This is a genomic window from Amycolatopsis sp. MEPSY49 (assembly GCF_051337345.1).
In the GTDB taxonomy this organism is placed as follows: Bacteria; Actinomycetota; Actinomycetes; order Mycobacteriales; family Pseudonocardiaceae; genus Amycolatopsis.
Genome location: NZ_JBDLYJ010000001.1, coordinates 162,856 through 217,843, shown reverse-complemented (window position 1 = coordinate 217,843; position 54,988 = coordinate 162,856). Strand labels below are relative to the sequence as shown.

Annotated in this window: 50 protein-coding genes and 3 tRNA genes (2 of these 53 running past the window's edge); 27 read left to right on the top strand and 26 right to left on the bottom strand. The window is 71.4% G+C overall.

Annotated features, from left to right (window positions below; genetic code table 11):
• A protein-coding gene (locus tag ABFJ78_RS01170; protein ID WP_436383661.1) for a cysteine desulfurase-like protein crosses the window boundary here: on the top strand, positions 1-270 show its end. It extends 930 nt beyond the left edge of the window; the window shows 270 of its 1,200 coding nt (coding positions 931-1,200); its start codon lies off the left edge, out of view; its stop codon occupies positions 268-270.
• Here the strand turns inward: ABFJ78_RS01170 and ABFJ78_RS01165 are convergent.
• Complete coding sequence (locus tag ABFJ78_RS01165; protein ID WP_436383660.1) at positions 267-1,244, bottom strand: NAD(P)H-quinone oxidoreductase; 978 nt, start codon at positions 1,242-1,244, stop codon at positions 267-269. The two genes, ABFJ78_RS01170 and ABFJ78_RS01165, sit on opposite strands and share 4 nt — an antisense overlap.
• A gap of 82 nt (positions 1,245-1,326) precedes the next feature.
• Here ABFJ78_RS01165 and ABFJ78_RS01160 point away from each other — a divergent pair, with 82 nt between their 5' ends.
• Positions 1,327-2,868 (top strand): M28 family metallopeptidase, encoded by a 1,542-nt coding sequence (locus ABFJ78_RS01160; protein ID WP_436383659.1) that lies wholly within the window; start codon positions 1,327-1,329, stop codon positions 2,866-2,868.
• Between the two features lie 49 nt (positions 2,869-2,917).
• Here the strand turns inward: ABFJ78_RS01160 and ypfJ are convergent, their stop codons facing one another.
• Entirely contained in the window at positions 2,918-3,844 is a 927-nt protein-coding gene (ypfJ, locus tag ABFJ78_RS01155; protein ID WP_436383658.1) for a KPN_02809 family neutral zinc metallopeptidase, read from the bottom strand.
• 507 nt (positions 3,845-4,351) lie between these two features.
• On the opposite strand from ypfJ, the gene ABFJ78_RS01150 reads away from it, so the two are divergent.
• The gene (locus ABFJ78_RS01150; RefSeq protein ID WP_436383656.1) at positions 4,352-4,825 is read left to right on the top strand and encodes a MarR family winged helix-turn-helix transcriptional regulator; all 474 of its coding nucleotides are present in this window, start codon (positions 4,352-4,354) and stop codon (positions 4,823-4,825) included.
• 36 nt (positions 4,826-4,861) lie between these two features.
• Here the strand turns inward: ABFJ78_RS01150 and ABFJ78_RS01145 are convergent.
• The 3 genes from ABFJ78_RS01145 to ABFJ78_RS01135 all read right to left on the bottom strand — a co-directional run bounded on the left by ABFJ78_RS01145 (position 4,862) and on the right by ABFJ78_RS01135 (position 6,795).
• Positions 4,862-4,948: transfer RNA gene (locus ABFJ78_RS01145), tRNA-Ser, on the bottom strand.
• A 693-nt stretch (positions 4,949-5,641) separates the two neighbouring features.
• On the bottom strand, positions 5,642-6,481 hold the full coding sequence (locus tag ABFJ78_RS01140; RefSeq protein ID WP_436383654.1) for a patatin-like phospholipase family protein: 840 nt from the start codon (positions 6,479-6,481) through the stop codon (positions 5,642-5,644).
• Between the two features lie 32 nt (positions 6,482-6,513).
• On the bottom strand, positions 6,514-6,795 hold the full coding sequence (locus ABFJ78_RS01135) for a DUF2277 domain-containing protein (protein WP_436383653.1): 282 nt from the start codon (positions 6,793-6,795) through the stop codon (positions 6,514-6,516).
• Positions 6,796-6,897: 102 nt separating this feature from the next.
• Here ABFJ78_RS01135 and ABFJ78_RS01130 point away from each other — a divergent pair, with 102 nt between their 5' ends.
• Positions 6,898-7,839 carry an Ldh family oxidoreductase gene (locus tag ABFJ78_RS01130; protein ID WP_436383652.1) on the top strand — a complete coding sequence of 314 codons (942 nt, stop codon included), beginning with the start codon at positions 6,898-6,900 and terminating at the stop codon, positions 7,837-7,839.
• 100 nt (positions 7,840-7,939) lie between these two features.
• On the opposite strand, the gene ABFJ78_RS01125 is transcribed toward ABFJ78_RS01130, so the two are convergent.
• Together ABFJ78_RS01125 and ABFJ78_RS01120 are read right to left on the bottom strand one after the other, a co-directional pair.
• Entirely contained in the window at positions 7,940-8,164 is a 225-nt protein-coding gene (locus tag ABFJ78_RS01125; protein ID WP_436383651.1) for an RNA-binding S4 domain-containing protein, read from the bottom strand.
• Between the two features lie 7 nt (positions 8,165-8,171).
• Positions 8,172-8,975 (bottom strand): trypsin-like serine peptidase, encoded by an 804-nt coding sequence (locus ABFJ78_RS01120; protein ID WP_436383650.1) that lies wholly within the window; start codon positions 8,973-8,975, stop codon positions 8,172-8,174.
• 123 nt (positions 8,976-9,098) lie between these two features.
• On the opposite strand from ABFJ78_RS01120, the gene ABFJ78_RS01115 reads away from it, so the two are divergent.
• Positions 9,099-9,917, top strand: coding sequence for an SDR family oxidoreductase (locus ABFJ78_RS01115; protein ID WP_436383649.1), 819 nt, complete (start codon positions 9,099-9,101; stop codon positions 9,915-9,917).
• 90 nt (positions 9,918-10,007) lie between these two features.
• Positions 10,008-10,628 (top strand): hypothetical protein, encoded by a 621-nt coding sequence (locus ABFJ78_RS01110; RefSeq protein ID WP_436383647.1) that lies wholly within the window; start codon positions 10,008-10,010, stop codon positions 10,626-10,628.
• Between the two features lie 2 nt (positions 10,629-10,630).
• On the opposite strand, the gene ABFJ78_RS01105 is transcribed toward ABFJ78_RS01110, so the two are convergent.
• Both ABFJ78_RS01105 and ABFJ78_RS01100 read right to left on the bottom strand, forming a co-directional pair.
• Positions 10,631-11,290, bottom strand: a complete 660-nt coding sequence (locus ABFJ78_RS01105; RefSeq protein WP_436383646.1) for a response regulator — start codon at positions 11,288-11,290, stop codon at positions 10,631-10,633.
• Positions 11,287-12,870, bottom strand: coding sequence for a sensor histidine kinase (locus ABFJ78_RS01100; protein ID WP_436385353.1), 1,584 nt, complete (start codon positions 12,868-12,870; stop codon positions 11,287-11,289). Before ABFJ78_RS01100 ends, ABFJ78_RS01105 begins: the two co-directional genes overlap by 4 nt.
• A 192-nt stretch (positions 12,871-13,062) precedes the next feature.
• Between ABFJ78_RS01100 and ABFJ78_RS01095 the strand changes: the two genes are divergently transcribed.
• The 4 genes from ABFJ78_RS01095 to ABFJ78_RS01080 all read left to right on the top strand — a co-directional run bounded on the left by ABFJ78_RS01095 (position 13,063) and on the right by ABFJ78_RS01080 (position 16,709).
• A complete protein-coding gene (locus ABFJ78_RS01095) occupies positions 13,063-13,869 on the top strand; it encodes an ABC transporter ATP-binding protein (RefSeq protein WP_436383645.1) in 807 nt (268 codons plus the stop codon).
• Entirely contained in the window at positions 13,859-14,743 is an 885-nt protein-coding gene (locus ABFJ78_RS01090; protein WP_436383642.1) for an ABC transporter permease, read from the top strand. The genes ABFJ78_RS01095 and ABFJ78_RS01090 overlap by 11 nt, the downstream gene beginning before the upstream one ends.
• A 13-nt stretch (positions 14,744-14,756) precedes the next feature.
• Positions 14,757-15,806, top strand: coding sequence for an ABC transporter substrate-binding protein (locus tag ABFJ78_RS01085; protein WP_436383640.1), 1,050 nt, complete (start codon positions 14,757-14,759; stop codon positions 15,804-15,806).
• 192 nt (positions 15,807-15,998) lie between these two features.
• Positions 15,999-16,709 (top strand): G1 family glutamic endopeptidase, encoded by a 711-nt coding sequence (locus tag ABFJ78_RS01080; RefSeq protein ID WP_436383638.1) that lies wholly within the window; start codon positions 15,999-16,001, stop codon positions 16,707-16,709.
• Position 16,710: 1 nt separating this feature from the next.
• On the opposite strand, the gene ABFJ78_RS01075 is transcribed toward ABFJ78_RS01080, so the two are convergent.
• Together ABFJ78_RS01075 and ABFJ78_RS01070 are read right to left on the bottom strand one after the other, a co-directional pair.
• On the bottom strand, positions 16,711-17,319 hold the full coding sequence (locus ABFJ78_RS01075) for a hypothetical protein (RefSeq protein WP_436385352.1): 609 nt from the start codon (positions 17,317-17,319) through the stop codon (positions 16,711-16,713).
• 147 nt (positions 17,320-17,466) lie between these two features.
• Positions 17,467-20,376, bottom strand: coding sequence for an ATP-binding protein (locus ABFJ78_RS01070; protein ID WP_436383636.1), 2,910 nt, complete (start codon positions 20,374-20,376; stop codon positions 17,467-17,469).
• A 446-nt stretch (positions 20,377-20,822) separates the two neighbouring features.
• Between ABFJ78_RS01070 and ABFJ78_RS01065 the strand changes: the two genes are divergently transcribed.
• Positions 20,823-21,926: a S1 family peptidase gene (locus ABFJ78_RS01065; RefSeq protein ID WP_436383634.1), complete on the top strand. Its 1,104-nt coding sequence runs from the start codon at positions 20,823-20,825 to the stop codon at positions 21,924-21,926.
• A gap of 91 nt (positions 21,927-22,017) precedes the next feature.
• Here the strand turns inward: ABFJ78_RS01065 and ABFJ78_RS01060 are convergent, their stop codons facing one another.
• Entirely contained in the window at positions 22,018-22,422 is a 405-nt protein-coding gene (locus ABFJ78_RS01060; RefSeq protein WP_372667802.1) for an SsgA family sporulation/cell division regulator, read from the bottom strand.
• 154 nt (positions 22,423-22,576) lie between these two features.
• On the bottom strand, positions 22,577-23,806 hold the full coding sequence (locus ABFJ78_RS01055) for an MFS transporter (protein WP_436383632.1): 1,230 nt from the start codon (positions 23,804-23,806) through the stop codon (positions 22,577-22,579).
• A 56-nt stretch (positions 23,807-23,862) separates the two neighbouring features.
• Here ABFJ78_RS01055 and ABFJ78_RS01050 point away from each other — a divergent pair, with 56 nt between their 5' ends.
• Both ABFJ78_RS01050 and ABFJ78_RS01045 read left to right on the top strand, forming a co-directional pair.
• Positions 23,863-24,291 (top strand): GbsR/MarR family transcriptional regulator, encoded by a 429-nt coding sequence (locus ABFJ78_RS01050; protein ID WP_436383631.1) that lies wholly within the window; start codon positions 23,863-23,865, stop codon positions 24,289-24,291.
• On the top strand, positions 24,288-25,367 hold the full coding sequence (locus ABFJ78_RS01045; RefSeq protein ID WP_436383629.1) for an FAD-dependent monooxygenase: 1,080 nt from the start codon (positions 24,288-24,290) through the stop codon (positions 25,365-25,367). The genes ABFJ78_RS01050 and ABFJ78_RS01045 overlap by 4 nt, the downstream gene beginning before the upstream one ends.
• Here the strand turns inward: ABFJ78_RS01045 and ABFJ78_RS01040 are convergent.
• Positions 25,345-25,818, bottom strand: a complete 474-nt coding sequence (locus tag ABFJ78_RS01040; RefSeq protein WP_436383628.1) for an Lrp/AsnC family transcriptional regulator — start codon at positions 25,816-25,818, stop codon at positions 25,345-25,347. The genes ABFJ78_RS01045 and ABFJ78_RS01040 overlap by 23 nt on opposite strands.
• Before the next feature lie 213 nt (positions 25,819-26,031).
• Here ABFJ78_RS01040 and ABFJ78_RS01035 point away from each other — a divergent pair, with 213 nt between their 5' ends.
• Positions 26,032-27,021 carry a beta-ketoacyl-ACP synthase III gene (locus tag ABFJ78_RS01035; protein WP_436383626.1) on the top strand — a complete coding sequence of 330 codons (990 nt, stop codon included), beginning with the start codon at positions 26,032-26,034 and terminating at the stop codon, positions 27,019-27,021.
• Here ABFJ78_RS01035 and ABFJ78_RS01030 read toward each other — a convergent pair.
• Positions 27,009-28,508, bottom strand: a complete 1,500-nt coding sequence (locus ABFJ78_RS01030) for an adenylate/guanylate cyclase domain-containing protein (protein ID WP_436383624.1) — start codon at positions 28,506-28,508, stop codon at positions 27,009-27,011. The two genes, ABFJ78_RS01035 and ABFJ78_RS01030, sit on opposite strands and share 13 nt — an antisense overlap.
• A gap of 64 nt (positions 28,509-28,572) precedes the next feature.
• On the opposite strand from ABFJ78_RS01030, the gene ABFJ78_RS01025 reads away from it, so the two are divergent.
• On the top strand, positions 28,573-29,070 hold the full coding sequence (locus ABFJ78_RS01025) for an FBP domain-containing protein (protein ID WP_436383622.1): 498 nt from the start codon (positions 28,573-28,575) through the stop codon (positions 29,068-29,070).
• Here the strand turns inward: ABFJ78_RS01025 and ABFJ78_RS01020 are convergent.
• Both ABFJ78_RS01020 and ABFJ78_RS01015 read right to left on the bottom strand, forming a co-directional pair.
• On the bottom strand, positions 29,067-29,879 hold the full coding sequence (locus ABFJ78_RS01020; protein WP_436383621.1) for a class I SAM-dependent methyltransferase: 813 nt from the start codon (positions 29,877-29,879) through the stop codon (positions 29,067-29,069). The two genes, ABFJ78_RS01025 and ABFJ78_RS01020, sit on opposite strands and share 4 nt — an antisense overlap.
• Positions 29,879-30,571, bottom strand: a complete 693-nt coding sequence (locus ABFJ78_RS01015; RefSeq protein ID WP_436383620.1) for a FadR/GntR family transcriptional regulator — start codon at positions 30,569-30,571, stop codon at positions 29,879-29,881. The genes ABFJ78_RS01020 and ABFJ78_RS01015 overlap by 1 nt, the downstream gene beginning before the upstream one ends.
• 36 nt (positions 30,572-30,607) lie before the next feature.
• Between ABFJ78_RS01015 and ABFJ78_RS01010 the strand changes: the two genes are divergently transcribed.
• The 3 genes from ABFJ78_RS01010 (at position 30,608) to ABFJ78_RS01000 (ending at position 32,335) form a co-directional block, all read left to right on the top strand.
• Positions 30,608-31,129 (top strand): GNAT family N-acetyltransferase, encoded by a 522-nt coding sequence (locus ABFJ78_RS01010; protein WP_436383619.1) that lies wholly within the window; start codon positions 30,608-30,610, stop codon positions 31,127-31,129.
• On the top strand, positions 31,126-31,479 hold the full coding sequence (locus tag ABFJ78_RS01005; protein ID WP_436383617.1) for a VOC family protein: 354 nt from the start codon (positions 31,126-31,128) through the stop codon (positions 31,477-31,479). Before ABFJ78_RS01010 ends, ABFJ78_RS01005 begins: the two co-directional genes overlap by 4 nt.
• 79 nt (positions 31,480-31,558) lie before the next feature.
• The gene (locus ABFJ78_RS01000; RefSeq protein ID WP_436383616.1) at positions 31,559-32,335 is read left to right on the top strand and encodes a sulfite exporter TauE/SafE family protein; all 777 of its coding nucleotides are present in this window, start codon (positions 31,559-31,561) and stop codon (positions 32,333-32,335) included.
• On the opposite strand, the gene hisC is transcribed toward ABFJ78_RS01000, so the two are convergent.
• Positions 32,325-33,380, bottom strand: coding sequence for a histidinol-phosphate transaminase (gene hisC / locus ABFJ78_RS00995; protein WP_436383615.1), 1,056 nt, complete (start codon positions 33,378-33,380; stop codon positions 32,325-32,327). The two genes, ABFJ78_RS01000 and hisC, sit on opposite strands and share 11 nt — an antisense overlap.
• A 146-nt stretch (positions 33,381-33,526) precedes the next feature.
• Between hisC and ABFJ78_RS00990 the strand changes: the two genes are divergently transcribed.
• From ABFJ78_RS00990 to ABFJ78_RS00970, 5 genes are all read left to right on the top strand, one after another.
• A complete protein-coding gene (locus ABFJ78_RS00990) occupies positions 33,527-34,156 on the top strand; it encodes a dienelactone hydrolase family protein (protein ID WP_372667815.1) in 630 nt (209 codons plus the stop codon).
• 19 nt (positions 34,157-34,175) lie between these two features.
• Positions 34,176-36,155, top strand: a complete 1,980-nt coding sequence (locus ABFJ78_RS00985) for an acetoacetate--CoA ligase (RefSeq protein ID WP_436383614.1) — start codon at positions 34,176-34,178, stop codon at positions 36,153-36,155.
• Between the two features lie 37 nt (positions 36,156-36,192).
• Entirely contained in the window at positions 36,193-37,908 is a 1,716-nt protein-coding gene (locus tag ABFJ78_RS00980; protein WP_436383613.1) for a phosphatidylglycerol lysyltransferase domain-containing protein, read from the top strand.
• 65 nt (positions 37,909-37,973) lie between these two features.
• A tRNA-Ser gene (locus ABFJ78_RS00975) sits at positions 37,974-38,063 on the top strand.
• 41 nt (positions 38,064-38,104) lie between these two features.
• A tRNA-Arg gene (locus tag ABFJ78_RS00970) sits at positions 38,105-38,178 on the top strand.
• A 65-nt stretch (positions 38,179-38,243) separates the two neighbouring features.
• On the opposite strand, the gene ABFJ78_RS00965 is transcribed toward ABFJ78_RS00970, so the two are convergent.
• Positions 38,244-40,841: a CHAT domain-containing protein gene (locus tag ABFJ78_RS00965; protein ID WP_436383612.1), complete on the bottom strand. Its 2,598-nt coding sequence runs from the start codon at positions 40,839-40,841 to the stop codon at positions 38,244-38,246.
• A gap of 96 nt (positions 40,842-40,937) precedes the next feature.
• Here ABFJ78_RS00965 and ABFJ78_RS00960 point away from each other — a divergent pair, with 96 nt between their 5' ends.
• From ABFJ78_RS00960 to ABFJ78_RS00950, 3 genes are all read left to right on the top strand, one after another.
• Positions 40,938-41,954, top strand: a complete 1,017-nt coding sequence (locus ABFJ78_RS00960; RefSeq protein ID WP_436383610.1) for a S8/S53 family peptidase — start codon at positions 40,938-40,940, stop codon at positions 41,952-41,954.
• Positions 41,955-42,213: 259 nt separating this feature from the next.
• Entirely contained in the window at positions 42,214-43,836 is a 1,623-nt protein-coding gene (locus ABFJ78_RS00955) for a glycosyl hydrolase family 18 protein (RefSeq protein WP_436383609.1), read from the top strand.
• The gene (locus tag ABFJ78_RS00950) at positions 43,833-45,182 is read left to right on the top strand and encodes a cellulose binding domain-containing protein (protein ID WP_436383608.1); all 1,350 of its coding nucleotides are present in this window, start codon (positions 43,833-43,835) and stop codon (positions 45,180-45,182) included. Before ABFJ78_RS00955 ends, ABFJ78_RS00950 begins: the two co-directional genes overlap by 4 nt.
• A gap of 56 nt (positions 45,183-45,238) precedes the next feature.
• On the opposite strand, the gene ABFJ78_RS00945 is transcribed toward ABFJ78_RS00950, so the two are convergent.
• From ABFJ78_RS00945 to ABFJ78_RS00935, 3 genes are all read right to left on the bottom strand, one after another.
• Positions 45,239-45,442, bottom strand: coding sequence for a DUF6186 family protein (locus ABFJ78_RS00945; RefSeq protein WP_364463248.1), 204 nt, complete (start codon positions 45,440-45,442; stop codon positions 45,239-45,241).
• On the bottom strand, positions 45,439-46,008 hold the full coding sequence (locus ABFJ78_RS00940; RefSeq protein WP_436383607.1) for a hypothetical protein: 570 nt from the start codon (positions 46,006-46,008) through the stop codon (positions 45,439-45,441). The genes ABFJ78_RS00945 and ABFJ78_RS00940 overlap by 4 nt, the downstream gene beginning before the upstream one ends.
• 67 nt (positions 46,009-46,075) lie before the next feature.
• Positions 46,076-47,401, bottom strand: a complete 1,326-nt coding sequence (locus ABFJ78_RS00935; protein WP_436383606.1) for an aspartate aminotransferase family protein — start codon at positions 47,399-47,401, stop codon at positions 46,076-46,078.
• Positions 47,402-47,488: 87 nt separating this feature from the next.
• Between ABFJ78_RS00935 and ABFJ78_RS00930 the strand changes: the two genes are divergently transcribed.
• Complete coding sequence (locus tag ABFJ78_RS00930) at positions 47,489-48,403, top strand: LysR family transcriptional regulator (RefSeq protein WP_436383605.1); 915 nt, start codon at positions 47,489-47,491, stop codon at positions 48,401-48,403.
• On the opposite strand, the gene ABFJ78_RS00925 is transcribed toward ABFJ78_RS00930, so the two are convergent.
• From ABFJ78_RS00925 to ABFJ78_RS00910, 4 genes are all read right to left on the bottom strand, one after another.
• Entirely contained in the window at positions 48,400-50,013 is a 1,614-nt protein-coding gene (locus ABFJ78_RS00925) for a hypothetical protein (RefSeq protein WP_436383603.1), read from the bottom strand. The two genes, ABFJ78_RS00930 and ABFJ78_RS00925, sit on opposite strands and share 4 nt — an antisense overlap.
• Complete coding sequence (locus tag ABFJ78_RS00920; RefSeq protein WP_436383601.1) at positions 50,010-52,829, bottom strand: ATP-binding protein; 2,820 nt, start codon at positions 52,827-52,829, stop codon at positions 50,010-50,012. The genes ABFJ78_RS00925 and ABFJ78_RS00920 overlap by 4 nt, the downstream gene beginning before the upstream one ends.
• Positions 52,829-54,733: a hypothetical protein gene (locus ABFJ78_RS00915; RefSeq protein WP_436383600.1), complete on the bottom strand. Its 1,905-nt coding sequence runs from the start codon at positions 54,731-54,733 to the stop codon at positions 52,829-52,831. Before ABFJ78_RS00915 ends, ABFJ78_RS00920 begins: the two co-directional genes overlap by 1 nt.
• Positions 54,734-54,873: 140 nt before the next feature.
• Positions 54,874-54,988, bottom strand: the 3' end of a protein-coding gene (locus tag ABFJ78_RS00910; protein ID WP_436383599.1) for a hydrogenase maturation protease. It continues 383 nt past the right edge of the window; 115 of the gene's 498 nt are visible here — the last part of the coding sequence; its start codon lies beyond the right edge, outside the window; the stop codon is at positions 54,874-54,876.

The window sequence follows — 54,988 nt, the reverse complement described above, 5'->3', positions numbered from 1 at the left end:
CTGCTGTCGCTGCGGCACATCATGGTCATCGGCAACGCCATGCGCCGCATCCCCGCGCTCGCCTTCGCGGTCGCCGGCAAGAAGGCACCCGAGGTCGCCGAATACCTGGCTTCGCAAGGGTTGTGCGCCTTCGCCGACGACGGGACCGCAGGCGTCTTCGCGTCACTGGGCGTCGGAGAGGTGGGCGGCGCCGTGCGGATCGGGCTCGCCCACTACTCCAACGTCTTCGAAATCAACCAGCTCGTCCGGGTCCTCGAAGAACTCCGCTAGGACTTCGCCGCCAGCAGGATCTTCCCGAACACCGACCCCTCTTCCAGGGCGCGGTGCGCGGACGCCGCTTCGGCCATCGGCACGACCTGGCCGACGATCGGCTTCACCAAACCGTCGGACACCAGCGGCCACAGGCGTTCCCGGACGTCGGCGACGATCGCCGCCTTCTGGTCCAGCGGCCGGAAGCGCAGGCCCGCCGCGAACACCGACGCCCGCTTGCCGAGCAGCGCGCCGACGTTCAGCTCGCCCTTCACCCCGCCCTGCATGCCGATGATCACCAGGCGGCCGTCCTGCTGCAGCGCGTCGACGTTGCGGCCGAGGTAGGACGCGCCCATGTTGTCGAGGATGACGTTCGCGCCACCCGTTTCCTTCTTGAGGACCTCGACGAAGTCCTGTTCCTTGTAGTTGATCGTGAGGTCGGCGCCGAGCTGGCGGCAGCTCTCGAGGCGGTCGGCCGAACCCGCGGTGACGGCGACGGTCGCGCCCAGCGCCTTGCCGACCTGGATGGCGTGCGTGCCGATCCCGCCGGCGCCGCCGTGCACCAGCAGCACCTCGCCCTCGGTGAGCTTCGCGTGCATCACGACGTTCGCCCACACCGTGCACGCCACCTCGGGCAGCCCGGCCGCGGCGATCAGCTCGACCTCGCCCGGCACCGGCAGCAGCTGCCCGGCCGGGATGACGGCCTTCTCCGCGTAGCCGCCGCCCGCGAGCAGCGCGCAGACCTCGTCGCCGACGTTCCAGCCTTCGACGCCCTCGCCGAGTTCCGCGATGGTTCCCGAGCATTCGAGGCCGAGGGTTTCGCTCGCGCCCGGCGGCGGCGGGTAGTGGCCTTGGCGCTGCAGGAGGTCCGCCCGGTTCACCGCGCTCGCCGCGACGTCCACCAGCACTTCGCCGGGGCCGGGACGCGGATCCGCGACCTCCGCCCACTCGAGAACTTCCGGGTCACCTGGTTCACGGATGGTGATCGCGTACATGTGTCGACTGTATACCGGGGCCCGAAGTTCCCGCCGAATGACGCATTGACGAACTTCTCATCCGGAACAAAGGTGAGCAACCATGTCACTCTTCCGAAAGAGATTCCTCCCGCCGGTGGCCATCGCCGCCGGCGCGACGCTGGTGCTCGGCCTCACCCCGGCCGCCGCCGCGACGACGGTCCCCGAAGGTCCCGCCCTGGCGAAGCAGCTCGTCAAGAAGGTCGACGTCAACGGCGTCAACCGGCACCTGATCGCGCTGCAGCGGATCGCCGACACCAACGGCGGCACGCGGGCGGCGAGCACCGAAGGCCACCAGAAGTCCGCCGAGTACATCGCGACCAAGCTCGAGGCGGCCGGCTTCCAGGTGACCCGCCAGGAGTTTCCGTTCACCTACTCGGAAACCCTGGCCGAGAAGCTGACCGCGGGCGGCCAGGACGTCCCGGTCATCGCGATGGAGTACACCGTTTCGACGCCCGTCGGCGGCATCACCGCGCCGCTCGCCGTGATCGCCGTCGACGACACCAGCGGCTGTGAGGCCACCGACTACACCGCGGACGTCGCGGGCAAGATCGCGCTGATCAAGCGCGGCGGCTGCTCGTTCGCGCAGAAGCAGCAGACCGCCGCGGCGGCGGGCGCGATCGGCGCCATCGTCTACAACAACACCGACGGTCCCGTGAACGGGACGCTCGGCGGCCCGGAGAACGCGAAGATCCCGACCGGCGGCGTGACGGCGGCCGCGGGGGCGCAGCTGGCCGCGCTCGGCGGGCAGAACGTGACCCTGGAGCTGCGCACCTTCCAGGAAGCGCGGACCAGCTACAACGTCATCGCCGAGACCAAGACCGGGCGCAAGGACAACGTCGTGATGCTGGGGTCGCACCTCGACAGCGTCCCGGCGGGCCCGGGCATCAACGACAACGGCACCGGTTCCGCGGCCCTGCTCGAGACCGCGCTGCAGCTGGGGAGCAGCCCGAAGGTCAACAACGGCGTCCGCTTCGGCTTCTGGAGCGCGGAGGAGTTCGGCCTGATCGGCTCGACCTACTACGTCGACCAGCTGAGCTTCGAGCAGCAGCTCGACATCGCGCTGTACCTGAACTTCGACATGATCGGCTCGCCGAACGCCGGCTACTTCGCCTACGACGGCGACAACTCCGACGGCGTCGGCGCGGGCGCCGGCCCGTACGGCTCGGCGCAGATCGAGAAGACCTTCGTCGACTTCATGCAGGCCGCGCGAGGCGTGTCGCTCGAAGGCACCGACTTCACCGGCCGCTCGGACTACGGCGAGTTCATCGCCGTCGGCATCCCGGCGGGTGGCCTGGACACCGGCGCCGAGGTGCTGAAGACCCCGGCGCAGGCGGCGAAGTGGGGCGGCACGGCCGGCATCGCGTTCGACCCGTGCTACCACCAGGCCTGCGACAACCTGGGCAACGTCGACCGGGTCGCGCTGGACCGCAACGCGGACGGCGTCGCCTGGGCCCTCGGCGTCTACGCGACGAGCACCGAGAGCATCAACGGCGTCCAGCCGGGCAAGAGCAAGACGGCCAAGCAGAAGGCCGCCGAACGCGGCGCGCAGCGGAACTTCTCCGCCCGCGCCGTCGCCGGTGACCCGCACGCGCTGACCGCGTAACGACGGAAAAGGGGCCGTCCCAGCACTGGGACGGCCCCTTTTCCGTGTCTCAGCCCAGGCTGTTCGTGCCGAAGGTGTCGCAGCGGGCCGGGTCGCCGGTCTGGAAGCCGGTGGTGAACCACTTCTTGCGCTGCGCGGACGTGCCGTGGGTGAACTTCGAACGGTCGACCTGGCCGCCGCCGAGGTTTTGCTGGATGTAGTCGTCGCCGATGCGGGACGCGGTGTCCAGCGCCGACGCGATGTCGTCCTGCGTGACGTCGGTGATCAGCGGCTTGCCGCTCTCGGTCGGCGTCGTCGAGGCGTGGTTGGCCCAGACGCCGGCGTAGCAGTCGGCCTGCAGTTCCAAACGCACCGAACCGGACGTCGGGCCGGTGCCGGTGCCCTTCTTCGACGTGCCGAGCAGGTTCTGCACGTGGTGGCCGTATTCGTGGGCGAGCACGTAGGCCTCGGTGAAGAGGCCGCCCTGCGCGCCGAACCGGGACTTCAGCTCGTCGAAGAAGGAGAGGTCGATGTAGACCTCGGAGTCGGCCGGGCAGTAGAACGGGCCGGTGTCGGAGGTGGCGCTGCCGCAACCGGTGCGCACGCCGCCGTTGAAGAAGTTGGTCGGCGCCTTGCGGTAGGTCGAGCCGGAGCGGGAGAACTGCTGCGTCCAGTAGTCCTGGACGGAGTTGACGATCGCGACGATCGCGCAGTCGTGGTTCTTGTTGGCGTCCGCGCCGGTCCGGCACTCGCTGGAGAGCTTCGAGTTGTCGACCTGCTGGCCGGCGCCGACGCCGCCGAGCCCGCCGCTCAGGCCGCTGCCGCCGGTGCTCACCCCGCCGAGCTGGGAGAGCACGAAGTAGATGATCACCCCGACGACGCCCAACCCGCCGCCGCCGAGCGCAACGCGGCCGCCGATCCCGCCGCCGCCTCCACCGCTTCCGCGCAGGTCCTGGACTTCGGAGGCGTCCAGGCCGGCGTCGTCGTCGAATCTCACTGGTGAATGTTAACGAGCCTGGGCCCGGCCGTCGCGCTGGCGGCCGAACCCAGGCTCTGTACCGAGGTTTGTCTTTGGTCGAGCGGTTGGCCGCGACCGGGCCGGCGTTCAGGCGCTGTCGTCACGACTGCCGAGGTCGTGACCCGATACAGGCCCGATCGACGCCGTATGCGTGAACGCATGGAAGCCCGCGCGTGTGGCTGTTCGCAGTCGCGCCCGGCCCGTTTGTGAACCGTTCCGGTCGCGGGGACACAGCCGGCGGTCAACCGCGAGGATCACCCGCCACGCAACCACCTGACCTCTCCCGGCGGGGAGCCGGGCCGGCACGTCACCGTCGCCGCGCCTTACCCTGGCCGACCATCCGCCGACAAGCAGAATGCGCCTTTTCCGGCCGAGTCTCAACCTTTTCGTAACCCCACCTTCGGGCGATGTTGCGGCCGCGTTTTCAGCCGCGCGCAGTTCGGACTCGGACCGCGCGGTCCCTTGATCAGCGTTCTAGGCTGCCTTATGAGCGAGGAGCGGCCTGTGCGTTGGTTGAACGAAGCCGAGATGGCGGCGTGGCGCTCCTACATCGTGGCGACGCTGCGGTTGCGGCAGCGGCTGCACCGCGAACTGGCCGAACGGCACGACGTGTCGCTCACCGACTACGAGGTGCTCGTCTGCCTGGAGATGCAGGACGGCCACCGGATGCGGATGTCGGAGCTGGCGGTGCTGATGGGGTCGACGAAGAGCCGGCTGTCCCACCAGGTCGGCCGCCTCGAGGACGCGGGCGTGGTCCGGCGCGTGCGCGACCCGGAGGACAAGCGCGGCGTCATCACGGAACTGACGGAAGAGGGCAAGGCCCTGCTGGAGAAGGCGGCGCCGACGCACGTGGAAGGGGTGCGCGAGCACCTGATCGACCTGCTGAGCCCCGAGGAGCAGGCGACGATCGCCGCGGCGTTCGACCGGGTGCTGGGTCACTTGTCCGACGTGGAGGGCTGAACCCGGGCGCGGCTACTCCGCGCCCGGGGTCCGGAGCGGTAGCGGTGGGATTCGAACCCACGGAGAGGTTGCCCCCTCGCATGTTTTCAAGACATGTTCCTTCGGCCGCTCGGACACGCTACCTCGCCCCACGAGGGTAGCCGACGAAGTTCGCGGAGCTGCCCGGGCGGCCTTCCGGCGCGGGACGCGATGGGCTCGCCGAGGGCGGGTGTGGTTGCCCGGGCGCGGGTTCCGGCATGGGCCGAGGCGGGGGCGCGGTTGCCTTGGCGGCTTCCGGCGCGGGGACGGCCGACGCCCGGCGCGGAGCCGCCCGGCTCGGCGCCGCCTGGCCTGGCCAGCCCGCCGAGCGCTTCCCGGGCCGCCGGCCTCATCGCAAACCCGGGCTCGCCGTAACCCCGGCTCACCGCAACCCGGCTCGTCGCAAACCCCGGCCCACCGCGACCCCGGCTCACCGCGACCCCGGCTCGCCGCGACCCCGGCTCGTGGCAAACCCCGGCCCACCGCGACCCCGGCTCACCGCGACCCCGGCTCCGTCGCAACCCCGGCTCGCCGCGACCCCGGCTCGTGGCAAACCCCGGCCCCCCGCGACCCCGGCTCACCGCGACCCCGGCGCGCCGCGACCCCGGCACGTGGCAAACCCCGGCCCCCCCCGACCCCGGCTCACCGCGACCCCGGCTCGCCGCGACCCCGGCTCGTGGCAAACCCCGGCCCCCCGCGACCCCGGCTCACCGCGACCCCGGCTCCGTCGCAACCCCGGCTCGCCGCGACCCCGGCTCGTGGCAAACCCCGGCCCCGCCGCACCCCGCCCTGCCCGGCCTAACTCCAGCTGAGCGTCAAAGCCGCCCCTTGCGCCCTCCCCGCCTCCGCGGCCGGTGTCCGGGTCGCCGGGTCCAGCGGGTTCTCGCCGATCGCCGCCACCGATGCCTCGTCCGGGGTGATCAGCGTGACCTCCGCGCCCGCCGCGCGCAGGTCGTCCAGCACCTCCGGCAACGGCTTCTCCATCGGCAACGGCGAGTCCACCCCCAGCGGTGCCACCACCGTCACGCGCGTGTATCCCGTCGCGTAGTCCGCGTTCTCCGCCGAGCGGACACCGCCGTCGACATACCGCCGGCCCTCGATCGTCACCGCCGGCCAGACGCCCGGGACCGCGCAGCTCGCCGCCACCGCGTCCACCAGGGACACCCCCGATGCCTTGTCGAACCGCCGGGGCTCGCCGGTCTCCGCGTCCACCGCCACGATCACCAGCCGCTGCTCCGGCCACTCGTGCACCGGCAGCCGCGCCTCGATCACCGCGCGACGGTCCACTTCGGACACCGTGTCGGCCGCCAGCGCCATCTTGCCCACCGCGCGGCGGACCTCCGCCGGGTCCGTCGAGCCCGTGACCGCGCCGCCGAAGTCGGCCGCGAACTTCTCGAAGTCGATCTCCGCCGGGATCTCCGGGGTCTGGCGCGCCGGATCCACCTGGCGCGCGTACAGCTCCTCCACCGCGGTACCGCTCGTCACCTGCGCCGCGACGACCGAGCCCGCCGACGTCCCGACGAGCAGGTCCGCGCCCGTCAGGTCCTGGCCGTGCTCGGCCAGCCCCGCGAGCAACCCCGTCGTCCACGCGATCCCGGCGACCCCGCCGCCACCCAAAACCAAAGCCTGTCCGCCCATGCGGGCAGCCTAGCGAGGGGGTCCGACAAAAATTACGGCCGCTTGAGCGCCTGGGCCGCCATCCGCGCCCGGACCTCGGGACGGCGCAGCGGTGGCACGGTCGCCGGCGGCTGACGGCGTTCGGGCAGCTGCTCCAGCAGTTCCGCGGTGATCCGCGTGATCTCGGCGACCGCCGCCTCGAACGGCTCGCGCGTGGCGTCCGACAGCGACTGCACGCCGGTCACCTTGCGGACGTACTGGCGGGCCGCGGCCTCGATCTCCTCGCCCGTCGCGGCCGGCTGGAGCCCCCGGAGGGTGGTGATGTTTCGGCACATGCCGCCCAGGGTACGTCGCTTCGGAGGTCCCGATCACACGGTCGGGTAGGGCCGGGCGAACCTCGTTGACGCCCGAACCCGCGCTTGGGCAATGTCGGGGAAGTGCCTCTCAGACCGCGTCCCTTCCGCTCCGCCCGCCCCGAACCCCGCATCCTCGAAGAAGAGGCCCCGGAAACCCCGATCCCCGAACAGGCCTGGCCGAGGGTGCGGGCCGACGAGCTGGTCACCCTCGTGGCACACGTCTTCGCCGCGCACGGCTTCCCCGAAGCCCGCGCCCGCATCGCCGCGGAAGCGCTCTGCCACGGCGATCTGACCGGCTCGCCGGACACCGGCGTCGCCGACCTGACCCGCGTCCACCTGCCCCTGCTGGAATCCGGGCTCGTCGTGCCGCACGCGCAGCCGCTGATGATTGCCGACCGCGGGGCCGCCGCGCTGATCGACTACCGCCGCGCGTCCGGGCTCTGGGCCGTCGGCGACGCGATGGACCGGGCGGTGGCGCGGGCCGGCCGGTTCGGCGTCGGGCTCGTTTCGCTCCGCGGGATCGGGCCGTTCGGCCGGGCCGGGCACCACGCGGCCCGCGCGCTGCCGCACGCCATGATCGGGCTGGTGCTCGCCGCGGGTGGCGAGCCCGGCCAGCCGGTGAACCCGCTCGGCATGGCCGCGCCCGGGGGCGCGTACCCCGAGTTCGTCTTCGACATGGACAAGCCGGGCGCGGAATCCGCCGGCTTGACGCTGCTGGTCGAGGTCCTCGCCGGCGTCCTCTCCGGCGTCGCCGACCACGAGCACGACACCGGCCTGCTGGTGCTGGCGATCGCGCCGACGACGCTGCGCAGCGCCGACGGCTTCTACCGCGCGGCCAGCGCGCTGTTCGGCAGCATGCTCGGCTGGGAGGGCGGCGCGCCGATCCGCTACCCCGGCTGGCGCGAGGCCCAGCACCTGGAGCAGTGCCGGGCGCTGGGGGTGCCGCTGCCCGGCCCGGTGCGCCGCGAGCTGGACGCGCTGGCCGCGTCGATCGGCCTGCCGCCGCTGACCAGCGTCGGCTGACCCCGGCTCAAGCGCCCCAATGTGGCCTTCGGTGCGTGAGACGCACCGAAGGCCACATTGGGTGCGTGAGACGCAACCAAGGCCACCTTGGGGCGCTCGGTCAGTGGACCAGGACGACCTTGCCGCGGTCCGCGCCCACCGCCACGACGTCGCCGTCGGTCAGCTGGCGGCCGCGGCGGGTCTCGACCTCGCCGTTGACCGTGACCTCCTCCGCGTCGATCAGGTCCTTCGCGTGGGAGCCGTCTTCGGCGAGGCCGGCCAGCTTGAGGAACTGGCCGAGCCGGATGGGCTCGCCGGTGATGGGTACGTCGACGGGATCGTTCATACGCGCATCATGCCCGGGCGGTCGTCTGCCGGTAGAGGGCCTGGACGTCCGTGTCGAAGTAGCTCGAATACGACGTGTCCGGGTCGTCGCCGCCGTACTCGAAGCCACCGATGACGCCGACGACCGTGCCGAGGCGGGTCTTGGGGTCCTGCCCGGTCACCCACGGGCCGCCGCTGGTGCCGGTCGGGAAGCCCGCGCAGTCCACCTTCAGCTGGTAGGTGTCCTGCCGGCTCGTCGTGTTCTGGCAGACCGCCGGCACCTCGGAGTCGTCGGGATAGCCGGTGAGCGTGATGGCCTGCTCGAACGCCGTGCCGGTGGCCAGGGTGTTCGCGCCGACCAGGCTTTCCAGGGATCTTGTCGTCCCGGCCTGGTGGGCGGTGGCGAAGCCGACGTCGAGGTCCGGGTCCGACGAGGCGCTCCAGCCGGGCGCGACGAGCTCGTCGGCCACCGTCCAGTAGCCGAAGGGCGCGACGCCGTCGTGGTAGCCGGGCGCGAAGGTGACGCCGGTGAGGTAGCCGCCGCCCTCGCCGTCGTGAATGCAGTGGGCCGCGGTCAGCAGCACGTCACCCTGGTCGCTGTGGACGACGCTGGCGGTGCAGTAGTGGGCGCCGTCGAGGAACAGCGCGCCGACCGCCGGGCTGGACACCGCGGGCAGGTCGGGCGTCGACACCGGTGCAGCGTCCACGACCCCGGTGTCCGGCGGGGTCGCGCCCGCCGTTCGCGCCGGCCGCGTCGCGAAGACGACGAAGGCCGCGCCGAGCAGCAGGACCGCGGCGAGGGTGAGCAAGACGGCGGGCCGCCGCACGCGCATCGCCTCCTCGTCGTCTTTCCGTCCCGATCACCTTAAGGTGCCGGACCGACACTTTCGGCGCACCCACAGCAAGCTCACAGCCGCTAGTATCCGTAACTCGGGAGTAACACCCAAGGAGGGCCGATGAAGCAGTTCGCGGGCAAGGTCGTGGTGGTCACCGGGGCGGGCTCGGGGATCGGGCGGGCGCTCTCGCTCGAGTTCGCACGCCGCGGGGCACGGGTCGCCCTCTCGGACGTCAACTCCGCGAACGCGGAGGAGACCGCGAAGCTGGCCGGCGACAACGCCCGCGCGTACACCCTGGACGTCGCCGACCGCGCCGCCGTGCTCAGCCACGCGGACGAGGTCGCCGAAGAGTTCGGCCGCGTCAACGTCGTCGTGAACAACGCGGGCGTCGCCCTGGGCGCGACCGTCGAGGAGATGACCTTCGAGGACTTCGACTGGCTGATGGGCATCAACCTCGGCGGCGTCGTGAACGGCACGAAGGCGTTCCTCCCGCACCTGATCGCGTCCGGCGACGGGCACGTCGTGAACATTTCCAGCGTCTTCGGCTTCGTCGGCGTGCCGACGCAGAGCGCGTACAACGCGGCGAAGTTCGCCGTCCGCGGATTCACCGAAGCGCTGCGTGAGGAAATGCTGATCGCGCGGCACCCGGTCGCGGTCAGCTGCGTGCACCCCGGCGGGATCAAGACGAACATCGTGCGCAACGCGCGCAGCATCGCCGACGACCAGGAGCAGGCCGCCCAGGGCTTCGAACGGATCGCGCGGACGACGCCGGAGAAGGCGGCGCAGACGATCCTGCGCGGCATCGAACGGAAGTCGGCGCGGATCCTCATCGGACCGGACGCCTACGTCATCGACGCCATCCCGCGCGTGCTCGGCTCGGCGTACCAGCGGCCCTTGGCGATCCTCGCGCGCATGGGACTCAAACAAATGGGCAACTGAGCTTCACTCATTCAGGTTGCCTTTCTGACAGCGTCGTCCGAAATGGTCCAGAATGCGTGAGGTCCGCCAGTCCCGTCCCGGAGGTCCCCGATGCTTCGCACCGCACCGCGCAGTGCGACCCGTTCGTCCAGCGACCGCACCGCGGTGGAGCTGCTGGACCGCACCGGCATCGTCGCGGCGAGCCTGCCCCGGCGCCGCCGCACCGACGACGACGTGCCGGCCGCCGAGCCGATCTTCACCCGGACGCCGGTGTGCGACCAGGACCTGCGCCCGAAGTCGGTGGTGATCCGGCGCCGCGCCCGCACGTGGCTGGGCAGCGGTGCCGCGGTGCTGCTCGTCGCGGCCGGCTGGCTGGCCGGCGGCCTCGCCACCGGCGGCCTGTTCGGCTCGGCCCCGGCCGACGTCGCCCAGCTGGACCCGCGCCCGGCCGTCGCCGAGGCGCCGGCGCCCCAGCCCCAGGCCCCGCAGGCGCCGGTCGCGACGCCGGCCCCGACGACCGTCTTCGTCCCGGTGCCCGCGAAGCCGAAGAACGTCCAGGCGCAGGCGAAACCGCAGCCGAAGAAGAAGCAGGCGGAAACCGACGAAGCCCGCGTCGACCTGCCGCCGTCGCCGGCGCCGAAGACCAACCTCGTCCAGTCCTGGGTCGGCGTGGCCGAAAGCATGATGCAGCAGTACCAGTACCGCGCGGACACGACGACCACGCGCCGCTGAGGTCAGGCGTCGCTCCAGCGGTACTCGTGCTCCGGTCGGCCGGTGGCGCCGTAGCGCAGGCGCATCTGTACCGTCCCCGACTCCGCGAGCGCCGTCAGGTACCGCTGCGCCGTCGCCCGCGCCATGCCCAGCTCGCCCGCGACCTCCGCGGCCGACAGAGGACGCCCGGCGCGGCGCAGCTGCTCCGAGACCAGCCGGGACGTCGCCGTCGACTGGCCCTTCGGCGCCGACGTGCGGTCCTGGTCGTGCAGCACCCGGTACGCGCGGTCGACGTCGTCCTGGGCCAGCGCGCGGTCTTCGGCGAGCAGGCCGCGGAAGCGCGCGTACGACGTCAGCCGTTCCGCGAGCTGGCGCGTGGTGAACGGCTTGATCAGGTAGTTCAGCGCGCCGGCCCGGATCGCCGCGGCCACCGACGCGCTGTCGGTCGCCGCGGACAGCACGATCGTGTCGGTCTGCAGCTCCGGGAGCACCGCGAGACCGGACTCGTCGGGCAGGTAGACGTCGAGCAGGATCAGGTCGGGCGCGAGCTCCCGGACGCGGGCGCGGGCCTCGGCCGCGGTGTGCGCGGTGCCGACCACCGCGAAGCCCTCGACCTCCTCGACGAACCCGGCGTGCACCCCGGCGACCCGGAAGTCGTCGTCGACGATGAGCGTGCGGATCATCGTTCCTCCGTCAGCATTCCGGGCAGTTTCGCGACGAACAGGGCACCCGTCTCGCCGTCGCCGGGACCGGCCAGCCAGACGTCGCCGCCGTGGGCGCGCGCGGCTTGGCGGGCCAGGGCCAGTCCGAGCCCGTGGCCGGGCGCGATCTTCGTCGAGACGCCTTCGTCGAACAACGTCCCCCGCAGGTCCTCCGGCACGCCGGGCCCACTGTCCACAACGGACAGGTGCAGCGTGTCGCCCTCGGCCAGCAGGCTGATTTCGACCGTCGCCGGCCGGCGCGGGCCCATCCGGGCGGCGTGCAGCGCGTTGTCGACGAGGTTGCCGATCACGGTGTTCGCGGCGATCGGGTCGGTCACGGTCGTGGGCACCCAGGTGTCGTCGGCCAGCTTGAGCGTGAGCCCCTTTTCCTGCGCCTGCTCGGTTTTCGCGACGAGCAGCGCCTGCAGGTACGGGTCGGCGACGGCGTCGCCCAGCTCGCTCGGCCGCGCCGACGGCGAGTCCGTCAGCGTCTGCAGGTATTCGACGGCCTCGGTGTGGTGGCCGAGCTGGAGCAGCCCGTAGAGCGTGTGGAGCCGGTTGGCGAACTCGTGGCGCTGGGCGCGCAGGCCGTCGGAGAGGGCGCGGATGCCGTCGAGCTCGCGGGTGAGCGTGTCGAGGTCGGTGCGGTCGCGGAAGGTCAGCACCGTGCCGATGTCCCGGTCGTCCAGCCGGACCGCGCGCGAATTGATCACCAGCACGCGGTTTCCCGCCACTGCGAGGAGGTTGTCGACCGGCCGTCCCTCCGCGACCGCCTTGTGCAGGCGCGGCGATAGCTCCAGTTCGGAAAGACCCGCGCCGAGCGGGAGTTCGGTGCCGAGCAGGCGTTCGGCCTCGTCGTTGCGCACCGAAACGCGGTTCGTCTGGTCGACGGCGAGGACGCCTTCGCCGATCCCGTGCAGCACGGCTTCGCGTTCGTAGAGCAGTTCGGTGAGTTCGTGCGGTTCGAGGCCGTGCGTGACGCGCCGCAGCCGCCGGTTCAGCAGCGCCGACGCGCCCGCGCCGAGCAGCAGCGCGCCGCCGGCGAACAGCAGCGTGATCGTCAGCAGGCGGTTGAAGTCGCCGGTCGGGTCGGCGATTTCGAAGCCGACACTCACTTCGCCGACCACCCGCCGGTGATCCGGCGTCCAGATCGGCGTCTTGCTGCGGACGGACAGGCCGAGCGTGCCACTCTGCACCGCGCTGACGTCGTCTTCCCCGGCGAGGGCCCGGTCCGCGGGGGTGCTGACCTTCTTCCCGATCTCGCTCGGCGTCGGGTGGGCGAGCCGGATGCCCTTGTCATCGGTGATCACGACGAACAGCGCTTCGGTCCGTTCACGCACGGCCAGCGCCCGTTCTTGGAGCGCTCCGTCCGGCACCTTCGCGGTGGCGTTCGCGATGACGACCGGGTCCGCCGCCACCGACTTCGCGATGGCCAGGGCGCGCTCCCCGTACTGGTTGGTGAGGGTGCGGTTCAGCAGCACGCTGACCAGCGCGACGCCGATCCCGACGACGAGGAGGACCACGCCGATCTGCAGCAGCAGCACCTGCCTGCTGAACCGCATCCGCGGGAAGAGCGCCCACTTTGGCATGGCTCGGAACCATACCCCCTGGTCAGCGCCGTGCGCTAAATGAGCAAAACATTCAGAACGCACAGCTCGCGCGGAGAACGTCGACAAGCTTCACCTCGGCGCCACGCGTACTTAACGTCCCTTCCCAACGTGAGCCCCACCACGTGACGAAGGAGTCACCTCCCCATGGTTCCCCCACTGATCGAACTCACCGGAGCCACCAAACGGTTCCCGAGCGGGTCCGGTTCCGTGCACACGGCCGTCCGCGATCTGACCATGACCGTGCAGCCCGGCGAGTTCGTCGCCGTCGTCGGCCCCACGGGGTGCGGCAAGTCGACGACGCTCTCGCTGGTGTCCGGGCTGCAGCCGCCGTCCGCCGGCCGCGTGCGGGTGAACGGCGAGGACGTGAAGTCCATTCCGGACGGTGTCGGCTACATGTTCCAGACCGACGCGGTGATGCCGTGGCGGTCGGTGCTCGACAACGTCGCGTCCGGCCCGCGCTTCCGCGGCGTGCCGAAGGCCGAGGCCCGCGAGCAGGCCGTCGACTGGATCGCCCGGGTCGGGCTCGCCGGCTTCGAGAAGTACTACCCCCACCAGCTTTCCGGCGGTATGCGCAAGCGCGTCGCGCTGGCCCAGACGCTGGTCACCAAGCCGAAGATCATGCTGATGGACGAGCCGTTCTCGGCGCTGGACGTCCAGACGCGGGCGCTGATGCAGGACGAGCTGCTGCGGCTGTGGTCCGGTTCGGGCGCGGCGGTCATCTTCGTGACGCACGACCTCGACGAGGCGATCGCCCTGTCGGACAAGGTCGTCGTGCTGACGACGTCGCCGGCCACCGTGAAGGACGTCTTCGAGATTCCCCTGGAGCGGCCGCGGAAGGTCGAGGACCTCCGGCTCACCGAGGAGTTCCGCAAGCTCTACGCGGACATCTGGGAATCGCTGCGCAGCGAGGTCGACAAGGCCCGCGAGAAGGGAGCGACCAATGTCGCTTGAGACCCCCGCGGCGCCGGCCACCTCCCTGCCGGTGCTGGAAACCGAGCAGGACATCCTGACCAAGGCGAAGCGGGCGACGTCCCGCCGTCGCCGCAACACCTGGCTGCTGCGGCTGGCCCTGGTGGTCGTCTGGCTCGGCAGCTGGGAGCTGACCGCGACCTACTGGATCGACCCGTTCTTCTACTCCAAGCCGTCCCGCATCTGGCTGCGGCTGGTCGAGTGGGTCACCAGCGGCACGGACTTCGGTTCGCTCTGGTACCAGCTGTGGGTCACCGTCGAAGAGGCGCTGGTCGGCTTCGCGATCGGCGCGGTCGCCGGCGTCATCTTCGGCGTGATCCTGGGCCGCAGTCAGTACCTGGCCGACGTGCTCGCGCCGTTCATCAAGGCCGCCAACGCGGTGCCGCGCATCGTGCTCGCCTCGCTGTTCGTGATCTGGTTCGGCCTCGGGCTGGCGTCGAAGGTCGCCACCGTCGTCGTGCTCGTGTTCTTCGTGGTGTTCTTCAACGCCTTCACCGGCGCCCGCGAAGTGGACCGCAACCTGATCGACAACGCGCGCATCCTCGGCGCGGGGCGGATGCAGGTGATCAAGGCGATCGTGCTGCCGAGCGCGACGTCGTGGATCCTCTCGTCGCTGCACACCGCGTTCGGCTTCGCGCTGATCGGCGCGGTCGTCGGCGAGTACGCCGGGTCCAAGGCGGGCATCGGCTTCCTCATCTCGAACGCGCAGGGCACGTTCGACTCGGCGGGCATCTACGCCGCCATGATCATCATCACCGTCGTCGCACTGGTCGCGGAGTGGGGCATCGGAAATCTCGAGAACCGGCTGCTGCGGTGGCGGCCCTCGATGTCCACCTCCAGCCAGACCGTCATCTGAAAGGACCGAATCGATGAGGATTCGCCGGATCGCCGTCGCGGTCACCGCGCTGACCGCGGTGGCCGGGCTGACCACCGCGTGCCAGGACTCCCGCGTCGCCGCCACGGGCGAAGGGGGCAAGCCGAAGGTCACGATCATGGTCGGTGGCCTGGAGAAGGTCATCTACCTGCCCGCCATGCTCACCCAGCAGCTCGGCAACTTCGCCGCGCAGGGCATCGACGTCGAGCTGCAGAGCGAGCAGTCGGGCGCCAACGCCGAGACCGCGCTCGTCGCCGGGCAGGTTCAAGGTGTGGTCGGGTTCTACGACCACACGATCGACCTGCAGGCCAAGGACCAGTGCATCAAGAGCGTGGTCCAGCTGGCCAACATCCCGGGTGAGGCCGAGGTCGTCGGCACCGCGCACGCCGACGTGATCAAGAGCTCGGCCGACTTCAAGGGCAAGAAGCTGGGCGTGACCTCGCTCGGGTCGTCCACCGACTTCCTCACGAAGGCGCTGGCGGCCAAGGCGGGCGTCGGGGCCGACCAGTACACGCCGGTGAAGGTCGGCGCCGGGCAGACGTTCATCGCGAGCCTGGACAACGGCGGCATCGACGGCGGCATGACGACCGACCCGACGATCGCGCAGCTGACCAACACGGGCAAGGCGAAGGTGCTCTACGACCTGCGGACGCCCGAGGGCACGAAGGCCGCGCTGGGCGGGCTGTACCCCGCGTCGTCGCTGTACATGAGCTGTGACTTCGTGGACCGGAACAAGGACGCCGTGCAGAAGCTGGCCAACGCCTTCGTGGCCACGCTGAAGTGGATCGACCAGCACAGCCCGGAGGAGATCGCGGCGAAGATGCCGCCGTCCTACAGCGGTGGCGACAAGGCGCTGTACGTCAAGTCCATCAAGGACAGCATCGGCATGTTCAACGGTGACGGAAAGATGGACGCCGACGGCGCGAAGAACGTCCTGGAAGTCCTTTCCAGCTTCTCGAAGAACGTGCAGCCGAAGAAGGATTCGATCGACCTGTCGAAGACGTACACGACCGAGTTCGTCGACGCGGCCGCGAAACAGGGCTAGCGCCCCGCTCACCTGACCGGGCGGTTGGTGAGCGATATGGACCCGTAAAGGCCTCTTTCCCCCGCGGAGGCCTTTACGGGTCTTTTCGGACAATGGGAAGACCATTCGAAAGTAGCTACCTTCTTTTCGGTGCGGCTCCAACACTTGGGGACACGGTTTTCCCGCCTCGCCTTCGGTGAACGGAGTCCCCGCATGTCCGAATTCCTTTCGTCGCGTGCTGTCCGCGTCCTCACGGCGGTCGCCGCGGCCGCCGCCGGCCTCGCTGTCTCGGGCACCGCGCACGCCGCGTTCGAGTACGGCAGCCACTTCCACGGGCACCAGTTCTCGGGCGGGAACTGGGGTGGTTACGTCAGCTTCGGCAGCTTCACCACGGCGACGGCGAGCTGGACCGAACCGTCGGTGACCTGCAACTCCACCAACGACCTGTTCGCGCCGTGGGTCGGCATCGACGGCGACGGATCGTCCACAGTGGAGCAGACCGGCGTCGAGACGGACTGCTCGAGCGGACGTCCGGTTTACTCCGCCTGGTACGAGATGTACCCGGCCGCGCCGGTGTACTACAACGTGTCGGTCAGCGCGGGCGACCACATCACCGCGACGGTGACCCGCACCGCCACCAACACCTACCGGCTCGATCTGTCGGATACGACCAAGGGCTGGTCCAAGTCCACCACGAAGTCGCTGACGTCGAGGCACGCGTCGGCGGAGGCGATCATCGAGTCGCCGACGGACTCCTACCCCTCGATCTCCGGCGGGATCACGTTCACCGGCGTCAAGTTCAACGGGACGAACCTGGCCTCGACGAACCCGTCCGCCCTCGACGCCGACGACCGCGGCAGCTACACGTGGATCCCGGGCGCCATCGGTTCGGACGGCCAGAGCTTCACCATCTCGCGGCACTGAATCACTTCAGGTTGTTGATGGCCCAGGCGACCACCATCACCGCCAGCACCAGCGAGACGATGGCCTGCAGCATCATCGTCAGCTTCGCCCAGATCCGCAGGGGCATGACGTCGGTGGGGCTGAAGGCGGCCGCGTTGGTGAACGAGAAGTAGAGGTAGTCCAGGTAGGACGGTTCCCAGTCCTGGTGCGCCAGGTCCGGGTCGGCCATCTGCGGGAACTGCAGGTCGGGGAACTCCGCCCGGCCTGCGGCCCGCCGGCCGGGGCCGCCGCGGTCGAACTCCCAGTACCAGAGCGAGAAGGCGACGATGTTCGTCCAGTAGACGATCCCGCCGGTGACCAGCACGGCCCCGGCGTGGTCGCCGATCGTGCCGGCCGCGATGCGGTAGACGAGCGTGACGGCGGAGCCGGCGTTCACCGCCGTCACGGCGGCGACGAGCAGCAGCGAGATGACCCGTTCGACGGCGCTGAACTGCGACATCCGGCCCGGGTTGACCAGCAGCAGCGCTACGACCAGCAGCCCCGAGACGGCGGGCAGCAGCCACCACGGCTGCAGCGCCATGTCGTCGGGCAGGACGACCTGCAGCACGAGGGTGGCGACGACGACGCCCATCGCGGGCCAGCGCGTCTCCCCGGAGGTCCGCCGGCGCCAGGCGGGAAGTGCCTTTTCAGTCACCGGCCCACGCTAGGCCACCCCCCGCACTTTCACGTGAAAGTGCGGCCCCCAGGTCGGCACTTTCACGTGAAAGTGCGGGCTGGGTCAGCCGGCGGGGGCGGTCGTCACTTCGCCGGGCAACTTGCGGGCCACGTCCGTCCGGGAGCGGGCCCCGAGTTTTCGCAGGACCTTGGCGACGTGTTGTTCGACCGTGCGCGGCGAGAGGAACAGCCCGTCCGCGATCTCCCGGTTCGTCCGTCCCTCCGCGAGCATCCGCGCGACTTCGCGTTCCCGCGGCGACAACTCGCTCCCGTATCCGCGCCGGCCGCGTTGCGAAGGCGCCCACGCGCCGTGCTCGCGCAGCTGGTGACGGCAGCGTCCGGCATCGCGGGTGGCGCCCAGCTGCTCGTACGCCTCGGCCGCCGCGGTCAGCTCTTCGACGGCGTCCCGGTTGCCCGCGGCGAGGCGGCACATCGCCGCCCGTTCGCGCATGGCGGTCGCGGGATAGGGCATCGGCAGCGCCGCGTACCCCGACGCGGCTTCGTCGAACAGCGTCGCCGCGGCCAGGTGCTTGCCCCGCGCTTCCAGCAACACCGCCCGGCCGGCCACCAACGCGGCCGCGGCGACCGGCGCGTCCCGGCCGTCGATGCCCCGGGCGAACGCCTCGACCACGCTGTCCGCCTCGGGCCAGCGCCCGGCCCGCGCGTACGCCTGCGCGGCCGCCGGGACCAGCGCCGCTGCCCAGATCCAGACGCCCTTGCGCCCGGCCGCGGCCACCGCCGTGTCGGCCACCGCGCACGCGCCGTCGACGTCGTCGGTCGCCAGCAGCACCGAGATCAGCACCCCGGCGGCCGACAGCACCACCGGGATCGGCCCGCGGTCCGGCGCGTGCACGCTCGCCGCGGCCAGGTGCCGTTGCGCGGCGGCGAACTCGCCGCGCACAGCCGCGAGCCCGCCGAGCACCAGCGACGACTCCATGACGATCGGGCCCAGCTCCGGATAGCTGTCCCGCAGCTGCTCGGCGGCTTCCGCGAGGCCGCTCCAGCGCCCGCGCACCCAGTCCAGCCGCACGCGGGTGCCCTGGATCAAGCCGATCGCGTACAACGCGCCCGCGTCGGTCGCGCGCCGGACGCCTTCGGTCACCAGCCGTTCCGCGCGGTCGAGGTGGCCCGCCCACGACTGGCCGTCGGCGAGGTTGCACCACAGCCGGGCCAGCTGGACGCGCTCGGCGACCGTGCCGACGGTGTCCGGGAGCGCCTCGAACTCCGCCCACGCCGAGCCGTCGCCGACGTGCGACGCCGCCGCGATGCGGTCGGCGGTCAGCGCGAGCCGCAGCTCGGGGTCGTCGAGCCGCTCGTACACCTCACCCGCGCGGGCGCGCCAGGATTCGTGCCACGACAACGGCGTCAGCCCGTCGATCGGCTGGGCGAGCAGCGTGATCCCGCGCGCGGCGAGGTCGGGCCGGTCGGTCAGCTCGCCGACCGCGCGCTCGACCTCGAGGCGGCCACGGCCGAGCCCGCCGATGGTCCGGACCTGCAGCATGCCGAGGCTCAGCCGGATCGAGCCGCGGACCGACGGCGGCAGCGTCACCTCCTCGAGGACGCGCTGCAGCGTGCCGATCACGTCGGGGCGGAACCCCCGCAGCGCGACCTGGCTCAGCTTGCCGGCGACGCGCCCGATGTCCGACTGCGCCGGGCCGGGCTCGGCGAGCACGGACTGCAGGAGGTCGATCGCGCGGGACGTCTCGCCGCGGGTGACGGCCTCGTCCGCGGCGGCTTCGGCGTAGTGCCGCCACTGGTCGATGCGGCCGGCCGCGCGGGAGTGCCGCGCCAGCAGTGTCAACGGCGGTGCCGGTTGCGCGGCGAGCACGCGGATCGCCTGCGCGTGCAGCAATGCGCGTTCCGGTCCGCTCACCGTGTCGTAGACCGCCTTGCGCGCCAACGGATGCCGGAAGCCGTACTTGCTGTCGCCGACTTCGCCGAGCACGCCGCCGGACAACGCGGCGAGCAGCGCGGTGCGGAGGGAGTCGTCGGACAGGCCGGCGAGTTCACCGAGCACGGCGGCTTCGGCACCGACACCGAGCACGGCGGCCGCGCCCGCGAGCCGGACGGCGTGCTCAGGGAGCGCGGAAAGCCGTTCGGTGACGGCTTCCCGCAGCAGCACCGGCACTTCGAGGTTCTCCAGCATCCGGTCGGAGAGGACTTCGCCGACCGGCAGCCGCTCGGCCGCTTCGCGCAGGGCCCGCAGGGTTTCCTCGACCACGAACGGGATCCCGGCGGTGCACTCGTGCAGCTTCGCGGCGAACTCGTCGGTGACGCGGGGCAGTTCGAGGATTTCGACCGCGAGCGCGCGCACGGCGGCGACGTCGAGCGCGCCGAGCGCGACCCGCGCGGAATGGACGGCCTGGTCGGTCCGGAAGGGGGCGCCGAGCGGGCCGGGCCGCACGTCGGTCGCGGACCGGTGGGTGGCCACCACGGCCAGCTCCGGCGGCATCGAGCCGGCGAGGAACCGCATGAGGTCGCGGGTGTCCTCGTCGGCCCACTGGAGGTCGTCGATCAGTACGAGCGTGGGGCCGCAGGCCTGCAGGAGCTCCCGCACCGCGCGGAAGACGCGGTGGCGTTCGGCGACCGGGTCGGGCAGGGGTTCGGGGCGCGGAGGAAGCGCTTCCGCGAGCTCCGGCAGCAACGGCCGCAGCACGCCGGCGACCGGGCTGAGTGGCCCGAGTGGGGCGTCGCCGACCGCGCGAAGCGCTTCCAGGACGGGCCCGTAGGGAAACGGTTCCCGCAGCGGCTGGCACGCGCCGGTGAGCACGCGGCCGCCGTCGAACTCCTTGCGGCGCCCGATCTCCGCGAGCAGCCGGGTGCGGCCCATGCCGGGCTCGCCCTCGATCAGGACGGCGGCCGGGCGCCGCTTGAGCACGGCGACGATGGCGTCGAGCTCGGTGTCGCGGCCGGTCAGCCGGGCGGGTCCGGACCGGACGCTCACCGTGGTGGGGCGGGGAGCCGTCAGCCACATAACCGACCTCCTCGACGCCTACCGGGGTGTGCGCGGAGCCTAAGCAGCGCTCGACGCTCCGTAAACCATTAACCGAATAGGTGGTCGGTACCACCGTCACACGTCCGCCTACCCGCTGTCACCGGTTTGCCGCGGGATCGGCCGGTCCGGGGTCACCGCGCGTACGAAACTTCGGCGATTCGCACGTTCCGGCGGTGCTTAACACGTTCAGGGCGGTGTGTCGGCTACTGAAAGTAGTTCACGGAAACCCTACTTAAGGACCTGTCCGACCGGGTGACAGCCGCCGGTCCGGACCGCTTGGAGCAGGGGATTCGTCCGGGGTGAATGCGTATACCCATTCGCCGGGCGCCCGGATTGCACCGTAACGCCCACTGCGGGGACCCTCACCCGGGGGAGTACCACTGCGTGGCCGGTGCAGAGCCGCGCGTAACCACCTAGGGAGAAGCATGAAGATCGCCAGACTCTTCGGTGCCGCTGCCGCCGCGGTGATGACGACGGGCGCGCTCGTCTCCGTCGCCGTTCCCGCGTCGGGCCAGGACCTGCTGAACCCGGACATCGTGCCCGCCATGCAGCGCGACCTCGGTCTGACCCACGACCAGGTGCTGACGCGGCTGAAGAGCGAAGACGTCGCGAACAAGGTCACCGAGGCCGTCAGCGCGACGCTCGGCGACGCCTTCGGCGGCGCCACCTACAACGCCGCCACGGGCAAGGCGCACATCCAGACGACGGACGCCGCGTCGGTCGCGAAGATCCAGGCGTCCGGGGCCGAGGCGGAGGTCGTGAAGTTCAGCGCCCGCCAGCTCGACTCCACTGTGGACAGGTTCAAGGCCCTCGACAGCTCCGCGCCGTACGCGATCACCGGCTGGGGCGTGGACTCCGTCACCAACCGCGTCACGCTCTCCGTCCTGCAGGGGCAGCGCGCCGCCGCCGACGCGTTCCTCACGCAGTCCGGTGTGGACAAGTCGTCGGTCACGATCCTCGACGCGGCCGCGAAACCCACGCTGCACGCCAACATCCGCGGTGGGGACGCCTACTACATCGGCGGCTCTTCGCGCTGCTCGGTCGGCTTCGCCACCACGACCGGTTTCGTCACCGCCGGCCACTGCGGCGCGCTCACCGGCGGCGGCTCGCTGACCGGGTCGAACGGCGCCTCGCTCGGCAGCTGGATCACCTACCGCTTCCCGGGTGCCGACTACGCGGCGGTCCGGACCAACAGCAACTGGACCCCGGTCGCGCAGATGAACAACGGGACCGCGGTGCGCGGGTCGTCGAACGCGGCGACCGGCTCGTCGGTCTGCAAGGCCGGCTCGACCACCGGCTGGACCTGCGGCACCATCGGCGCCAAGAACCAGAGCGTCCGCTACGCCGAGGGCACGGTCAACGGCATGACCGCGACCAACGTCCGCTCGGCGGCCGGTGACTCCGGCGGCGGGTTCATCGCCGGCAACTACGCGCAGGGCATCCTGTCCGGCGGCAACACCAGCGTGACGTACTTCTACCCGATCGCCGGCGCGCTTTCCGGCACCGGCACCACCCTGAAGACCAGCTGACCCCGGCATAGCGAAAGGGCGGGTTTCGAGTGCCTCCAGCGCACTCGAAACCCGCCCTTCGTCCTCGCCGCGGGATTGGGAGGTTCAGGGGTCAGACGTTGCTGATCTCCTCGATCAGCCCGTCGACGTCGAAGTGCGCGCTCTCCTCGCCGAGCGGCACCAGTTCGTAGGAGGCGTCGAGGAAGCTGCGGACGTCCTCGACTTCGAGCTCGAACGACGCATAGCCGTCCGGTGACTCGATTTCCAGGGTCAGGAAGTCTTCGTCCTCGGACAGATCCGGGCGGATCCGGACGTCGCCGAGCCCGGCCGGCTCGTCGAGGCCGTCGACCAGGAGGTCACGCGCGAAGGTCCACTCGATCCACCGGCCGCGCTCGGTCCGGAACGCCACGGTGACCGCGAACGGCTCGTCGGCGTGGTAGGACAGGCGGGACAGGACGGGCGTGGTGCTTTCGTTCAGCACCACGAACTGGCTCTGGTGAACGGCGTCGGTCTGCATGGCCCCTCCTGGAGTCCGGTGGCGGTTCGCGCGGCGCGAACTGTTCGAGGAGGAGATGACCAGGCACGACGGTCATGACGAAGAAACTCTCACGTTCACTTGATCGGTTGCATCCGTCCATTGTGGTGTAACGTCCGGCACATACCCCTTGCGTTCACCCGGCGACTGCCGGTGACGGTTCGCGCAGCGCTCCGGGCAGCTTCTTCCGCAGCACGAGCAGGGCCGGGACGGCCGCCGTGCAGGTCAGGGCCAGCACGGACCAGGTCAGCGCGTTGCTGACGCTGAGCAGGACGGCCAGCAGCCCGGGCGCGAGCGCGACGGGCAGGCCCCAGGAGAGCTGGAAGATCGAGCTGGCCCGGCCTTCGGAACCGGCGGGCGCGGCCGCGGCGGCCGCCGCCGTACCGGTGGGGCCGAACATCGCTTCGGCGACGGAGAAGCCGAGGCTCGCCACGAGGATCAGCGCGGCGGCGACGGTCAGGGGGACGATTTCCAACGGGATCAGCAGCGCGAAGGAAACCGCGAAGAGCGTCGCGGCGCCGAGGAGCCCGGCGGTCCGGCTGCGCCCGGCGAGCAGCGAGACGATCGGGCGCTGCGCGGTGACGACGACCACGGTGCCGAGCGTGATCGCGGTCCCGGCGATCCACTGTGGACCGTGCAGCAGATCCCGCACGACGATGGGGAGGACGGCGAACTTGCTCGCGCTGGCGAGCGTGAAAGCCGTGTGGGTGACGCAGAAGCCGGTGAACGGCCGGTTGGTGAGCACGGCCCGCCAGCTCCCGGACGCGGAGCTTTCATGTGAAAGCTCCGCTCCCTGGTGGGAGCTTTCACGTGAAAGCTCCGGTAGTAGCGCGATCAGGACGGCGGCCACCGCGAAGCTCGCCGCGTTCAGGTACGCCAGTGCGTGGAACGCCGCCTGGCTCGTGATCGTCGGCAGCACCGCCATCGCGGCCGCGCCGACCCCCGCGCCCGCGAAACGCCCCACCGTCTGCGTCGCCAGCATGCGGTCCGTCGCGCTCCCCGACGTCAACCGGGCGACCATCGGCGCGTTGCACGTCCAGAACAACCGGTCGCCGAAGCCGGCCACGACCGACACCACGATCACCTGCCAGCCGGTGTGCACCAGTGGATAAGCGCAGAAGGCCCCCACCCGCACGAGGTTGCCCGCGATGAGCAGCGCCCGCGGCCCGAAGCGGTCCATGGCCGCGCCGGTCGCCGGGCCCGTGACGAGCGCGAGCAGCGCGCCGGTGCTCAGCGACGTGCCCGCGTCGAGCAGGCCCATGCCCTGGCCGTGCACCAGGAACAGCAGCGCGAACGGCACCCAAAGCCCGCTGCCGAGCGCGTCGATCAGCGTCGCGGCCAGGAAGATCCGGCGGTGTCGAAGCATGCTTCCCCCAAGAACCCCAGCATATCTTGCTTCAGAAGATGCTAGTGTCCACTAGCATGGACGAGCGAACAGCCTGGGCGGAGCGCGCCGCGGCCTTCTTCGCCGAGCAGTACGGCATCCCGCCGATCGCCGGCCGCATCCTCGGCTGGCTGATGGTCTGCGACCCGCCCGCCCAGTCGGCGACCGCGATCGCCGAGGCCATCGGCGCGAGCCGGGCGTCGCTCACCTCGAACATGAACCTGCTGACCGCCGCCCGGCTGGTCCGCAAGCAGCGCGTGCCGGGCGACCGCACGACCTACTTCCGCATCGACGACGACGCCTGGCCGCGCGTGGTCCGCGAGCGCATCGCCACGCTCGCCTCGTTCGTCGCCATCGCCGACGACGGCCTGGCGCTGTTCGGACCCGGCGACGAGCGCGCCGCCCGCGTCCGCGCGGCGCGGGACACCTTCGCCTGGCTGGCCGAAGCTCTGGAGGGACCGCGGTGAAAGCAGTGGTGGCAGGGGCGGGCATCGGAGGCGTCACGGCGGCGCTCGCCCTCCTCGAAGCGGGCTGGGACGTCGAAGTGCTCGAACGCGCACCCGAGCTGGGCGAAGTCGGCGCCGGGCTGTCGATCGCGCCGAACGCGCTGCGGGCACTGGACGCGCTCGGCGTCGGGGAAAAGGTCCGGGCGGCCGCGACGCCGTCGCAAGCCGCGTACAACCTGTGCCTGCCGTCGGGGGAGTTCCTGCGGCGCTTCGACCCGGCGCACGACACGCCGTTGTCCTGCTTCCACCGCGCGGACCTGCACCGCCTGCTCGCCGCCGAGCTGCCGCGGGACGTCGTCCGGACCGGCTGCGCGGTCCGCGACGTTACCCCGGACGGGGAAGTCGTCCACGACACCGGACGGGTGACGGCCGATCTGGTGGTGGGCGCGGACGGCATCCACAGCGCGGTCCGCGAGGCGCTGTGGCCCGGGATCGCGCCCCGCTTCCGCTACACGGTCTGGCGGGGCGTGACCGAACCCGGCGTCGAGCACGCCGGCACGTTCACCTTCGGCCGCGGCGCGTACTTCCTGGTCCACCCGATCGGCGGCGGCCGGGTGTACTGGGCGCTCGCGGTGCACGAGAACCGGCCGGGCGTCCGTTACGAGGACGACCTGGCCGAAGTCCGGCGCCGAGTGCGGGGCTGGCACGTCGAGCCGCTCCTCGACGTGACACCGAAGGTGCTGCACAACGACGTCACGGACCTGCCGCCGCTGCCGTCGTACGTCCGCGGCCGGGTGGCCCTGCTCGGCGACGCGGCCCACGCGATGACGCCCGACATGGGCCAGGGCGCGTGCCAGGCGATCGAGGACGCGGTGACGCTCGCCGCGGTCGGGCTCGAGGGCTACGACCGCGCCCGGCTCGCGCGGACCCACGGCATCGCGCGGATGGCCCGGCGGAAAGGTTCGATGGCGCTGACGACGTCACGGCTCGGGTACGCGGTCAACCGGCTCGGCATGCGCGCGCCCGCGTCGGTGGTGCGGAAGCAGACGGAGAAGCTGTGGTCCTGGACCCCGCCTACGGCCCCAGCGGGAGGGTGAGCCCGACCTTCACCCGGTCCATCGCGACGCTCGTCGTGAAGTGCCGGACGTTCGGGTTGTCGAAGAACATCCGCCGGGTGAACGCCTCGAAGCCCGCCATGTTCGGGCACGTCACGACCAGCACGAAGTCGGCGTTGCCGGTGACGTAGTAGCACTGCTGGACGCAGTCGTCGGCCAGGACCTGGCGGCGGAACGCGTCCAGCACCGCGAGGTTCTCCCGCTCCAGCTCGACCATGACCACGAACGTCATGCTCAGCCCGAGCGCCGCCGGCGACAGCACCGCGACCTCGCGCTCGATGACGCCCGCCTCGCGCAGCCGCTTGATCCGCCGTTGCACCGCCGCGGCGGAGAGACCCACCTTCGCCCCGATCGTCTCGGCGATCGTGCGGGCGTCCTCCTGGAGGCAGGCGAGGATGGCGATGTCCAGCTGGTCGAGGTCGGGTGTCTGCACTCCAGCAGGCTAACCGGGACCCCCGACGGTTTGCCGCGAGTTCGCTGCCGGCTCACTCCACCGTGACGCCGCTCACTACTCCGTCCCAGGCGAAAGTGAAACAACTTTTTTCGTGACCTGGAACACAACTCACCGGTCTACCAGGGGGTAGCCCATAGAAGTGGAAGACCAGCCGGTCGCTCCGCCAACCCGCCGGCGTGGGGAGGCTCTCCCGTGCCCGCACCTGCCGCCGTGCTGACCGGCCTCGGCTCGTGGTTGCCGACGAAAGTCCTGGACAACCACGAGATCGCCGCCCGGCTCGACACCACGGACGAGTGGATCCGGACCCGCACCGGCATCCGGGAGCGCCGCGTCGCGGGGCCCGAGGAGTCCACTGTGGACCTCGCGGTCGGGGCGGGCCGCGAAGCACTCGGCGGCGCCTCCGCCGACGCCGTCGTCCTCGCGACGTCGACCCCCGACCAGCCCTGCCCGGCCAGCGCGCCGCAGGTCGCCGCCCGGCTCGGGCTCGGCACGGCCGCGGCCTTCGACGTCAACGCCGTCTGCAGCGGCTTCGTCTACGCGCTCGCCACGGCGGCCGGCTTCATCGCCGGCGGCATCGCCGAGCGCGTCCTGGTGATCGGCGCCGACACCTTCACCACGCTCATCGACCCCGAGGACCGCACGACCGTCCCGATCTTCGGCGACGGGGCGGGCGCGGTCCTGCTGCGGGCCGGCGACCCCGACGAGCCCGGCGCGTTCGGCCCGTTCGATCTGCACAGCGAGGGCGAGCACGCCGACCTGCTGTGGGTCGAGGCCGGCGGCGCGCGGCGGCGGCTGTCCGACCAGCCGGGCGACCGCTTCCTCGCGATGCAGGGCACCGCGGTGTTCCGGCACGCGTGCGCGCGGATGGCCGAGTCGTCGCGGACCGTCCTGGACCGCGCGGGCTGGATGGTCGGCGACGTCGACCGCTTCGTCGGCCACCAGGCGAACATCCGGATCCTGCAGGCGACGGCGAAGCAGCTCGGCATGCCGGCCGACGCCGTCGTCGCGAACATCGACCGCGTCGGCAACACGAGCGCCGCGTCGATTCCGCTCGCCCTGGCCGACGCCCAGGCGGACGGCACCCTCGCGCCCGGGCACCGCGTGCTGCTCAGCGCGTTCGGTGCGGGCCTGACCTGGGGCTCGACGGTGCTGCGCTGGCCGGATCTGGGTCAGCTGTCCTGAGGTTCCGGGCGGGCCGTCCAGGTCGGCGTCGCCTCCTGGCGGCCGCGCAGCTCGAGCTCGCCGTGCTTCTCCCAGTGCGCGCGTTCGCTCGGCAGTGCGGCGGAGACGACGGCGTCGCTGGCGAGGATCCGTGATGGCACCGCCTTGGCCAGCTCGGTCAGCCGCGCGGCCTCGTTGACGGCGTCGCCGATCACGGTGTACTCGAGCCGGCTGCTGGTGCCGAGCTGCCCGGCGAACACCGGGCCGCCGGAGACGCCGATGCCGAGGTCGAGCTCGCCGTCCGCGCACACCTCGTCCCGGATCGCGCGGGCCGCGGCGAGCGCGGCCGTCGGTGCGTCCGAGAGCCGCGTCGGGGCGCCGAAGATGCACAACGCGGCGTCGCCCTGGAACTTGTTGACGAGCCCGCCGCGGGCGTTCACCGCGGAGACGACGGCGGCGAACAGGCGGTTCAGCTTCCGCACCAGCTCTTCCGGCGGGGTGCGGTAGGCGAGCGCGGTCGAGTCGACGACGTCGACGAACAACGCCGTGACCTCGCGGACGTCGCCGGACAGCGACGCGCCGTGTTCGAGGGCGTGCCGGGCGACGTCGGCGCCGACGTGCCTGCCGAACAGGTCCCGCATCCGCGCCTGCTCGCGCAGCCCGGCGGCGAGCTGGTTGACCGACGTCTGGAGCAGGCCGATCTCGCTGGAGTCGTCGACGTCGACCGCGACTTCGTTGTCGCCGCGGGCGATCCGGTCGAGGGCCACGCGCAGCCGGTGCAGGGGCGCGGCGACGGCCCGGGCCAGCAGCGCGGTCCCGATGGCGCCGACCGCGAGGCCGATGACCGACAGCATGATCAGGCTGGCGGTGTGGTTGCCGGAGCCGAGGTCGGGCGGCGTGGCGACGAGCAGGACGCCGACGAAGGGGACCCCGCTGGCGAGCGCCCAGGTGACGACGAGCCGGGTGAGCACGGTGACGGGCAGCGATCCGCGCGGCGGCAGGACGGCCAGCGCGATGGTCATCACGGGGCGCGCGACCCACTCGGCGGCGAGGTAGGTGAGCCCGACGGTGGTGAGGCCGCCGAGCCCGATGACGGTCGCCATGCCGACGGCGTCTTCACCGGACCCGAGCACGCCGGCCAGCACGCTGAGCACGACGGTCCCGATGAGCCAGAGGGTGCCACTGACGACGGCCATGTCGACGGGCAGCCGCAGGGCTCGGCGGGCTTCGCTTTCCGACGGCGGCCGGCCGAGCACGAACCAGACGGCGGTCCGCCGCTGCAGCCAGGCGGTCCAGAGCGTCCCGGCGAGCAGCGACCCGGCCACGATGGCGGCGGCGGTCAGGCCGAGGACCCATCCGCGGTCGCCGACGTCGCCGGGCAGGCCTTGCAGGAGGAGCAGCAGCGCGACTACGCCGGAGCCGGCGACGCTGGAGCCGACGCCGAGCCCGGCGAAGCCCAGGCTGGTGCGCAACACGACCCGGAAGTTCTTCACGGCGATCTTGCGCACGGCGTTGATCGTACGGCCGAAAATGCGTGGCCACCGCCGGTGCCCGCTGGTTACCGTGCGGATCATGGACCCACTCGGCCAGGACGAGATCCGGGCCTCGTTCGTCAACTGCACCCGCGGCGAAGCCAAGGGCGTGACGCTGCCCGCCCGGCCCGAGGACATCCCGTGGGCGAAGCGGGAGTTCCTCGGCTGGCGCGACCCGAAGGCGCCTTCGCGCGCCTACCTCGTGCTGCCCTTCCGCGGCGAGGTGGTCGGGCTCGCCCTGCGTGCCGCCCCGGCGCCGAAGTCACGCCTGCGCAGCAACATCTGCGGCTTCTGCACCACGACCCACGGGCTCGCCGACATCACGCTGTTCTCTGGCCGGCGTGCCGGGAAGGCCGGTCGCGAGGGCAACACGCTGGGCACCTACGCGTGCGCGAACCTCGGCTGCTGCCAGTACGTCCGCGGCGAGCTGAAGTCCGACGTGCCCCAGCCGTACGAGACGCTCACCCTGGAGGAACGCCTCGCGCGGCTGGAGGAGAAGCTGCACAAGTTCGTGGCACGGGTGCTGGAGTCGCGCTAGAAGCGGTACCGCACGATGCGCGCCATCCGCGCCAGCGGCGGGAAGTACTTCAGCGTCCGCAACTGGAACCGCGTGACCGGCCGCAGCCGGGCCAGCACCTCCGGCGTCGACCAGTGCGCCGCGTCCAAAGAGGACACCAGCGTCAGGCCGTACCGCTCCAGCTCGTGCGGGTCGTCGATGCCCCACTTCAGGGTCGCCTTCGCGCGCCGGACCGGGGTGTTCAGCTTCTGCGCCTTGATGCCCAGCTTGCTGAACACGTCGCCGATCACTTCCCCCGAAGGGAACTTCGCGACCAGCCGCCGGATCAACTCCGTGCCGTCCGCAGGCGTCAGGTACATCGTCAAACCCTCGGCGACGATCAGCGCCGGCCGGTCCGGCGGCACCTGGTCCAGCCACTCGAAATCGGTCACCGACGTGCCGATGTTCGTGTGGTTCGGCGCGGCCGCGTACAGCTTTTCGCGCAGCTCGACCACCTCCGGGTAGTCGACGTCGTACCAGTGCACCGTCGGCGGCGGCGCCAGCCGCTGGAACCGGGTGTCCATCCCGCAGCCCAGGTGCAGCACGATCGCGTCCGGGTGCTCCGCCAGGTACTCCGCGGCCCACGCGTCGATCGGCTTCGCGCGCAGGACGACGCTCACGGCGGTGTCGCGGTTGATGCCGAGCCTGGCGAAGTCGTAGTCGATCTGGCGGACGGCCTCGTCGGCCGCGCGGTCGCCGAGGATCGGGTCGGCCTCGCGGCTGTCGAGCGCTCGGCCGTACAACGTGGCGAGCATGGTGGCCTTTTCCTCGGTGAAGTGCACCTTCTCCATCAGCGTTCCTCCGCGGCGAAGTCGTGCGCGTACGTCTTGGCGTCGACGAGGTGCTTCAGCGTCAGCTCGCGGGCCGCGGCCGGGTCGGACCGGCGGATCGCGTCGAGGATCGCGCGGTGGTCGTCGACCGCCTTGCGGATCTGGCCCGGCAGCCGCAGCGCCGCCCGGCGCTCCTCGCCGACCAGGGCGAGGACCGACCGCAGCAGCCCGGCGACGTCGTCGTTGCCCGCGTTCTGCGCGATCACCCGGTGGAACTCGGCGTCGGCGGCGATGACGTGCAGCATGTCGCCGTCCTCGGCCGCCCGCGCCATCTCGGCGACGTTGTCCTCCAGGCGGCTCACGGTCTTCGCGCTCGCCTGCCCGGCGAGCCGTTCGGCGAGCGTCGGCTCGACGGTCGCGCGCAGGTCGAAGAGCTTTTCGACGAGCTGGTCGTGCTCGGTGAACCACGTCCGCAGGGGCTGTTCCCGCTGCTCGCGGACGTAGGTGCCGGAGCCGGCGCGGATCCGGACGTACCCGATGGAGTCGAGGACGCGCAGGGCCTGCCGCAGCGACCCCCGGCTGATGCCCAGGTCCTCGCAGAGCACGCGTTCGGCGGGCAGCCGCGAGCCCGGCGGCAGCTTCCCGGAGTCGATCAGCGACCGCAGCCGGTCGACGGTCGCGCTCCAGACCTGCTCGGTGTCCACGCCGCCCATCCTCTCAGCTTGCGGAAACTGTCGGGGGTGCCTGTCATGATCGCGGACATGGACATCCTGGGGGCGTGGGTGCGGGGCTGGGCGGTCTCACGGGCGGTATCGGCGCCGGTGGAGGAGCCGGGCAGGTGGCTGAAGACGTGCGGCGCGCGGGCCGCGGTGCTCGCGGGCCTGACACCCGAATGGGAGACGGGGGAGACGGAGTACCTGATGACGTTCGACGGCGGCATCCCGCCCGCCGAGGTGCCGGCGGGGTACGAGGTGGCGGTGCACGGCGGCCGGCCGGTGTGGTCCGTCGCGGTGACCTCCGACGGCGACGAGGCGGCCCACGGCCGGGTCGCGGCGGCCGGCCGCGTGGCGGTGTTCGACCGAATCAGCACCGAGCCCGCCCACCGGCGGCGCGGGCTCGGCCGGGTGGTGGTGCACCGCCTGGGCATCGCGGCCGGTGCGAAGTCGAGTGCGTTGCTGGCTTCGGAAGCCGGGCGCGGCCTGTATGGCGCGCTCGGCTGGCGGGTGGCGTCCGAAGTGGTACCCGCCCACGTACCGGAAGGAGCGCGATGACCGCGCGGTTCAAGGACCTCGCCCTCGACGCGACCGACCACCAGGCCCTGGCCGACTGGTGGTGCCGGGCGATGGGGTACGTCCGCCGAGACTCCCTCACCGGCGACGAACGCCCGGCCGGCTGGCCGGTCCCGATCGTCGACCCGGCCGGCGACGGGCCGTTGATCTGGCTCAACCCGGTCCCGGAGCCGAAGGCGGGCAAGAACCGCATGCACCTGGACGTCTTCGGCGACAAGACCGAACTGCTGGACCTGGGCGCGACCCTGGTCCGCGCCCGCGACGACGACATCGAATGGGACGTGCTGGCCGACCCGGAAGGGAACGAATTCTGCGTGTTCACCCCGAAGTGACTGTCTCGCCTGCCACATCTGGGCCCATCCGCTTCGCGGCCCCGCGCCGACATGCTTAGGCTCCGCACGTGAGTGCTAAATGACGTGGTGGCACGCGGTGATCGTGGTGGTCGCCGGGATCTGGGCGGGCACCATCAACGCCGTCGTCGGGTCGGGGACGCTGGTGACGTTCCCCGTCCTCGTGGCGCTGGGCTACTCGCCCGTGACCGCGACGACGTCCAACGCCATCGGCCTCGCGCCCGGCACCCTCAGCGGCGCCTGGGGTTACCGGCACGAGCTCACCGGCTACTGGCGGCAGACCGCGAAGTTCGCCGTCGCGTCGTTCCTCGGCGCCATCGGCGGCACGATCCTGCTGCTGTCGCTGCCGAAGGACGCTTTCGAAGCCGTCGTCCCGGTGCTCGTCGGCCTCGCCGTGATCCTCGTGATCGTGCAGCCGCGCGTCTCGAAGTGGGTCGCGAAGCGCCGCGAAGAGAACGGCGAAACCGAGCACAAAGCCGGCCCGCTGCTGATGTTCTTCATCTTCCTCATCGGCATCTACGGCGGCTACTTCACCGCCGCGCAGGGCGTGATGCTGATGGCGGTCATGGGGATGCTGCTGTCCGAACCGCTGCAGAAGCTCAACGGCGTCAAGAACGTCCTCGCCGCCGTGGTGAACGTCGTCGCCGGCGTGATCTACGCGTTCGTCGCGCCGATCAGCTGGCCCGTCGTGCTGTGGCTGGCCGTGGGCTCGACCGCCGGCGGCTTCCTCGGTGCGAAGATCGGCCGGAAGCTGCCGCCGGCGGTGCTGCGCGGCGTCATCGTCGTGATCGGCGTCGCCGCCGTGATCCAGCTGGTCGTCAAGCAGTTCAGCGACTGAAGTCGCGCGCCGCGGCCAGGAAGAGGTCGTTCTCCTCGCGGGTCCCGATCGTCACGCGCACGCCGTCGCCGGCGAACGGCCGCACCACCAGCTTGCGGTCCAGCGCGTGCTCGGCGAACGGCACGGCCTGGTCACCCAGCGGCAGCCAGACGAAGTTCGCCTGCGTCTCGGGCACCTGGTACCCGGCCGCGAGCAGTGCGTCGCGCACCCGCCCGCGTTCGGCGACGATCTCCTGGCAGCGCGCAAGCAGCTCGTCGGCCGCGTCGAGCGACGCCAGCGCGGCCACCTGGGCCAGCATGTTCACCGAGAAGGCGACGTACACCTGGCGAAGGGCGTCCGCGATCGGCTCCGGCGCGACGGCGTAACCGACGCGCAGGCCCGCGAGGCCGTACGCCTTCGAGAACGTGCGAAGCACCATGACGTTCGAGCGCGTCCGCGTGTACTCGACGCCGTCGGGCACCTCGGGGTCGGTGACGAACTCCTTGTAGGCCTCGTCCAGCACCACCAGCACACGCTGCGGGACGGCGTCGAGGAACCGCTCCAGCTCCGCGCGCCGGATCGCCGTGCCGGTCGGGTTGTTGGGGTTGCAGACGAAGACCACGCGCGTCCGGTCGGTGATCGCCGCGAGCATCGCGTCGAGGTCCAGCTCCTGGCCCTCGGTGATCGGGACCAGCACCGGCTTCGCGTGCGCCACCTGCGTCACGATCGGGTAGGCCTCGAACGACCGCCAGCCGAAGAGCACCTCGTCGCCGGGGGCGCAGGCCGCCTGGATCGTCTGCTGGCACAGCGACACCGAGCCGCAGCCGATCGCGACGCGCTCCACCGGCACGTCCAGCTCGCGCGCCAGCCGCTCGCGCAGCACCTGCGAGCCGGTGTCGGGGTAGCGGTTGATACCGGCCGCGGCCTCGGCGATGGCCTGCGCGACGCTCGGCAGCGCACCGCCGGGCACCTCGTTGCTCGCCAGCTTGATCGCGCCTTCGATCGTCCGGCCGGGAACGTACTTCGGCAACGATTCGAGGTCGGCACGAGGGGACACGGACGACATCTTCGGCGCTCCTCCGGTTGAACGGGACAACCCAGTCACCGTATCTTTTCCGGCCGCCGCCCCGCGACTCCCTTCAGGCGGTATCTCACCAGGAGACCTGCGAGACTGGGTTCCTTCCGTTCACCTCCAAGTGATTGAGTGACGCAATGACGTCGACCAGCACCGTGGACTACCAGCGCACCGACGGCCGGGCCCTGACCCTGACCTTCTCGGAACCGGAAGGGTCGCTACGCGGCGGTTTGGTGGTCCTGCACGAGGCGGACGGCGTCACCGACGGTGTGAAACTGCTGCTCGCCAGCCTCGCCCTCGAAGGCTGGCTGACCGTCACGCCGCACCTCGAGAACGCGGAGCTGACGCAGCAGGACCTGCTCGACGCGACGGACATCACACTCGCCTGGCTCGTCGACCGCGGGGTCCAGGCCGACTTGCTCGGCGTGATGGGCTTCGACCTCGGTGGCACCGCGGCGCTCGTCGTCGCCTCGCACCGCCGGCTGGGCGCGGCCGTCAGCGTCGGCGGGCAGCAGGCCGCCGAACTGCCCGCGCTGGTCGAGATCGCCGGGAAGCTCACCAGCCCGTGGCTCGGCATGTACGGCGACGCCGGCGACGAAGCGGGTGGCGCCGAGGTCGAGCGGCTGCGCGACGCGGCGGCGTCGGCGAAGGTCGCCACCAACGTCGTCCACTACCCGGGCGCGAACCACCGCTTCGACGCCGACCCGGGCGCGGCCGCCGAGGCGTGGCAGCGAACCCTGAATTGGTTCGACGCCCACCTGCGTTGAGCGGTATTACAGTCGTGACGTGACGCACACCGCCGACGCCCCCGAAGTGCTCTGGCGCCCTGAGCCGAGCCACGTTGCCGACACCAAGATCGAAGCCTTCCGCCAGTGGCTGCGCGCCGAACGCGGCGTCGAGGTGGACGACTACCGCTCGCTCTGGGAGTTCTCCGTCGAGCGCGGCCCGGACTTCTGGACGGCGGTCGCGGACTTCCTCGGCGTCCGCTGGCACGACCAGCCCGGCGAGGTGCTCTCGGGCGAGATGCCGAACGCGGTCTGGTTCGACGGCGCCACGCTGAACTACGCCGAGCACGCGCTCACCCCCGGCGTCGCGGGGGCCACGAAGGGCGACGACGAAACAGCCGTGATCTTCCACCGCGAAGACGGCCTCGCGGACCACCTCACGTACGGCGAGCTTCGCGCCCAGGTCGGCGCCGCGCGGGCGGCGCTGCTCGAACTGGGCGTCGGCAAGGGCGACCGCGTCGTCGCGCTGGCCCCGAACTGCCCGCAGACGCTGGTTGCGTTCCTCGCCACGGCGAGCATCGGGGCGATCTGGTCGTCTTGTTCGCCGGACTTCGGCGTCCGCGCGATCGCGGACCGGTTCGTGCAGATCGAGCCGAAAGTGCTCTTCGCGGTCAACGCCTACGCGTACAACGGCCGCCAGTTCGACATCCGGGGAACAGTCACCGACCTGCGGGCGAAGCTGCCGTCGCTGGCCGCGACCGTGCTCGTCGAGTACGTCGGCGAGGGCCGGCTGGACGGCGCGCTCGACTGGACCGAGCTGCTCGCGAAGCACGCGGGCGCGCCCCTGCTGTTCGAGCCGGTCGAGTTCGCGCACCCGCTGTGGGTGCTCTACTCGTCGGGGACCACCGGCCTGCCGAAGGGCATCGTGCACGGCCACGGCGGCATCACCCTCGAACACCTCAAGGCCCTCGCGCTGCAGACGGACCTCGGTCCCGGCGACCGGTTCTTCTGGTTCAGCACCACCGGCTGGATGATGTGGAACTTCCTCATCTCCGGCCTGCTCGTCGGCACGACGATCGTGCTCTACGACGGCAGCCCCGGCCACCCGGACCTCAACGCGCTCTGGCACCTGGCCGAGCAGCACCGCGTCACGTACTTCGGGACGTCGGCGCCGTTCATCCAGAGCTGCCTGAAGGCCGGCATCAAGCCCGCCGAGCGCTACGACCTCACGGCGTTGCGCGCGCTCGGCTCGACCGGGGCGCCGCTGAGCGTCGAGGGCTTCCGCTGGATCGTGAACGAGGTCGGCAAGGGTGTCCAGATCTGCTCGGTCTCCGGCGGCACCGACCTGTGCGCGGCGTTCGTCGCGTCGGCGCCCGACGTCCCGGTGTGGCTGGGGGAGCTGTCCTGCCCGGCGCTGGGCGCCGCGGTCAACGCGTTCGACGAGGCGGGCAACGCCGTCGTCGAGGAGGTCGGCGAGCTGGTCATCACGAAGCCGATGCCGTCGATGCCGGTGTTCTTCTGGAACGACCCGGACGGCTCGCGCCTGCGTGAGGCGTACTTCGAGATGTACCCGGGGTTGTGGCGCCACGGCGACTGGATCCGGGTCACGAACCGCGGCTCGGCGGTGATCTACGGCCGCAGCGACTCGACGCTCAACCGCGGCGGCGTCCGGATGGGCACGGCGGAGTTCTACCGGGTCGTCGAGGGCTACGACGAGATCGCGGACTCCCTGGTCGTGGACACCTCGGCGGCCGGCAACGAGGACGGGCAGCTGATCTGTTTCGTCGTCCTCGCCGGCGGTGCTTCGCTCGAAGACGTCGAGCCCCGGCTGAAGAAGGAGCTCCGTAGCGCGCTGTCACCGCGGCATGTACCCGATCGGTTCGTCGTGGTTTCGGAGATTCCCCGGACTTTGAACGGTAAGAAGTGTGAGGTACCGGTGAAGAAGATCCTCGCCGGTGTGGCTCCCGACCGGGCCGTCAGCCGCGACGCGCTGGCCAACCCGGCGGCCTTGGCGCCGTTCGTGGAGCTCGCCGGCGGATAGATGGGGGAAGCATGATCGTCCACAACGGGTTGTACGGGTGGTGACGGGGACCCGCGCGCAGACCACCTGGCGGGTGGCGGGAGCCACCACCGTGGGGGTGATCACCTGGGTGACCCGGCTGGCCGGACTGATGACGCTCGTGTCGGTCCTGGTGCCCGCCGGGCGCCGCAACCTGCGCGGGCACCTGTCGGAATGGCTGGAGCTGCCGCAGGAGGCCACGGTCGCGGCGGCCACGGTCGCGCTGGTCACGGGTGTGCTGCTGGTGCTGCTGGCCGCCGGGCTGCGGCGCCGCAAGCGCCGGGCCTGGCAGCTGGCGATCGGCGCGACGGTGCTGCTCACGGTGTCGCACATCGGGCTGCGGCACGTCTTCGGCGCCGGGATGGTGTCCGTCGTGCTGCTGGTGGGGCTGATCGCGAACCGGCGCTACTTCGTCGCGAAGCCGGACCCGGTGGTCGGGCGCTGGCGCGCGGTGCGCGTGTTCCTGCAGCTGGCGCTGGCCGGGTTCGTGATCAACGTCATCCTGCTGTCGGTGGCCTCGCGCGCGGTGCTGGCGCCGATGAGCTTCCCGGACCGCCTGGCGGAGTCCGCGCTCGCGTTGGTCGGGGCCAGCGGGCCGGCGGTGTTCCACCAGATGTGGCTGGAGGACCTGACCGCGGCCGTCGGGCTGCTGTTCGGCCTCGCCGCGGTCCTGGTGTCGGCGTACTTCCTGCTGCGCTCGGCCGAGCCGGCGCCGCGCCTGACCGACGACGAGGTCGCCCGCCTGCGCAAGCTGCTCGACGAGCACGGCGAGCGCGATTCGCTCGGCTACTTCGCGCTGCGGCGGGACAAGTTCGCGGTGTTCTCGAAGACGGGCAAGGCCGCGGTCACCTACCGCGTGATCGCCGGGGTGGCCCTGTGCTCGGCCGACCCGCTGGGCGACCACGAGGCGTGGCCGGGCGCGATCGAGGAGTACCTGGAGGTGTGCCGCCGCAACGGCTGGGTCCCGGCGGCGATGGGCGTCTCGGAGCTCGGCGCGACGGTCTGGGCCCGGTTCGGCCTGGAGGTCCTGGAGATCGGCGACGAGGCGGTCGTCGACGCCGACGGGTTCACGTTGGACGGACGCGTCATGCGCGGCGTCCGCCAGGCGGCGGCCCGCACGAAGCGCGCGGGCTACAAGGTGCTGGTGCGCCGCACGGAGGACCTGCGGCCGGGCGAGCTGGCGGAGTTGGAGGTCCTTGCGGCGAACTGGCGCGGCACGGACACCGAGCGCGGCTTCTCGATGGCGCTCGGCCGCATGGGCGACCCGGGCTCGGTCCTGGTGACAGCCGAACAGGGCGGCCGCGTGCGGGGCGTGCTCCAGTTCGTCCCGTGGGGTTCGGCGGGCCTGTCCCTGGACGTGATGCGCCGCGACCGGTCGGCCGACAACGGCGTCAACGAGCTGATGATCTCGGAGCTCCTGCTGGCGGCGCGCCGCCACGGGATTTCGCAGGTGTCGCTCAACTTCGCGGCGTTCCGCGCGTTGATGGAACAGGGCCAGCGCATCGGCGCCGGCCCGGTGGCGCGCATGTCGGCGAAGGTCCTGCACTTCTTTTCGCGGTGGATCCAGATCGAGACGCTGTACAAGTTCAACGCGAAGTTCCAGCCCCGCTGGGTGCCCCGGTACCTGGTCTACCCGGGCGTCCGCGAGCTGCCCCGGGTGGGCATCGCGACGTTCGAAGCGGAGGGGCTCGGAGGTCGGTCTCCGCGCCTGCTCAGGCTGCTGCAACGCGCGTGAGGGGGGTCCTGTTCAGGGGTGATCCGGGGGTGTGTAACCTATCTGAGCAGTGGTCGTTGGGCCCAGGAGGCTTCGCCTAGTCTGGTCTATGGCGCCGCACTGCTAATGCGGTTGGGGGTAACCCCCCCTCCCGGGTTCAAATCCCGGAGCCTCCGCTGGTGCCCGGTTCGCCGGGTGCTAGGTTAAAACTGAACACGCGCCCGTAGCTCAGCTGGATAGAGCATCTGACTACGGATCAGAAGGTCAGGGGTTCGAATCCCTTCGGGCGCACGTCTGGTTGAGACAGCAAAGAAGCCCCCTCGCGAGAGGGGGCTTCTTTCTTTGCGCGCGCCGACCTAACCCGCGCCGTAGCAAAGGAATCCGGCGACCGCGGCCGGGTCCGCGAAGTCCTGCTGTGCCTTTGCCAGCGCCGTCGCCGGGGCCGCGCCGGCGCGTAGGTGGCGGTGCAGGCGCAACATCAACGGTCGGCTGGTGGCGTCCGGGACCGGCACCACGCTCGCCACCAAGCTCGTGGACCCCATCGCCAGCAGGGCCGCGGCCAGGCCGAGCAGTTCGTCGCCCGGGCGGACGACCGGCAGGCCGGACTCGCACGCCGACAGGATCACGTGCCGCGGTGGGCGGGTGAGCCGTTCGAGGTCGTAGACCGTCAGCGGCCCGTCGACCAGCTGGAGGGCCGAGAAAAGCGGGTTGTCCGCCCGGAACCGCCCGTGGGCGGCGATGTGCGCCAGCTCAGCGCCGTCGAGGGCCGCCGTCACCGAAGCCACCGTTGCGTTGCGGCCGGTGAACCGCCGGGCGCCGCGGTAGCGGCCCGCCAGCGTCGCCACCTCGGCGACCGAGTGCGGCAGGCCCGGCCCGGACGCGAACACCCGGGCTCCGGTCGAGCCGGCGACGGCGGTGCGGGCGCGCAGCCACAGCGCCGCGGACGGCGCCACCGACACCGGGCGGCCGGCGCACGAGGGCAGCACGGCCCACGGCATCGCGTGCAGGAAACCCGTCGGGACCACGATCAACGGGCGGTCGCCGACGTCCGGGAGCAGCGGTTCGACCAGCGACCGGTCCAGCGCGGCGGCCGTCCGGACGACGAGGCCGGGCACGGCTGCCGAGCCCGTGCCGTAGGCCAGCCGGCGCAGGCCGAACCGCAACGCGGTCAGCTCGTGCTCGATGCCGGCGACCGGACCCAGGCGGTGCAGCCGGACGCGATCGCCGCGGACGACGACCGCGTGCAGCTCACCGTCCGCCGCCACGTACTCCACCAGAGCCGACGAGCCGAGCTCCGCCCGCAGACCCGAAACCGGGCCGAGCGCGCCGGCCTGGGCTCCGAGCTCGCCGTTCACGCGGTGGGACCGGCGACGGATCGCCGACTCCAGGGCCGCCTGCCGACGCACCAGGGTCGCGGTGTCGCCGCCGCGCTCCGCGGCCGCGGCCAGGCCGGCCACGACCTGGCGCAGCTCGGCGAGCCGTTGTCCCAGCTCGGCGTCGTCGACCGGCCGGGCGGGCCGCAACAGCAGCGTTCCGGCGCGCCAGCGCTCCAGCCACGTCAGCACCGATTCCGGGTCGCCCGCCGCCATCGCGAGCCGCAGCCCGAGGCGGGCCAGCTCACCGGCGTGGCCCGCGGCGTGCACCCGTAGTTCGGTGGCGCCGAGGCCGGCCCGGAACCGCTCGAGCACGCGGATTCCCGCCAGGATCGCGCTTTCCGCACCGGCCCGGTCGCCTTCGGACAGCCGGAGCAGGGCCCGCGCGTGCCAAGCCCGCGCCTGCTGCTCCGCCGGACGGCCGCGGTGGGCGAACGCCGGGTGCGCGAGCTCGCGCCGGGCAACGGCGAGCCGGCCGGCCTCGAGGGCCGTCCGGGCCACGATCAGCCGCGCGTCCAGGGCCTCCACCACCCAGCCCGCGCGTGCCAGCGCCACGGCGCTGCGACGCCCGGCGCGGATGGTGGCCTCGCCCCGCTGCCCGCCTTCCCAGCGAGCCCGCAGGGCGAGGTAGCCGCCGAGCGCCGCCCAGCCCGGGCGGCGCTGCCCGATCGCCGACCGCCGCGCCTTCTCGGCCTGTTCGGCCGCCACCGCGAGGTCGCCGTCCAGCAGCGCCGCGCGTGCGAGCAGCAACCTGGCCTGGACGAGGTCCACGGCGTTGCGCTGGCCGGCGAACCGCTCCACGGCCACTTCGGCCGCCTGCCGCGCGTCCTTGACCAGCAACGCCGAGAGCAGCGTTTCGGCCCGCTCGATCGGCAGCAATCCCGGGTCCCGGCCCGAGCTGCGGTACTGGTCGGCAGCTTCGTCGAAAGCCGCGAGGGCGGCCGGCAGGTCCCCGCGGGCCACCGCGGCGAGGCCGCGGTTGTGGTGCACGGTCGCGGTCTTGCCCAGGTGGCCGCTCGCGGTGTACAACGCTTCGGCGCGGTCCAGGTCTTCCTGCGCGGCCCGCCAGTCCCACCGGTGCACGTGGACGAGGCTGCGGTTGTTGCGGATGTCGCCTTCCAGTACGGCGTCCCCGCCGGCACGGCGCAGCACGTCCAACGCGTCGGCGTACCCTTCCGCGGCTTCGTCGAACCGGCCGGCCTCGGTCAGCACGAGCGCCCGCAGCATCCGCAACCGCGCCAGGGACCGGCCGTGCAACGCGGGCTCGGCCCGGCTGATCTGCGCCAAGGCGTCGTCGAATCGGCCGGTCAGCGAGCGCAGGTACGCCATCGACCCCCGGGCCTCGGCCGCCCGGACCGGCAAGTCCGCGGTGTCCGCGGTCTCGATCGCGGTGAGCAGGTGCTGTTCCGCCTTGGCCAGGTCGCCGAGGGCGGTGTGGGCCATGCCGAGGGCGCGCTCGGCCACGGCGACCGGTTCGCGGTCACCATCGGCGCCGGCCAGCGCGAGCCGCGCGAGCCGGCACGCCCGGGGCGGCGCGGTGTAGGCGAGGTCGACGGCTTCCAGGGCCTGCTCGGTGGTCATTTTTCGCGCCGTCTTCCGGCTACGCTGTATCACTCGGAGTTGTCACAGTATCTGTATCGCGAAGAGGTAGTCGGTCGCATCAGGGAGGGGCAACGAATGACTCAGGACGGTGGGCGGCAGGGCGGCGCCGCGACATTCCAGGTGTACACCGAAAACCGGCTGTGGGACCCGGGCACCCCGGTTTCGCCCGACGTTGTCGTCGGAGTGGTCGACACCGGCGTGGTCGTGCTCGACGGGAAACCTCACCCGTACATCGAACGGAACCTCGCCCCGGGCTGGGAGAAGCACGCCGACGTGTTGCCGCGCAGTGGCGAGCAGCTGGGTCGGTACGACGGGCACGGCACGTTCGTCGCGGGACTGATCAAGGCGAAGGCCTCGGCGGCGACCATCGACATACGCCGCGGCTTGGACCTTTCGGACGGCGAAAACGTCGACGCGAAGGTCGCGGCGTGCATCAGGGAACTCGCTGCCGTCGAGCACCTGCGGGTCGTCAACCTTTCGTTCTTCAGCACGTCGGGTGCGGAATACCAGGAGCCGGCGGAACTGAAGAGCGCGCTCGACGAGTTGTTCCGGTGCAATTCCGACGTCGTGGTCGTCGCCGCGGTCGCCAACAGGTGGACCGCCGACAAGAACTGGCCCGCCGCGTTCACCGAGGACTTCGAGCGGGTGATCGCCGTGGGGGCGCTCGACGAGTCGGTGACACCGGTCCCGGGCTTGATGCCGCCACGGGCGAGCTTCTGCAGCTGGTGGGACGGTGTCGACGTGTTCGCGTCGGGCTGCGGGGTCATCGGCCCGAGCGTGGGGCGAGTGGAGGTACCGCTGGAATCGATGGACACCCTGCTGCGGCCTTGGGCCGCGGAGCGCATCAACGGTGCGGGGACGCTCAGACTGCTCACCCAGCTCGTCGAGCGGGACCAATTCGCCTTCAGCACGTGGAGCGGCGCGTCGTTCGCCGCCGCGAAGGTGTCCGGTCTGCTCGCCCAAGCGATGCTCGGCGGCGCGTCCAGTGGCCGGGCGGCGATCGAGCAGGTGATCCACTCTTCCTTGCCCCGCATTCCGCTGCCGGGGTGGCCGGACGGGAAGCCCGCCATCCTCGACACCTGGCCGGTGTAACCGGAAAGGGCTTCTCCGGCACTACGCCGCTCCGGCCCGCAGCCGAGCCCGGTTCGCCGGGTTCGGCTGCTTTCCGTAACTGGACTGGACCAGTGAGCTGACCTTCGTCCCGGCTGGTCAGCCCCTGGTCGGCACTCTCCGTGGTTGTTCTTCCCTAATTGGTCTGGACCACGTAACGTCTTCGCAAACGGTGCGAAAAACACCGCCTCGGTCCCCCGCGGTGCCGTGCCGTTTCCCGTACCTGGCTCAAGGGAGAGCGATGTCCAGAAAGAGATGGCACCTCCTCGGTTTGTTCACCGCGGTCGGCGCGCTCGCGGTCGGTCTCGTGACCGTGCCGGCCAGCGCCGCCGGCGGCGTCGGCGCCAGCTTCACCAAGGGCTCCGACTGGGGCACCGGCTATGAAGGCAAGTACACGATCAACAACGGCTCCGGCTCGACGCTGGCCGCCTGGACGGTCGAGTTCGACCTCCCGTCCGGCGCGAAGATCGCGTCGCTCTGGGACGGCAGCTACACCGCGGCCGGCCAGCACGTCACCGTCAAGAACACCTGGAACGGCAACGTCGGCAACGGCTCGACCGCCAGCTTCGGCTTCAACGTCGCCTACTCCGGCACCTACTCGGCGCCGGCGAACTGCAAGCTGAACGGCGGCTCCTGCGACGCCGGCGGCGGCACCCCGACCACCACGCCGACCACCCCGACGCAGCCCACCACCACCCCGACCACGCCGACCACCCCGCCGACGACGACCACGCCGCCGCAGACCGGCGGGCTGAAGAACGTCGGCTACTTCGTGCAGTGGGGCGTCTACGGCCGCAACTACCACGTCAAGAACATCGAGACGTCGGGCTCGGCCGGCAAATTGACCCACATCAACTACGCCTTCGGCAACGTGACGAACGGCCAGTGCACGGCGAACGACGACCCGTACGCCGACTACCAGAAGACCTACGACGCCGCGGGCAGCGTCGACGGCGTCGCCGACACCTGGGACCAGCCGGTCGCGGGCAACTTCAACCAGCTGCGCAAGCTGAAGAAGCTGCACCCGGGCCTCAAGGTGATCTGGTCGTTCGGCGGCTGGACCTACTCCGGCGGCTTCGGCCAGGCCTCGCAGAACGCCGCCGCGTTCGCGCAGTCCTGCTACAACCTGCTGAAGGACCCGCGCTGGGCGGACATCTGGGACGGCATCGACATCGACTGGGAGTACCCCAACGCGTGCGGCCTTTCCTGTGACACCAGCGGTGCCGCGGCCTACAAGAACCTGATGGGCGCGCTGCGGGCGAAGTTCGGCTCGTCGTTCCTCATCACCTCGGCCATCACGGCGGACGGCAGCAACGGCGGCAAGCTCGACGTCGCCGACTACGGCGGCGCCGCGCAGTACGTCGACTGGTACAACGTGATGACCTACGACTACTTCGGCGCGTGGGCGGCGCAGGGCCCGACGGCCCCGCACTCGCCGCTCACCAACTTCAGCGGCATCCCGACGCCGGGCTTCTACTCCGACGCGGCGATCCAGAAGCTGAAGAGCAAGGGCGTCCCGTCGAGCAAGCTGTTGCTGGGCATCGGCTTCTACGGCCGCGGCTGGACCGGCGTCACGCAGTCGACCCCGGGTGGCACCGCGACCGGCCCGGCGCCGGGCACGTACGAGCAGGGCATCGAGGACTACAAGGTCCTGAAGAACACCTGCCCGTCGACCGGCACGTTCGCCGGCACCGCGTACGCGAAGTGCGGTAGCAACTGGTGGAGCTACGACACCCCGGCGACCATCGGCGGCAAGATGTCCTACGCCAAGCAGCAGGGTCTCGGCGGCGCCTTCTTCTGGGAGCTGACCGGCGACACCACGGGCGGCGAGCTCATCACCGCGATGAAGAACGGCCTGTCATGAGGCGCCGGTGGTTGCCCGCACTCGGGCTGGCGGCCGCGGCCGCCACGATCGGCGCGATGTTCGTGATCGCCCCGGCGAACGCGGCGGGCGGCGTGTCCGCGACCTTCTCGAAGGGCTCCGACTGGGGCACCGGGTACGAAGGCAAGTACACGATCGCCAACGGCTCGGGCTCGACGCTCGCCACCTGGACCGTCGAGTTCGACCTGCCGACGGGTGCGAAGATCTCGTCGCTGTGGGACGGCAGCTACACGGCGTCCGGCCAGCACGTCACGGTGAAGAACACGTGGAACGGCAACGTCGCCAACGGCGGTAGCGCGAGCTTCGGCTTCAACGTGGCGTACTCCGGTTCGTACGTCGCGCCGTCGAACTGCAAGCTGAACGGGGGTTCGTGCTCCGCCGGGGGCACACCCCCCACGACCACTACGCCGCCTACGACGACGACCCCGCCGACCACCACGACGCCGCCCCCGCCGGGTGGCCGGGGCGCGCCCTACCTGTACATGGGCTGGGGCAGCCCGCCGAACCCGCAGACGGTGATGAGCGCGACCGGGATCAAGTGGTTCACCATGGCGTTCATCAACGCCTCCGGTGGCTGCAACCCGGCGTGGGACAGCAGCCGTCCGCTCTCGGGCAGCGCCGACGCCACCGCGATCTCGCAGATCAAGGCGGCGGGTGGCCAGGTCGTCCCGTCGTTCGGCGGCTGGAGCGGCAACAAGCTCGGCCCGAACTGCTCGACGCCGGCCGCGCTGGCCGGCGCCTACCAGCAGGTGATCAACGCGTACGGGCTGAAGGCGATCGACATCGACATCGAGAACTCCGACGAGTTCGAGAACGAGGCCGTGCAGGACCGCATCCTGGGCGCGCTGAAGATCGTCAAGCAGAACAACCCGGGCGTGCAGACGATCCTGACGTTCGGCACGTCGACGACCGGCCCGAACTACTACGGCAACCGGCTCATCGACCAGTCGAAGGCGCTGGGCGCGAACGTGGACGTGTTCACGATCATGCCGTTCGACTTCGGCGGCGGCGCGAACATGTACAACAGCACGGTCAGCGCGGCGAACGGCCTGCGGGACAAGCTGAAGTCGACGTTCGGCTGGAGCGACGCCACGGCGTACGCGCACCTGGGCATCTCGGGCATGAACGGGCTGTCGGACCAGCAGGAGCTGACGGATCTGTCGACGTGGACCCAGATCACGAACTGGGCCAAGACGAACAAGATCGCCCGCCTGGCGTTCTGGTCGGTCAACCGCGACCGAGGCTGCCCCGGCGGCGGCGTCCAGTCGGCGTGCAGCGGCATCGCCCAGAACGACTGGGACTTCACCAAGGTGACGGCGGGCTTCTGACGCCGTCGTGAACGAGGCCTCCTTGCCAGCTCCCCGGGCCGGCAAGGAGGCCTTCTTCAATGCCCCACGAAGAAGTGCCAGCCGACCCACCACCAGGCCAGCACGAACGCGATCCGCGCGCTTCGCCGTCGCATCACCACCGCCAGGACGCTCGTCAGCTTCGGCACCCGCTTCGGCCACACGTGGCTCGCCACCCCGAGCCCGATCGCGACCAGGACGATCAGGCCGAACCCCAGCTCCGTGAGGACCCGGGTGCTCACGACCGCCTCGCCGCGGCCGCCGCGCGGAGCATCGCCAGGCCCGCCGCCAGCCAGCCCGTGATCGCCAGCGCCTGGACGATCCGGCTGGTCAGCAGCGGGTCGACCAGGTCGCTCATGGTCGGGTGGGTCAGCGACAAGCCGCCCGCCGCCTGCTCGTAGACGAACGACAGCAGTTCCCAGCCGCACCAGCTCAGCGCGATCGCCGACCACAGCCACGCCCGGGGCGGCACCGGTCGGTCCACCGGCAGCGACGGGTCACGCCATTCGGCGAACAACGCGACCAGGCCGATCGCCGAGATCGCGACCGCCACCGGCACACTGTCGCGGCCGAACGCCAGCACCAGCAGGCCGGCCGCGACCACCGCGAACCCCGGCACCCGGAACGGCTCCCCGACTTCCGCGATCTCCGCGCGCGGTCGTTCGGTGATGAGGAGAACCAGCGTGACGACGAGGAAGATCAGCGCGTCCGCCGGTGCACCGCGGATCCAGTGCGCGATCGCCGCGAGGGTGAGCGCGATGACCGGGAGGTCGACGGTGAGCGGGTGACTGCGGAAGCCGAGAGCCATGGCGTAGCTCCTTCGCGACAGGTCCTTGTCATTGCTAACAAAAAACCCGGCGCCCGGCCAGCGGATTTCAGAGTGTCTTGACGGCGTCCCCGATGGCTTCGTCCAGGATCGACAGCCCCAGCGAAATCTCCTCTTCGGATGCCGTCAGCGGCGGTGCGATGCGGAACACCCCGCCCATCCCCGGCAGCTGCACGATGTTCATGTGCAGCCCCAGCTCCAGGCAGCGCCGCGTGACTCGCGCGCCCAGCTCGTCCGAACTGCGCTTCGTCTCGCGGTCGACTACCAGCTCCAGTCCCGCCAGCAGGCCGCGGCCGCGGATGTCGCCCACGACTTCGTGGCGGGTCGCGATCTCCTCCAGGCCCCGGCGCAGCAAAGCGCCCAGCGAAAGCGCCCGTGAATCCAGGCGGTCGCGGTGCAGGACGTCCAGGACCGTGTTGCCCACCGCCGCCGGCAGCGGGTCCGCCACGTGCGTCGTGAAGAACAGGAAGCCGCGGTCGTGGGCCTCCTGCTCGATCTCCGCGCTGGTCAGCACCGCCGCCAGGGGCAGGCCGGCGCCGAGCGTCTTCGACAGCGTCAGGATGTCCGGGACGATGCCGTCGCGCTCGAACGCGTACCAGTTCCCTGTGCGGCAGAGGCCCGTCTGGGCCTCGTCGAGGATCAGCAGCATGCCGCGTTCACGGCACTTCTGCCGTAGCGCCGCGAAGTAGCCCGGCGGCGGCTCGATGATGCCGCCCGAACTCAAGATCGGCTCGACGATGCACGCCGCGAGGCTGCCGACCGACTGCGCGTCGATCAGGTCGAAGCCGAAGTCGAGCTGACGTCGCCAGTCGAGGCCGCCGTCGGCGTCGGTGAAGTCCGGGCGGTACGCGTTCGGCGCGGGGATGGCGAAGTTGCCGGGCACGGCCGGCCCGTAGCCCTTGCGGCCGGCGCTGTACGTCGCGCTCGCCGCCGCCTGCGTCATGCCGTGCCACGACCGGGCGAACGAGACGATCTCGTGCTTGCCGGTGACGAGTTTCGCCATCCGGATCGCGGCTTCGTTGGACTCCGCGCCCGTGGTCAGCAGCAACGCCTTCTCGAGCGGCGCCGGGAGCGTCTCGGCGAGGCGTCGCGCGAGGTCGACGACCGGGCGGCTCAGCATGCCGCTGAACAGGTGGTCGAGCTTCGCGACCTGGCGCTGGACGGTGTCGACGATCTCCGGGTGCGAGTGCCCGAGGATCGCGCTCATCTGGCCGGACGTGAAGTCGAGGATGCGGCGGCCGTCTTCGGTGAAGACGAAGCTGCCTTCGGCGCGGTCGATGATTTCGCGGGTGAAGGCGCCGCCGTAGCGCACGAGGTGGCGGTCGGCGTCGGTCCAGAACGCTTCTGCGGTGGTTTCGGAGGTCGGGGCAGCCATGTCTTCGACGGTAAGGCGTCACCGAGCGACACGTCCATCTCACGATTCCGGCTTTCTTGTTCGGTTCTTCCGTACAAGGATGGGCCGATGCTGAACCCGTGGCGCCTGCGGCTGCTGAGCCGGCTCGACACGCTGGGGACGGTCCGCGCGGTGGCACAGGACGCGAACCTGAGCGCGTCGAGCGTGTCGCAGCAGCTCGCCGTGCTCGAAGCGGAAACCCGCACCCAGCTGCTGGAACGCACCGGCCGCCGCGTCCGGCTGACCCCGGCGGGGCTGATGCTGGCGCGGCGCGCGCGGGCGATCCTCGACCACATGGACACGGTGGAGGCGGAGCTGCGCAGTCTCGGCGACGAGCCGGTCGGCCTGGTCCGGCTCGGCGCGTTCCAGAGCGCGATCCACACGATGGCGGTCCCGGCGGTGACGCGGCTGGCCGGCGCGTACCCGCACCTGGAGGTCGAGCTGCTGGAGCTGGAGCCGCACGCGAGCATCCCCGCCCTGCGCGGCGGCGACGCGGACGTGATCATCACGACGACGGACTTCGTCCAGCTGCCCCTGGGCCCCGACCTCGACATCGTCCCGCTGGCGACGGACCCGATCGTGCTGGTGACCTCTTCGGAAGGGGCTCGCGGCCCCGCGGATCTGTCGGCGTACGCGGACTCGGCGTGGGCGTTGGACGTGCCGCAGTCGTACATGGCGGACCTGACGCTGCGGTTGTGCCGCGAGTCCGGCTTCGAGCCGCGGGTCGTGTGCCGGTTCAGCAATTATCTGATGACGTTGCAGCACGTCGAGGCGGGGTTGTCGATCGCGCTGCTGCCGCTGCTGGCGGTGGACAGGCGGTACCGGGTGACGACGCGCGAGCTGGCGACACCGGTGACGCGCACGATCGCGGCGGTGGTGCGCAGGGGAACGCCGTTGCGCGCGGGGGTGAACGTCGTGCTCGACGCGTTGCGGCAGCCGCCGGACCTGCCGGCCCTGACGGAATGGGCCGGCGGCCCCTCCTAGTCGGTGCGGCCCTTGCGCCGGTAATCCCTCGCGTCCTTGGCGTAGCGGAGGTATTCGAAACCGCCGTCCTTGGCGAATTGCGCGAGCGGCGGAGCGACGATTTCGCCGGCCGGCCCGAGCTGCTTCACCGCTTCTTCCGCGACGTCGATGCGGACGTCCTGCTTGGCCTCTTTCTCGGCCTCGCGATCGTCGGCGGTGTCGTCGGCTTCGGATTCAGCCTCGTTCTCGGTGTTCTCGCCGGACGTCGGCTCCCCGGTGTCCGGCGTGTCGCTTCCGCGTTCGGAGAGCTTCTGCTTGATGGCCGCGGCGAGCGCGACGCCGGTGGCGACGAGTGAGCCGATCGGGTCGGCCGTGCCGGCGGGTGCTTCCGGGGTGACCGGGTCGATGCGCTCGTGCTGCTGGCTGGTGACCGTGTGCGTCTCGTCGTGCTTCTCGGAGGCGGCCTCCGCGCCCTCGATGAGGGTCGAGACGGTTTCGCCCAGGTCGCCGGCGTCCTCGGCGGACTTCTTGGCCGCCGTTTCCTCGGGCTCGATGTCGTCGGCCCGTTCGGTCTTGCGCTCCTCGCCGGTCTCCTCGTGGGTCTGGTCGGGCGTGTCGTCGGCGGCCGGTTCGGGTTGTTCCGAGACAGTCCAGCCTTCGCCCTCCTCGTACGTCGCTGCGCTGTCGCCCTCCGGGGAAAACCGCTCCTGCCACGCGCCGCCGGTGGTGTCGCCGGGCAGGTGCTCGCGCGGGGTGGGTGGGGCCGCGTCCTGGTCCTTGCGCTGCAACTCCAGCTGGTCGGACTCGCTGTCCCAGACGGCTTCGTAGTTGCGGGGATCGCTGTCCGAGTCTTGGGGTTGCGCTTCGGTGTCGCGCTCCGGTTCCGGACGTTCCGCGACCTCGCGGCTCGGTTCGGTTTCCTGCGGGGATTCCGTGGTTTCCGGCTGCTCGGCTTGCGCCTCGGAGTTCCATGAGCCGTCCCAGCGCGGATCGTCCGGCTTCAGCTCGCGTTCCCGCTCGGTGTTGCCGGGGTCGTCGGCGCCGGTGTCGTCCGCGGGGTCCGGCTCGTCGTCCGGTGGGTCGTTCGCCTCGTCCGCGGCCGGGTCGGGGTTGTCCGCGCGGTCTTCGGTTTCCGGGACGGGCTCGTCGTCGGGTGGGTCGTCCGGAATTTCGTCCGGGTTCTCGGAGGCCGGGTCCGGTGCGTCGTCCGGCGGGTCTTCGTAGTCGGGCTCGTCCGGGGACGACTCCGGCTCAGCCGGGTCGGGGTTGTCGGCCCGATCTTCGATCCCCGGGTCGGGTTCATCGTCAGGAGGGGAGTCCGGCTCGTCGGGGTTGTCCGGTGCCGGTTCCGGGGGGTTGTCGTCGGGTGTGTCGGTCTCGTCGGGCGCTGGCTCCGGTGCGTCGTCCGGCGGGTCCTCATTCTCGGTCCCGGCGTCGGGTGTGGCGGTCTCGTCCGGTGCCGAATCCGGTGCGTCGTCCGGTGGGTCGCTCTCCGCCGGCTCGGGAGCCGGGGCGTCGCCCGTGTCCGGCGAATCGTCCTCCGCCGGGCCTTCCGGTTGGTCCGATCCCGTGTCCGCGGGTTCCGGCGGCGGCTCCGGTGCTTCCGGCGCCCCGTCGCTGGTCTCGTTCATCGACCGGCCCCCTCGGCTTCCAACCGCAGCACGCGGTCGGCGCGGAACGCGATGTCCAGGAACCTCGTCGCCGCCTGGAAGCGGGCGACCTCCGTCTTCGCGTTGCTGAGCCGGGCCGCCGCCCTCAAGACCAACGTCGGCCGGGTCGTGCCGAGGACCGTTGCCGTGTCGTCGGACCAGTGCTCCGGACGTCGGCGCAAAGCCGCCAGCTGCTCTTCACGCGTTGCCCCTTCGAGGACCAGGCCGCGGTCCGCCCACGACGACGTCAACGGATGCGGGCCGGTGTCCGGTTCGCCGGTCTTCAACGCCAGGAGGACGTCGTACCAGCGGTAACTCCCCGCCTGCCAGCGGACCTCCGGGCCCGCGCATCCCGGCGCACCCGCCAACGTCCGCCGGGCGCTGTCCACCAAGTGGGAGATGAACTCCGCCGCCGGGTTGTGGCGGGTGATTCCGGCGTACCGGGCGTCCACCGCGGTCTGGATGCGGTGCGCCACCGCGCATTCCAGTGTCCGCGGGTCGTAAGCCGCGTGCAGCGAGGCAAGCCACGAAGCCGACGGCGTCGGCGCGGGGCGGCCGGCGATGTGCGCGACCGTCAGCAACTCCAGCCACAGCACCAGTTCCGGGTCCTCGTCCGCGCGGTACACCGCGTCGCCCAGCTCGCGCAAAGTGCAGGCCCGGGACGCGCACAACTGTCCACACGCGACACTTCGACGGGAGGCCAAAGCAGGCGACCGGGAAACAAGAGAAGCGTCCTCAAGCGACGCGCCCAACGGCACCGCGAGACGCAACGGCCGGTCCATCCCGTCCGTGAACACCGCCGCCCGGCCCGGCGGCAACGTCACCACGTGGCGGGACTGGGCCTCGCTCAGGTTCATCGTCGCCCCGACCGCCTCGCGGTCGTCCGCGGCCGGCAGCCGGTGGAGGATCTTGCACGCCGTGTTCTTGATGACGTCCGGGACGATCTTGCCCGGGATCTGCTCGGCCACCACGATCCCTTCGCCGTACGCGCGGATCTCGGCCAGCAACGACGTGAACAGCTCCACCGCGTGCTCGGTCGGGCTCCCCGGCTCGGCCCGCTTCAGCAGCCGGTGCGCCTCTTCCAGCACCAGCACGTGCTTCAGCCCGGACGAACCGGCCACGTGGTGGACGCGCAGGTGCTCGAACAGCCGGATCAGCACCGCGCCGATGAAGAACGCCTTGTCCATGTCGGAGCCGATGTCCTCGATCTCCAGCACGACGTTGCCGCGCAGCAGCTCCGCGACGTCCAGCGGGTGGCCGCCCTCGAAGAAGCGGCCCGGAGTGCCCAGCCGCAACGATCCGATGCGGACGTCGACGAAGCCGCGGACGTTGTCGGCGACCTCCTTGCCGTAGCCGATGCCCTTGACCACCTCGATCGCCGTCGTCTGCAGGTCGCCGAGGCTCGGGTACTTCACCCGCCCGACGCGGCCGCGGACCTCGCCGGTCACCGGGTCCCAGCCCTGCTCCGTGTAGCACCGGGTCAGCGCCTGGGCGAGCACCTGCGGGAACGGCTCGTCCGCGTCGAACGCCGCCAGGAACAGCGCGCGCGTCAGGTCAAGGTGCGTCTGCAGCGGGAAGCCCGCCGCCGGCTCCAGGGGGTTGAGGCCGGCCGGGTACGCGTCGGGGTCGCCCGGCCGGATCACGGTGACCCGGCCGGACGGGCCGAGCCGGCCCGCCATCGCCGCGTACTCGGCCTTCGCCGGCTCGATGACCAGCCACGGGACGCCCGCGGTGTGCAGCCCCGCCAGCAGGTGCCGGACGGTCTGCGACTTGCCGGAACCCGTGGCGCCCGCGACGAACGTGTGCCGGTTGAGCGTGTCGAGCGCGACGCGGAACTCGCCCACCCGCTGGTCCGCGTCGTCGAGGACCGTGCCGAGCGGGATCTCGCCGTCGGACTCCGGGGTGACGTCGAACAGCGGTGGCTCGGTCATCCGGATCCCCGGCAGCTCGCGCCGCGGCGGGCGCGCGACCGCCGCGACGAACTCGCCGGTCGCCGCGAACGCGCCCTCGCTCTGCCACGCCGATTCCAGCGGGACGCAGTCGGTGCCCGGGGTCAGCACGTACGGCAGCGCGTCGAGGTCGCTGGCGCTGCACAGCAACGCGGCCGCCGCGCGCGTGCTCGGCTCGTCCGGGCCGCCGACCAGGACGTGCACCGTCCACAGGCCCGCCGACTTCGCCCGCGACAGCTCCCGGTACCGGCCTTCGGCCCGCAGCAGCGCGATCCGGTCCGGTTCGGAGTTCTCCCGCTGCCGCAGCCGCGGGATCGTCGTCTCGAGGACGACGAGCTCGCGTTCGACGGCGTCGGTGCCCAGCGGTTCGGCGACGACCAGCCAGACGAACTCGCCGGGCAGGTGGGCGACGTAGTCGTCGAAGCCGCCGCGGCCCGGCGCGTCCGAGCCGGCCTGGGGTGTCCACAGTGGATCGTGGTCGCCCGTGCACCGCGTCCACGCGGGCAGCGCGGCCCACCGGCCCGCGACCTCGGGCCCGGCGACGGGCCTGCCGATGCTGCCCGGCGGGTAGAGCACTGGTCCCTCGCCCGGCCGCGCGACCGGCGAGTGCGGGCGCCCGCCGACCAGCACGCGCAGGGCCCGCGCCCCGCCCGTGCGGTCCCAGGCGACCGCGAACGCCGCGTCCGGGCCGCGGAACCGCAGGTCGGCGTGGGCCGCGGTGAGCGCGGCGAACAGCTGGGCCGGGGCCCGGCCGCCGGTCTCGTCGGGCCGGTCGGCGTCCGTGGCGAGGTCGTCGCCGCGGGGCACCGACAGCAGGCGGTGGAAGCCGAAGCCCTCGAGCGGGGACATCAGCGGGGCAGCGCGACCCGGTCGAGCAGGACGATGCCGGGGTTGCAGTCGCCCATGACCACCCGCCGCCCGCTCGGACCCGCCTCGACCAGCACGAACGCCGTCGGCGCGAGCGACTGCAACGCCGTCGGCTCGACCTGGAACTCGTACACGCGGGCGCGCGTCTCGCCTTCGCTGCGCGAGATGGCTTCGGACTGGTTGACGGTGTCCTGCCAGTTGCTCTCGCGCGAGGTCGACGAGCTGACGTTCCGGCTCCAGTTCGAGCCGGACGACCACGACCCGCCGCTGCCGCCACTGCCGCTGTTGAAGCTGCTGCTGCCGCCGAAGCTGTAGCCGCGGCTGCTGGACGATCCCGTCGAGCCGCCGGTGCTGGACGAGTTGCCTTCGGTGAACGTCTTGCCCATCTCCGCGGTCAGCTGCGACAGGACGAACTTGAAGCCGCGCCCGATGAACTCCGCCGCGTTCGCCGCCTCGTTCGCGTTGCCCAGCTGCATCAGCAGGCTGACGCTGCCGGATCCGCCGAGCAGCTTCTGCAGGTCGTCGCGCAGGTGCCGGAGCAGGAAGACGAGCCGGACCCCGGCGCGCCGGGCCTGCTGGGCCATGGACTCGAGGGCTTCGAGCCCGATCTGGTCGGCGCCGGCGACGATCAGCACCTCGCGGCCCGTCGTCTCGCGGGAGTGCAGCTCCTGCAGCGCGCGGTGGAAGACGACGTGGTCGAGGAACCGCTTGTGCCGCCCGATCTTGGTCCGGGTCGCGACGACGGACAGGCCGCGCGAAGGCCAGCTCGCGCGGAACCCGGTGGGCGTGCCGTCGGCGGCTTGTTCGGTCCGCGCCAGGCCGCGGATCTCGCCTTCGAGCGCGATGAGCTCGTTGCGCACCTGCTCGGTGTTGCCGACGGTGTCCACATAGGAGTTGAGCTTGCGCAGCTCGTCGGCCGACAGCGTTTCGTCCGAGCCCGCGTCGTACACCCGGCGCAGCACCTGCAGCCCGGCGACGAGCTTGGTGAACGTGACCGGCCCGGTCAGCCGCTCCGCCACGGTGGCGAGCAGGTCGGCGTGCAGGCCGCGCAGGTCGGCGCCCATCGCCGTGCGGTTCAGGTTGTGCATCGCCTCGGCGACGACCTCGGCCAGCTCGTGCGGGTCGAGGTCGGCGAGCAGGCCGAACGCGCCGAGGTCGCGCGGCAGCTCGTGCACGGCGACCTCGTACCCCTTGCCGGCCGCGGCGATCGCCAGGTCGTCGGCGACGGCCATGTCGGTCAGGTCCAGCAGCATGATCGACGCGCCGCCGGCCAGCTGGGCGGCGCCGCTGGTGGCGAGCAGGCTCGCCCAGCCGTCCTCGGTCCCGCCGAAGACGTCGACGCGGTTCGGCCGGGTGCCCAGTTTCACCGGCTGCCAGAGCATCGCGGAGCCGAAGCGCTCGCGTTCCCGGCGGTCGTGCTCGGCGACCCGCTGCTGCCAGGCGAAGTGGGCTTGCGTGTACGACTCGAGCGCGCGGTTGTAGTGCGACTCGTAGCCGCGCTTCAGCACGGTGAACCGCCGCCGCGTCCGGAAGAAGTGCACGATCGCGAGGAGGACGCCGACGCCGAGCACGACGCTGGTGGTGATCTCGGCCGCCAGCGGGACCTGCTTCGAGACGGTCTCCATCATGCCGCCGACCATCACGACGAGGACGAAGGTCAGCGCGAGCCAGCCGAGCAGCCCCAGCCAGGCGCGCTTGCTGCGCTTCTCCCGCAGCTGGTAGTCGTGCGGCGCGTACACCTGCTCGGCGACCGGTGGGGTCGCCGACTCCGGGCTCACGGCGACCGGCGCGGGCGGGGTGTACTCCCAGCCCCAGGTTTCGCGCGCGCCGAACAGCCGCTCCCACATCTCGGTCGTGCCGCCGACCGCAACGTCCCGCCCCTGCACTGGCCCCTCCGGAGTCCGCCATTCGGCCGGTTGCCGCACGATTGTGCCTCGCGGCACCGACAGAAGTGACAGATTTCCCCCGATCGTCCACATCCGGACACTGTCCGGGTGACGGCACCTGACCGAGGACGGCCACCCGGTCAGACTTCGGTCGTCTCCTTCAGCGGCAGCTCCGGGGTGACCCCCCAGGCGAGCTCGGTGACGGCGCGGACCGCGGCCGGGACGGCGGCTTCGACCTCCGGTGACAGCCCGATC

Excerpts from the sequence above, each read along its gene's own strand:
- ABFJ78_RS01165 (WP_436383660.1), bottom strand. The coding sequence starts at position 1,244 with ATGTACGCGATCACCATCCGTGAACCAGGTGACCCGGAAGTTCTCGAG.
- ABFJ78_RS01160 (WP_436383659.1), top strand. The coding sequence starts at position 1,327 with ATGTCACTCTTCCGAAAGAGATTCCTCCCGCCGGTGGCCATCGCCGCC.
- ABFJ78_RS01150 (WP_436383656.1), top strand. The coding sequence starts at position 4,352 with ATGAGCGAGGAGCGGCCTGTGCGTTGGTTGAACGAAGCCGAGATGGCG.
- ABFJ78_RS01140 (WP_436383654.1), bottom strand. The coding sequence starts at position 6,481 with ATGGGCGGACAGGCTTTGGTTTTGGGTGGCGGCGGGGTCGCCGGGATC.
- ABFJ78_RS01135 (WP_436383653.1), bottom strand. The coding sequence starts at position 6,795 with ATGTGCCGAAACATCACCACCCTCCGGGGGCTCCAGCCGGCCGCGACG.
- ABFJ78_RS01125 (WP_436383651.1), bottom strand. The coding sequence starts at position 8,164 with ATGAACGATCCCGTCGACGTACCCATCACCGGCGAGCCCATCCGGCTC.
- ABFJ78_RS01120 (WP_436383650.1), bottom strand. The coding sequence starts at position 8,975 with ATGCGCGTGCGGCGGCCCGCCGTCTTGCTCACCCTCGCCGCGGTCCTG.
- ABFJ78_RS01115 (WP_436383649.1), top strand. The coding sequence starts at position 9,099 with ATGAAGCAGTTCGCGGGCAAGGTCGTGGTGGTCACCGGGGCGGGCTCG.
- ABFJ78_RS01110 (WP_436383647.1), top strand. The coding sequence starts at position 10,008 with ATGCTTCGCACCGCACCGCGCAGTGCGACCCGTTCGTCCAGCGACCGC.
- ABFJ78_RS01105 (WP_436383646.1), bottom strand. The coding sequence starts at position 11,290 with ATGATCCGCACGCTCATCGTCGACGACGACTTCCGGGTCGCCGGGGTG.
- ABFJ78_RS01100 (WP_436385353.1), bottom strand. The coding sequence starts at position 12,870 with ATGCGGTTCAGCAGGCAGGTGCTGCTGCTGCAGATCGGCGTGGTCCTC.
- ABFJ78_RS01095 (WP_436383645.1), top strand. The coding sequence starts at position 13,063 with ATGGTTCCCCCACTGATCGAACTCACCGGAGCCACCAAACGGTTCCCG.
- ABFJ78_RS01090 (WP_436383642.1), top strand. The coding sequence starts at position 13,859 with ATGTCGCTTGAGACCCCCGCGGCGCCGGCCACCTCCCTGCCGGTGCTG.
- ABFJ78_RS01085 (WP_436383640.1), top strand. The coding sequence starts at position 14,757 with ATGAGGATTCGCCGGATCGCCGTCGCGGTCACCGCGCTGACCGCGGTG.
- ABFJ78_RS01080 (WP_436383638.1), top strand. The coding sequence starts at position 15,999 with ATGTCCGAATTCCTTTCGTCGCGTGCTGTCCGCGTCCTCACGGCGGTC.
- ABFJ78_RS01075 (WP_436385352.1), bottom strand. The coding sequence starts at position 17,319 with ATGGGCGTCGTCGTCGCCACCCTCGTGCTGCAGGTCGTCCTGCCCGAC.
- ABFJ78_RS01070 (WP_436383636.1), bottom strand. The coding sequence starts at position 20,376 with ATGTGGCTGACGGCTCCCCGCCCCACCACGGTGAGCGTCCGGTCCGGA.
- ABFJ78_RS01065 (WP_436383634.1), top strand. The coding sequence starts at position 20,823 with ATGAAGATCGCCAGACTCTTCGGTGCCGCTGCCGCCGCGGTGATGACG.
- ABFJ78_RS01060 (WP_372667802.1), bottom strand. The coding sequence starts at position 22,422 with ATGCAGACCGACGCCGTTCACCAGAGCCAGTTCGTGGTGCTGAACGAA.
- ABFJ78_RS01055 (WP_436383632.1), bottom strand. The coding sequence starts at position 23,806 with ATGCTTCGACACCGCCGGATCTTCCTGGCCGCGACGCTGATCGACGCG.
- ABFJ78_RS01050 (WP_436383631.1), top strand. The coding sequence starts at position 23,863 with ATGGACGAGCGAACAGCCTGGGCGGAGCGCGCCGCGGCCTTCTTCGCC.
- ABFJ78_RS01025 (WP_436383622.1), top strand. The coding sequence starts at position 28,573 with ATGGACCCACTCGGCCAGGACGAGATCCGGGCCTCGTTCGTCAACTGC.
- ABFJ78_RS01020 (WP_436383621.1), bottom strand. The coding sequence starts at position 29,879 with ATGGAGAAGGTGCACTTCACCGAGGAAAAGGCCACCATGCTCGCCACG.
- ABFJ78_RS01015 (WP_436383620.1), bottom strand. The coding sequence starts at position 30,571 with ATGGGCGGCGTGGACACCGAGCAGGTCTGGAGCGCGACCGTCGACCGG.
- ABFJ78_RS01010 (WP_436383619.1), top strand. The coding sequence starts at position 30,608 with ATGATCGCGGACATGGACATCCTGGGGGCGTGGGTGCGGGGCTGGGCG.
- ABFJ78_RS01005 (WP_436383617.1), top strand. The coding sequence starts at position 31,126 with ATGACCGCGCGGTTCAAGGACCTCGCCCTCGACGCGACCGACCACCAG.
- ABFJ78_RS01000 (WP_436383616.1), top strand. The coding sequence starts at position 31,559 with ATGACGTGGTGGCACGCGGTGATCGTGGTGGTCGCCGGGATCTGGGCG.
- hisC (WP_436383615.1), bottom strand. The coding sequence starts at position 33,380 with ATGTCGTCCGTGTCCCCTCGTGCCGACCTCGAATCGTTGCCGAAGTAC.
- ABFJ78_RS00990 (WP_372667815.1), top strand. The coding sequence starts at position 33,527 with ATGACGTCGACCAGCACCGTGGACTACCAGCGCACCGACGGCCGGGCC.
- ABFJ78_RS00965 (WP_436383612.1), bottom strand. The coding sequence starts at position 40,841 with ATGACCACCGAGCAGGCCCTGGAAGCCGTCGACCTCGCCTACACCGCG.
- ABFJ78_RS00960 (WP_436383610.1), top strand. The coding sequence starts at position 40,938 with ATGACTCAGGACGGTGGGCGGCAGGGCGGCGCCGCGACATTCCAGGTG.
- ABFJ78_RS00955 (WP_436383609.1), top strand. The coding sequence starts at position 42,214 with ATGTCCAGAAAGAGATGGCACCTCCTCGGTTTGTTCACCGCGGTCGGC.
- ABFJ78_RS00950 (WP_436383608.1), top strand. The coding sequence starts at position 43,833 with ATGAGGCGCCGGTGGTTGCCCGCACTCGGGCTGGCGGCCGCGGCCGCC.
- ABFJ78_RS00940 (WP_436383607.1), bottom strand. The coding sequence starts at position 46,008 with ATGGCTCTCGGCTTCCGCAGTCACCCGCTCACCGTCGACCTCCCGGTC.
- ABFJ78_RS00935 (WP_436383606.1), bottom strand. The coding sequence starts at position 47,401 with ATGGCTGCCCCGACCTCCGAAACCACCGCAGAAGCGTTCTGGACCGAC.
- ABFJ78_RS00930 (WP_436383605.1), top strand. The coding sequence starts at position 47,489 with ATGCTGAACCCGTGGCGCCTGCGGCTGCTGAGCCGGCTCGACACGCTG.
- ABFJ78_RS00925 (WP_436383603.1), bottom strand. The coding sequence starts at position 50,013 with ATGAACGAGACCAGCGACGGGGCGCCGGAAGCACCGGAGCCGCCGCCG.
- ABFJ78_RS00920 (WP_436383601.1), bottom strand. The coding sequence starts at position 52,829 with ATGTCCCCGCTCGAGGGCTTCGGCTTCCACCGCCTGCTGTCGGTGCCC.